Here is a 56,726-nt window from a genome sequence, read left to right on the forward strand (position 1 = left end):
CCTTGGGGCCATCGCCGGCAAAGATAACCTTACCGGCAGCAGCGGCGCGAATGGCTATGCCCTTGTCCGCCAGAATGTCGATCCCGTCATGCCAGGCCTTGTCGCCCACTTTGGCGATGAAGCCCCGGCGGACCTTGCCTTCGATCGGCCAACGGAAAGCGGGGGCTGGACCGTTCTTGAGCACGGCGGGCTCGCTCGCTGCGGACGATGCTGTCGGGGGCGGGGCATCGGATGCAGGCTCTGTCGGCCCTGCCACAGCAATGGCCTTGGCCATGGTCGGCACAGTCAGTTTTTGTCCGGTCTTGACCGGACCTTTGGGATCGATCCCGCTCGCCGTGGCAATCGCGCTCCATGGCACGCCATAATCCATCGCAATCCCAAAGCCGGTTTCCCCGTCCTTGACCGTGTGGATGCGGCGGCGCGGGATTACCAGTTTCTGCCCAGTGCGCAGGGCATAGGGAGCTTTAAGGCCATTCGCTTCGATTATCAGTACGCGCGGCACCTCAGCGCGGTTGGCAATGCCGCCCAGCGTCTCACCCGATGTGACAGTGTGGCTGGTTTCGGTCGTGGGATCGGGATCGGCAGCCGCCATCAGCAAAATGCCAGCCACGAGCCAGATGGCCACCCGGCCCATCAGGAGAAACGCTGCGCCAGTTGCGCCAGCGAGGCATCGTGGGTCAGGTCCAGTTGCAGCGGGGTTATGGACACAAAGCCATCCTGTATCGCCTCAAGGTCGGTCTGGTGGCCCGGGGTATGCTCGATCCCATGCAGCCCGAACCAGAAATAACGGTAACCGCGCGGATCGGTCCCTTCAACCACCGAACCGCGAGCGTAGTCGTGAAATCCCTGACGCACAACGCGAATCCCCTGAACGTCCGCCGGGGCACGGGCGGGGAAGTTGACGTTGACCAAGGTTCGGGGGGCAAAGGGCAGGCCCAGCAGCGGCTGGATCACCCGGGCGCCCCATTCTTCCGCAGCAGCGAAAGGCACGTTATCTCCCATACCTTCCTTTTCATAAACCTGGCTTAGCGCGATTGAGCGGATGCCCGCGAGCGCACCTTCGACCGCGGCACTGACAGTGCCCGAATAGGTGACATCGTCGCCCAGGTTCGCCCCGCGGTTGACACCTGACAGGATCAGATCGGGGGCGGCGGGCATAACCTCGCGCAGCGCCATCATCACCGCATCGGTCGGCGTGCCCGATACGGCAAAGCGCCGCTCATCGAACTGGCGCAACCGCACCGGGCGGCTGAGCGTGAGCGAATGTCCAGCGCCAGACTGTTCTTCTGCCGGGGCGACAATCCAGATATCGTCCGAAAACGTCCGCGCGATGCGCTCCAGCACGTCCAGACCGGGGGCGTGAATGCCATCGTCGTTGGTCAGCAGGATGCGCATCAGGCGGGCGCCAGCCGGACGATACCGCCCATGTAGGGCAACAGGACGTCCGGCACCGTGACAGACCCATCTTCCTGTTGGTAATTTTCGAGCACCGCCACCAAAGTCCGGCCCACGGCCAGCCCCGATCCGTTGAGTGTGTGGACGAACTCGGTCCCCTTCTGCCCTTCGGGGCGGTACCGCGCGTTCATCCGCCGCGCCTGGAAATCGCCGCAGTTGGAGCAGGACGAAATCTCACGGTATGCGCCTTGGCCAGGTAACCACACCTCAAGGTCGTAGGTCTTGCGCGCGGTAAAGCCCATGTCTCCGGCACACAGCAGCATCTTGCGGTACGGCAGATCAAGCGCTTGCAGGATTGATTCCGCCGCCCCGGTCATCCTCTCGTGCTCGGCCTCGCTGTCTTCGGGCCGGGTGATGCTGACCAGCTCGACCTTCTCGAACTGGTGCTGGCGGATATAGCCGCGCGTATCCTTGCCCGCCGCGCCTGCTTCGCTGCGGAAACACGGGGTCAACGCCGTCATGCGGATCGGCAGCCGGGCCTCCGACAAGATCTGATCGCGCACCGAATTGGTAAGTGAAACCTCTGCCGTAGGGATCAGCCAGCGGCCGTCTGTGGTCTGGAAATTATCTTCGGCAAACTTGGGCAGCTGTCCGGTGCCGAATAGCGATTCCCCGCGTACCAGCAGCGGGGTGGCGCATTCCTCATAGCCATTGGTGCGCGTCTGGTGATCAATCATGAACTGGCCCAGTGCCCGCTGCAGCCGTGCCATCTGTCCGCGCAGGAACGTAAATCGCGCACCCGAAATCGCCGCGCCGGTTTCAAAATCCAGGCCGAGCGCAGGACCGATATCGGCATGCTCAAGCGGCGTAAACGCAAAGTCGCGCAGGTTTCCCCAGCGGTTCACTTCTATATTACCGGCTTCGTCGGCACCTTCCGGCACATCCTGCGCAGGAAGGTTTGGATAACGGGCAAGGGCATCGGCCAATTCAGCGGTCAGCTCGCGGTCTTCCTGCTCGATCTGCGGCAGGCGGTCTTTCAGCTTGGCGACGTCCGCCTTCAGGCGTTCAGCCTCACCCTTGTCGCCGCGCCCCATGGCCGCGCCAATCGCCTTTGAGGCATCGTTGCGCCGGCTTTGCGCGTCCTGCATTGCTGTCGCCACTGCCCGGCGCGCAGTGTCGAGGGCAAGGATTGTCCCGGCCATCGGACCTGCGCCCCGCCGGGCTAGCCCTGCGTCAAAGGCCTCGGGATTTTCGCGGATGAACTTGATGTCGTGCATGGTGCGCAGGCCTATGCCCGCTAGCGTCCATGCTTTCAAGAAAAGCCGGAAGTGGTGGGCGCGGCAGGGATTGAACCTGCGACCCCACCCGTGTGAAGGGTGTGCTCTACCACTGAGCTACGCGCCCACTTCCGGCGTGGAACGCGCGCCATTAGAGAAGAGGTGGCGAATTGACAAGTCGGCACGTTGACAAGCTGGCAGGGCGCGATAGGGGCCTTTGCGATGAGCGAAGAAACTACAGCCACCGGACCCGACCTGCCGCCCGATCGCTTGGCGATCCACCCGCGCAGCGAACACTTTGACGCCGACAAGCTGCAGCGCGGCGTCGGTATCCGCTTCAAAGGCACGGTGCGCACCAATGTCGAGGAATACTGCATCTCAGAAGGGTGGGTAAGGGTTCAGGCCGGCAAGACCATGGACCGCACGGGTCAGCCGCTGACCATCAAGCTGAACGGACCGGTCGAGGCGTGGTACGAGGATTTGGGCGACGAACCGCCCGTCGCGAAGGCCTGATTACCAACCCATCCGGCGTTTGATCATCCCGCTGATCGGGTCGTTGGCAGCAAGCGTCGAGCGGCCGTCCTTTCCACGTTCTTCAGCTTTAGCGCGAGTGGGATAGATGAAACCCTGGACCGGCCAGTGCGCGCCGCCAAGGGTCCCGATCGGGGCATACCAAACCCGCACTTCCGACCAATCGCCGCCGGGCGAGACGTCGATCACTTTTACATCGTTTTCGATCTGACCGCGGCGGCCGTTGATCGGGCTCCAGTTGGCGTGACGGATCAGGACGGTGCGCGCATCCACTATGCGGCTGACCGCGGCGACATGGCCAAGGGTTGAATTGCCGTGCGGTTTGAAGGTCATCACCGCGCCGACCCGCGGCCGGGTGCCGCGCGCATAACGCCCCTCGGCCTGGTGCCACCAGGTGTGGGCATCACCGTAGATCGTAATACCTGAAACCTGGCGGGCATATGGCACGCATTGGAGATAGGGCGGAAGAGCCGAGCTTCCTCCGCCTGACACCAGACGGCTGTCGTCAATCACCGGATCGGCCAGCAGCGGCGCCGCTGCAACGGTCAGTAGTATTCCGGCGAGGGTAAGGGCGCTGCGCTTCATGGTGCCGGTTCTTGCCGCAACCAGGGTTAGCACCGGCCTGCGAGCCATGGTTAACGCAGCCTTAGCATTGCGCCGAAGCGCTTGCCAAATGGGGCGCGGGCCTTCAGGGGGCTGGCATGGCGCTTCCGCAGGTAATCATTATTGGTCGACCCAATGTGGGCAAATCCACGTTGTGGAACCGGCTGGTTGGCAAGAAGCTGGCACTGGTCGATGATCAGCCCGGCGTAACGCGCGATCGCCGCTTTGGTGACGCACACCTGCTCGGCCTTGACTTCACAATCGTCGATACCGCCGGTTGGGAAGACGAGGACGCCGCCACCCTGCCGGGCCGGATGCGCAAGCAGACTGAAGCTGCACTGGAAGGGGCAGACGTTGCCCTGTTCGTGATCGATGCCCGTGCCGGCCTGACGCCGCTGGATGAGGAAATCGGTCGTTATCTTCGGGAAAGTACGGTGCCGATTATCGTCGTCGCCAACAAGGCTGAGGGCAAGGCGGGTGATAGCGGCCTGTTCGAGGCGTTTTCGCTGGGCCTGGGTGATCCGGTTGCGTTGTCAGCCGAACATGGCGAGGGATTGGCCGACCTGTTCGATGCGTTGCTTCCCCACCTTGATGAAGGTCAGCGTGAGCGCGACGAGGAAGTGCTAGCCGACGACGAAGAGGAGGACGAGGAAGCGCTCAACAACGCGCCGCTCAAGCTTGCCATCGTCGGCCGGCCAAACGCCGGCAAGTCGACCTTGATTAACGCATTCCTGCAGGAAGACCGGTTGCTGACGGGGCCCGAAGCCGGGATCACCCGCGATTCGATCGCGGTCGATTGGGAGTGGACAGATCCCGACAGCGGTCAGGCGCGGCCCGTCCGGTTGATCGATACGGCCGGGATGCGCAAGAAGGCGCTGGTGGTCGACAAACTGGAAAAGATGGCGGTGGCCGATGCGCGCCACGCGGTCGATTTTGCAGAAGTGGTGGTCCTGCTGCTCGACGCGACGCGCGGGCTGGAGCATCAGGACCTCAAAATTGCGAGCCTTGTGCTGGAAGAAGGCCGCGCGCTGATTGTGGCGATCAACAAGTGGGACGTGGCTGAAGACGCTTCAGGCCTGTTCAACGGGGTTCGTGCGGCGCTTGACGAGGGCTTGGCCCAGGTCAAGGGCCTACCAGTGCTGGCGGTTTCGGCGCGGACCGGCAAGGGTCTCGATACGCTGTTAAAGGCCGCGTTTGACGTGCGCGCTGCGTGGTCAAAGCGCGTGCCGACCGGGCTGCTCAACCGCTGGTTCGACGAGGCGCTGGGCAAGAACCCTCCACCCGCCCCCGGTGGTAAGCGGATAAAGCTGCGCTATATCACTCAAGCCAAAATTCGTCCGCCAGGCTTTGTCCTGTTCGGCACGCGCCTGGATGATCTGCCGATGAGCTACCAGCGATATCTGGTGAACGGCATTCGCCGCGACCTTGGCTTTGACGCTGTGCCGGTGCGATTGACTCTGCGCAGCGCCAAAAACCCTTACCGCAGCTAGCGTTGCGCGCACAAAACAGAAACGCAACACCACGTTGGGGTTGCTTTGACGTTAGTTGACCGGACTTTTCAGCGCCGAAGGGGAAATATCCTCCAATAAGTCAAGCAGCGCCAAAGCCATTCTAACGGGCCATAGCGGAAGTGTTCCAGCCAGGGCTTGGACCAAAGCAGCATCAGAGCCCAAACTGCCAGAACAAAGCCGAACAGCTCGACCCTCCCGAACTGGCCAAACAGTCCCAGCCCCCAGCCGTTGAATATTGGAACAAGGAGAAGCGATGTTCCCAGATAGTTGGAGAACGCCATTCGCCCTGCGGCTACCAGGCGAGCGCCCAGCGCTCCCCCGACGGCGCGCGGTGCCCACTGCGCAAGCAGAGCCGCCAGGCCCAGGATAACGGCCAGCCGGGGCAGCGGCGATGCGCCGACGAAAACCAGCAGGGTCAGCATGAACGGGAAGTCCGCGCGATACGCCCACAGGCCAAGTGCCAGCGTCGCCGCGCTGCCCGCGATCAGTCCGGCCCAGCCCCACTTGCGCATCGCACCAGCATTCATGCCGCCGCTGAACAGCCCCATCTCGAACAGGGCCATTCCCATCAACGCCAGCGGAACAGTCTCCATGAATGAGAAGAACAGGCTTTGCCCTAACGTCTGCCCGGCCTTGTCGACCGTCATATGCCTTGCGACATCAAAGAAGCTTCCGTCGCGATAAAGGGCGATGGTTTCAGCGTTCTTTGCCAAGGTTCGCTCTCCGGCCCCAAGGATTTCCTTGCGCTGTTCTGGCTTGAGCTTGGCAGCGATCTCAGGATTGACCGAAGCGGCATAGCTGCCGCCCATCTGCGCACCAAAAGCCAGACTGCCCAGCATGTACAGAACCAGTCCTGTGATCAGTTTCGTACGCGGCTGCCATTTCATCGCGGCCAGAAGGATGATACCGCTGATTGCATAGCCGTGCAGAATATCCCCGTGCCACAGCAGCAGCAGATGCAGCAGGCCGAACAACAGTAGCCATCCCAATCGCCGCGCTTGCAGCCAGCGCGTGGCCCCTCGCGCCCAGGCGCGCTCCATGAACAGCATCATCCCTGCGCCAAACAGGAGCGTAAACAGGCCGCGCATCTTGCCGTCGACCAGGATGTACTGGATCAGCCAGAACAGCTTGTCGATCGATGTCGGGCCTTCTGCCAGGGCAGGGGGCCATATATAGGCCATCATTGTCTGACCAAATGCGGCGATATTGGCAAAGACAATGCCAAGCACAGCGATACCGCGGATGAAGTCAAGTGAAACCAGGCGCTCGGCCTGAGTTACTGGCATGTCATCACAACCGTCTACCGACTTCTCTGACATCTCATTCCCCCCGGGGCCCGATCATGGCGGGCTGTCTTACCTATGTATGACAGCTGGCGCTTAAAGCAAGCGTCACCAGCGGAAGCTTGATCACTTGCTAGTGGGGAGACAGCTTGTTCCAGCCAATGCAAGCGAGGCGCACGCCGTCTTGGCTGCGGCCTGATTGGCAAAACCGCCAGCCTGCAGCTTTAAAACAGCGCCAGATCGTACATTGATGCGAGGATGCCCTGCCAGTTCGGGTCGTCCTTTGATCCTGTTCCACAATGCGTCGGCATTCGCACTTATGCCGAAGGCGCCTAGCTGGACGCGCCAACCACCGGCTTGTGAAGGTCCTGCAGGCATCGTGGGACCTGGAGCGCCGACGCTTGAAACGGCTGGCTTTGCCAATACCGGTTTGACTGCTGGCTGTTCAGAAGGCCGAGACAATGCGGGCTGGACAGTAGCAACCGACGCAGATTTCACGGCAGGGCGCGCATAGTCGGCGCCGGCGGTGGCCGGACTTTCTGTACCTGCTATGCGCCGCGCTGTGGTTACCGCGTCGTCGGCACTGGCGATGGTAACGGGACGCGGCGTCGGCTGTGCAATAACGCCAACCGGCACAGACGCACCTAAATCGGCGGCCGCCAGCTGCCGGGCGCGGGTCGCCTGGGCCTGCGCATCGATATCAACTGCCAGTTGAACTGCCTGCTGGCGTTGCTCAAGCGGTATGAAAGTATCCATCTGCTTCAGCGCCGAAGTAGCAGGTCCGATGCCTTGTTGCTGGGCCAGGCTGACCAGCGCATAGGCGCGCGGCCAGTCCTTGGCGATCAGCGTCCCGTTGAAATGTGCCACGCCCAGCAAATATTGCGCGCGCGGTTCACCGCGTGCCGCTGCGGCGATGACATAGGGCATGGCTCGGGCCTGTTCGCCGCGTTGGAAGATCAGCAACCCGTAATTGTCGGCAGCTTGCAGATGTCCCAGCGATGCCGCGCGGCCATAGTAGGATTCGGCTTGGCGCAGGTCTGCCGGTACGCCTTTGCCCAGTCGATAGGCTTGGCCCAGATTGTATAGTGCGTCAGCGTCTCCGCGCTCCGCTTCTATGTGCCATTCGCGCAAAGCGGCCGAAAAATCGCCGCGACTCCATGCATCGACCCCGGCTTTGGTATCAGCCCTGACAGGGACTGAAAGAATCAGTGCGGCAGCAAAACCGCTCAATGCAACACCAGAACTTCGCTTCATCAAAAAATCCTGCACTTGCGCACGGATGTTAATCGATCCCTGCCGCGCGCTTGCACCTTCCCAGCTTCAAGCCGCGCCCCTACTGGGTAAAGTTGCATAGTGAACGCCGTGTTAGCAAAAGGAATCTGCGCAGTTGCGGCCAAATAGGGTCATTTCCGACACCGCGCCATTAACTCAAAATTAGGAACGTTCTGCGATCCCCCTGTGCAAGTCCAATTGGGTTTGCTGCTTTTTTAGGGGGATTTGGCTTTGCGCGTTTTGGCATTGGCATCACAGAAGGGGGGTTCAGGCAAGACGACCTTGTCGGGGCACCTCGCTGTGCAGGCCCAGCGCGCAGGCGCTGGCCCGGTAGTCTTGATTGACATCGACCCGCAAGGATCGCTCGCCGATTGGTGGAATGAGCGTGAGGACGAGTTTCCCGCATTCGCACAGACCACTGTGGCGCGTCTGGCGGCTGACCTTGCGGTTTTGCGTCAGCAGGGCTTTAAACTTGCCGTCATCGATACTCCGCCAGCGATCACCATGGCGATCCAGTCGGTGATTTCGGTAGCGGAACTGATTGTCGTGCCGACCCGTCCAAGCCCGCACGACTTGCGCGCTGTGGGTGCAACGGTCGATTTGTGCGAGCGCGCAGGCAAGCCTCTCATTTTTGTTGTCAATGCGGCGACGCCGAAAGCCAAAATCACGTCTGAAGCAGCCGTGGCGCTGTCGCAACATGGCACGGTCGCACCAATCACGCTTCACCACCGCACTGACTTTGCCGCGTCGATGATCGATGGCCGCACGGTCATGGAAGTCGATCCTAATGGTCGTTCTGCCGCCGAAGTAACGGCACTTTGGAACTACATTTCCGATCGGCTCGAAAAGAATTTCCGCCGCACCGTATTTGCAGCGCCAACCAGCGTCACTTCGATTCAGGGCGTACACCGCCCAACCGGAGGCTTTGGCCGCCGCGTTGCCGGTTCGTAACGGCAGCATAGCGGAATGTCAGACACAAAGCCCTTCGCTTCGCTCAGCCCCACCCTGCTTGCCCGCAAAGGCGGCGCCAAGCCGGCCATGCGTCCCCAGCTGGGTATCTTGCAGCACGATGCGCTTGCCCGCCAGGTCGAAGATCTGGGCTGGAACGACATGGGCGATGACGTGGGCGAACCCTACGCCGAAGGCGCCGAGGTTGTCAGCATCGCCCCTGAAGGCAGTTCGCGCCAGCGCAGCGTCGCCCGGCGGATCGCCGCCGCTCGCAACTCGGCCTTGGCCGATGGCCGCCGAGCCGCTTTCACCTTGCGGGTCGATGCCGAACGCCACCTTAAACTGCGCCTGGCCTGCACGCTCAAGGGGCGCAGTGCGCAGCAGTTGGTGACCGACGCCATTGACCGCTTCTTCGATGAATTACCCGATGTGTCGGCGCTTGCTGCACAAATAGCTGCAAAACCGCACAATTCCTGAGACTGCAAAAGGGGGGAACACCCATGACCATCAACCGCATCAGCCGTAAAGCCAAGATACTTGGCCTTCCGCTTGGGATCGCCGGCGTTGCCGCCGCGGCTTTGCTTGCCAGCGGGACGATGAGCACAACTGCCGTTGCCAAATCATCCCCTGACGAAACCATGGCGGAAGCGACCAGGCTGCTCGCAAAGGGCAAAGCGGAAAAGGCTATCGAGCTGGCGGAAGCTGCCGTCGCTGCAAATCCGCGCGAACCGTCGTATCGCTCGGTGCTGGGTCAGGCCTATTTCAAAGCAGGTCGGTTCAATTCGGCTGCGACCACATACAACGATGCTATGAAGCTTGGCGACAACAGCGCCCGGACCGCGCTTGCGCTCGCTCTAGCCAGCGTGGCCGCCGGACGGAACCGTGATGCGGTGGCGATCCTAGATGATTGGCGCGATGCCATCCCTGGTACTGACCTGGGCTTGGCGATGGCACTGGCTGGAGAGCCTGGCCGCGGTGTTGCGATCTTAGCTGATCAGTTGCGCGCTGGAGATGCTTCGGCAAAGCTTCGTCAGAACCTGGCGTATGCCTATGCTTTGGACGGACGCTGGCGCGAAGCGCGGCTAATGGCTGCGCAGGACGTTCCAGCAGATCAGCTTGACCGCCGCCTGAGCGATTGGGCCGCGACCGCGCAGCCTGAGGCGGCCAAAGCGCGTGTCGCTGCGTTGATTCATGCCCCGCTGCGGGACGATCCGGGCCAACCCACCATGCTGGCGCTGGGCGGCAGCCCGGCGCAAGAACAGCTAGCTTCCGAAACCGGCGCAATCGCGACTGTGGCCGCCAACGGCGAACTTCCAGCGGTAGGTGCAGTGCCGGCACAGGCTCAGCCTGCTGCCCCCAGTGTGGCCCAGGATGCAGCTTCGTTGGCGCAGTACGCGCCAGTTGATGCACCCACGCAGGCGGCAGTTGAGCCTGCAGTTGCAACGCCGCAGAAGGCTTTCGCAGCTGCCTTTACCTCCGAGCCGGTTACTCAGGTCGCTTCTGCACCAGTGGTAGCCGAAGCAGCAACGCTCGCTGTTCGCCCTTCACGCGTGGCGGCTTCAGTCAAAACGTTGCACCGTCCGGGACTTCGGCCGCGGACATCTTTGAACATTGCTAAGGGTAGCCATGCCGTACAGCTTGGCAGCTTCTCCAGCGCACAGGGAGCCCGCCGGGCTTGGGGTATTTTTGCCGCCAAAAACCCGGAACTGCGTAGATTTAAGATGCAGATTACCCAGGCCACTGTTTTCGGTAAGCAGTTCTGGCGTGTTGCTGCAGCAGGCTTTGACAAAGGCGGTGCTTCGGGTCTGTGCACTGCTGTCAAGACCCGCGGCGGGGTGTGCTTTGCTTATGCCACCAACCGTTTCGGGCCAGCCGGCAAAAACCTTGCTGCACCGGTTCTGGCCGTTGCCAAGAAACCAGCACAGCAGATCAGGGTTGCTTCTGCTGCCCCGATCCGCGGCGCAGCCGGGCCGGCCACTGCCCGTCGCTAGAGTTTTAGCATAAAAAACAAAAACAGCGGATCGCACCTATGAACCCTCTCCCGCCTCCACGGGGGAGGGTTCTTCGTTTCATCCCACCTTTACGCCGCCTTTAAACAGCGCGGTGCAGCGGCCCTGCACCCCTTGCTTGTCAAACGGCGTGTTGCCGGCGCTGGCTGCCATCTTGTCCGAATCGACGATCCAAGGGCGATCGGGATCGATCAGCGCGATGTCAGCCTGGAGGCCAATTTGCAGCGTCCCTGCGTCAACCCCCAGCAGCCGTGCTGGATTGGCGGCTAACAGTTCAAAAGCACGGGCCAGATCGATCAAGCCATCGCGTACCAGAGCCAGGGTTAGAGCTAGGAGCGTCTCGGCCCCGGCCATGCCAGGTTCGGCATCGGCAAAGGGCAGGCGCTTGTCTTCTGGCCCGCGCGGGTCGTGGCCCGATGCGATCACGTCAATCGTTCCGTCGCCGATCGCGACACGTACCGCTTCACGGTCTTGCTCGCAGCGCAGCGGAGGTGCGAAGCGGGCAAAAGTGCGAAAATCACCGATCGCGGTCGTCGAAAGCATAAAGTGTGCCGGCGTAACGCCCGCAGTTATGGGAAGGCCGCGTGCTTTGGCCCTGCGAATTAGATCGAGTCCACGCGCGGTTGTAACTTGGCGCACGTGCATGCGCGCGCCGGTCATTTCGGCCAGCTGAAGATCGCGCGCAACTGCAACGGCTTCTGCTTCGGCTGGTGCAGCGGAAAGGCCCAGACGGGTTGCCATTTCCCCTGCCGTGGCCACAGCGTGGCCGGCTAGGCCTGCGTCTTCTGCATGGGTCACCACTACCAGGTCGAGCATGGCGCAATAAGACAACAAGCGGTGCATTGTCCCACTGTCCCCGATCCAGCCGCGGCCAGTTGACACGGCGCGTGCGCCGGCGTCTCTCATCAATGCCAGTTCGGCCAGATCGCTGCCGGCAAGCCCCTTGGTCGCAGCTGCGAGCGGATGCACCCACAAGTCAGGCTTGCCGGATTGCGCGGCAAACCGAATTGTCGAGGGGGTGTCCAAAATTACTGTTTGATCGGGCATCAGGGCGGCACGGGTGATACCACCAAAGTGAAATGCCTCCTTGTCGATCGCGAACACACCCAGATCAACCAGTCCCGGGGCGATCAACGCGCCCTTGGCGTCGATCACTTGGTCGCCATCCTGTGGTGCAACGTCCTCGCCTTCGGCAACAATGCGGCCTCCTTCGCAGCGGATGGCACCCGGCTGCGGCGCCCTGCCTGGTTGCACGATCTGCCCGCCTGTGATGGTCAGCGCAGCAGACGGCTTCATGTCCAGCCCTCCACCTTTCGGCTGCGCCGGGTCAAGACGTCCAGACAGGCCATGCGGATCGCTACACCCATTTCCACCTGGGTAGTGATTGCCGATCGTCCGGCCAGATCAGCGACGTTGCTGTCAATTTCTATACCTCGATTCATCGGGCCTGGGTGCATTACCAGGGCATCAGGCTTGGCTTTGGCCAGCCTTTCCAAAGTCAAGCCGTACAGGTGGCGGTACTCCTGGGGGGACGGAATGAACTGCCCGCTCATCCGTTCTTGCTGAAGCCGCAACATCATGACCACATCAGCTCCGTCCAAGGCCTGATCAAAGTGATTGAAGGGAGTGACCTTCATCAAGTGGATATCAACCGGCATGAGTGCGGGCGGCGCACATACTCGCACGTCGGCGCCCAGCGTCGTCAGGCAGTGGATGTTGGACCGGGCTACCCGGCTGTGCAGGATATCACCGCAAATTGTAACGGTCAGAGCGCCGAAATCGCCTTTTGCCTTTCGAATGGTCAAGGCATCCAGCAGCCCCTGTGTTGGGTGTTCGTGTTGTCCGTCTCCGGCGTTTAGAACCGGGCAATCGACTTTGTCTGCAATCAGCTGCACTGCGCCGCTCGATTGATGGCGTATGACCATGGCATCGGCATGCATCGCGTTCAGGGTCATCGCCGTGTCGATCAGCGTTTCGCCCTTTTTGACGCTAGACTGCGCGACTTGCATGTTGACCACATCGGCCCCCAGCCGCTTGCCTGCTATTTCGAAGCTGAGCAGCGTGCGGGTCGAGTTTTCGAAGAAAGCGTTGATAATTGTCAGCCCAGCCAGGCGGTCGCTGCGTTTCTGCGGTTGACGGTTAAGGTCGACCCATTGCTCTGCCTCGTCCAGCAAGAACAGTATTTCCCACGGGGCCAGGCCCGCAAGTCCGGTCAGGTCGCGGTGCGGGAAGGCGGCGGAACCCGCTGGATAGCGGCCCGACGACGTTTGGTTCGCAGATGTCATTGAAGACAGCGTCCTAGCTATGGAATCCCGGCGGCTCAAGCACCATCGCCGTTGGGCGGTGGACAAAGCGCATCCGTCGACAGGTACTGGCCTTTGAAGGGCGCGCTGCTAAGGCTGCAGACCGTAGGCACTGATCAAGGAATCTGCATGCAATTTGCCCGCAAGGTCTGGCATCTGCTCGTCGCTATCAAAGACGGGCTGGTCCTCTTCTTCATGCTGCTGTTCTTTGCGGCACTTTACGCCGTTTTGACTACCCGGCCAAGCACCGGACTCGTCCGTGAAGGAGCCTTGCTGGTTAAACTGGATGGCTCCTTGGTCGAAGAACCGGCACAGGTTGATCCGCTCGACCTGCTGCTTTCCCAAGCACAGCCACAGCGAGAACACCGCACCCGTGATGTCGCGCGTGCGATCCGCACTGCGGCCACTGATGACAAAATCAAAGCCGTTGTGCTTGATCTGTCCAAGTTTTCGGGCGGCGGGCTTGTTCATATGCAAGAAATCGGCGCGGCAATGGATGCTGTGCGTGCGGCCAAAAAGCCAGTCCTGACCTATTCGGCAGGCTATATCGATGATGGCGTTATGTTGGCCGCCCACGCAACCGAAGCGTGGGTTGATCCGATGGGCGGCGCTTTCGTCATGGGTCCGGGCGGCACCAATCTTTATTTCGGCCCGCTGCTGGAACGATTGAAGATCACGCCGCACGTGTACAAAGTCGGCACGTACAAGGATTTCGTCGAACCTTACATCCGCGATAGTGCATCTGAACCTTCGCGTGAGGCACGTCGCGCGTTGTACGCGGCTGTCTGGGAAGACTGGAAGGCTGATGTCGTCAAGGCTAGGCCCAGGGCGGATATCGCCAAAGTGACAAGCGATCCGGTTGGCTGGATAAAGGCAGCGAGCGGCAATGCAGCCGAGGCAGCTAAGGCCGCCGGGCTTGTTGATCAAATCGGTGACAAAGTTGCATTCGGCGAACGAGTTAAAGCATTAGTCGGAGCCGATCCTGCTACGAAGCAGCCGGGCAGTTATGCTCACACCGCTGTTTCGGCTCTGCTAGCTGCTCATCCCGAGAGCAGGGCCGGCAAGGCGGTGGCGGTGGTCACGGTGGCTGGAGCGATAGTCGATGGCAAAGCCGGTCCTGGCACGGCTGGCGGCGACCGGATTGCCCGCCTAATCGACGAAGCCAACGCTGATAATGCTCCTGCCTTGGTTCTAAGGGTCGATTCACCTGGCGGGTCGGTCATGGCGTCAGAAACAATCCGCGCTGCGGTGGAACGGTTCAAATCTAACAAGCGCCCTGTGGTCGTTTCCATGGCCAATGTTGCGGCCAGCGGCGGGTATTGGGTGTCCACCCCGGCAGACCGTATTTTCGCAGAGCCCGGTACAATCACAGGATCGATAGGCATTTTTGCGCTGATCCCGAGCTTTGAAAAGACCCTGGCTCAGTACGGTGTAAAAGGCGATGGAGTGCGCACTACACCCTTATCGGGTCAGCCTGATGTGCTGAGCGGTTTTACACCTGAAGTCGACGCGATGATCCAATCGAGCATTGAGAACGGCTATGCCCGCTTCGTTGGCTTGGTCGCCAAATCGCGCGGAAAATCCGCTGAACAGATCGACGCGATTGCTCAAGGCCGGGTTTGGGATGGCGGTACCGCGCGACAAAACGGGCTTGTGGATCAATTTGGCGGCTTGGACGAAGCTGCGGCCTACGCTGCACAGGCAGCTAAACTGGGCGATAACTGGCACCCTCAATTCTACGGCCGCAAGGACAACCGCTATACCAGTTTGTTGGAACGGCTCGGTGGGGACGATGAAGACAGCGACGCCGATGAAACGGCCTCAGGCGACTTGCCCGGATTGATGGCTGCTCGCCAGGAACGGCAGCTTGCCCAGTCCTTATCTGCGATGCGCTGGATGGTCGGCAACCGCGGTGCGCAAGCGTATTGCCTGGAATGTCCGGAAGTTCCGGCCACGATCACACCGCTGGGGACTCAACTAGGCTGGTTTGCCCGGCTGGCATTGATGCTTGGGCTTTAAATCTCGTCAGGCACCTGGCCTGGCCGGTTAATGTCGGGTTCGGTAGTGGGCGTTTCCATCGGCTGGGATGGCGGTGCTTCGGGTACGGGATTTTGCCCTGGACTTTCCGGCGGACTTTGCGGTTCGATTGTATCGGGCCGGGTTGGCGGCTGGGTAGCCATAGTGTGTCTCCTCTCGTCAATGTAACAGGTGGGCGCTATGACTGTTCCCCACAAGGCTTTGCGCGCTTGCCCTTTGCGTTTGGGGCCACTAAGGGCCACCGCTTGATTCAAGGCTTCGTCGGCTGCGGGCGTGGCGGAATTGGTAGACGCGCTGGTTTTAGGTACCAGTATCGTAAGATGTGGGGGTTCGAGTCCCTTCGCCCGCACCAGTTCTCCATGCAAGCAACCCGGCAAGCAGGATGCAGTTCGAGAAGGCCTTTATTGTCATGCAGATTGTCGAGAACACCAACGAAGGTTTGAAGCGCGCTTATACCGTGACGATCACGGCGAAGGATATTGCAGCCAAGATCGATGGCGAAGTAGCCAAGATTGCCCCTCAAATCCGCATGCCGGGTTTCCGTCCGGGCAAGGTGCCGGCAAATCTGGTAAAGAAAATGCACGGTCCCTCGCTGCATCAGGAAGCGCTCAACACGTCGGTTCGCGAAGCGATCGACAAGGTGGTCGCCGACAACCAGCTTCGTCCCGCCATGCAGCCGCAAATCGATCTTGCCGAAGGGTATGAGGAAGGCAAGGACGCCGCATTGACTGTCAGCCTCGAAGTGCTGCCTGCGATCGCCGCGCCAAGCCTTGACGGACTGAAGCTAGACAGGCTGGTTGTGCCAGTTAGCGACGCTGAAGTTGATGAGCAGGTTGCCAAGCTGGCAGCCGGAGCAAAAAGCTTCACTGACGCCAAGAAAGGCAAGAAGGCCGAAACTGGGGATCAGGTGATCATCGATTTCGTGGGGAAGCTAAACGGCGTCGAGTTCGAAGGCGGCTCGGCCCAGGACACCGCGCTGGAACTGGGCGCGGGCCGCTTTATCCCGGGCTTTGAAGAGCAGCTGGTCGGCTCGAAGGAAGGCGAAGCCAAAACCATCACTGTAACGTTTCCGGCCGATTACCCGGCAGAGAACCTGAAGGGTCAGGACGCGACGTTTGACATTACCGTCAAGGCCGTGAAAGTCGCCGGGGAAACCAATCTGGACGATGAGTTTGCCAAAACTCTAGGCCTCACAGATCTGGAACAGCTGAAGGGTCTTTTGCGCGGTCAGCTGGAACAGGAAACGGCCGGACTGACCCGCACACAGATGAAGCGTGCGCTGCTTGATCAGTTGGCCGCCGGGCACGATTTCGACGTTCCACCCAGCATGGTTGAGGCCGAGTTTGGCCAAATCTGGCAGCAGCTGACCCAGGAAGCGCAGAACGAGGAAGACCCTGCGGCTGCGCTAAAGGAAATCGAAGATGAGAAGGACGAATACCGCAGCATCGCTGTGCGCCGCGTCCGCCTTGGCTTGCTGCTGTCGGAAATTGGCCAAGCCAACAATGTCGAGGTCAGCCAACAGGAAATGCAGATGCTGATGGCCCAGGCGGCTCAGCAGTACCGGCAGGAAGATCGCCAGCGGTTTTACGAATATGTCCAACAGGACCCGATGGCCGCGGCCCAGCTGCGCGCGCCGCTGTACGAAGACAAAGTTGTCGATTTCCTGTTCGACAAGGCTGAAGTAACCGAAAAGACGGTGACCCGAGACGAATTGCAGGCCGCGATCGAAGCGGAAGAGACCGCCTCCACGAAAGATGTAAAGCCAGCCAAAAAAGCTTCCGCCAAGAAGACTCAAAAGGCTGAACCTGTTGCCAAGGCTGAAAAATCGGCCGCAAAAACGGAAGCTAAGCCCAAGCCGGAAAAGGTTTCGGCTGCAGCCGGCGATGCCCCCGTCAAGAAGGCGCCCGCCAAGAAGGCATCTTCAAAAAAATAAGTCCTGCAGTTTGGTTAAGATCTTTAGGTGCGGACCGGCGAAAGCAGGTCCGCGCCTTGTGGTCTCTTACTTATAACGAAGGTTTATTCGCCCCAACGCCGAAAGGTCGGCTTCGGGATCCGAGCTGTACGTGCGCGTTCATATGCTGCACCCGCTTCAAGCACGGCCTTATCGTGCCAACGTCCTGAAAAGATTGACAAGCCAACCGGCAATCCTTCGACCGCACCCATCGGCACGCTGAGATGCGGATATCCAGCAATCGCAGGCAGACTTCCTGCTCCAATATCCAGATAATGGTCACCCGCCACCAGGTCAGTGGGCCAGGCCGGAGGGGAGGTCGGAGCTATCAAAAGGGAAACCCGGTTGTCGGCCATTAGCTTGTCGATACCGTCTTTGCCGGCGAGCCGGAGCGAATTAGCGCGAGCCTTTCGATAAGCGGCAATATCGTCGAGCTTGACGGCTTTTTCAAAGGTTTCCTGTCCGAACCAGCGCAGTTCTTCCGCAGCATGGGCCGTGTTGAACGCAATGACATCGGCCAGGCTGCGCACTGGCGGGTCGCCTGGTAGACTTGCAAGATAGGATCCCAAGTCTTGCTTCAGTTCATAATAAAGCACCGTGCCTTCATCAGCGAACATCGAAGCGTCCTGATCATAGCTAATCTCGACCAGTTCTGCCCCGGCGCGGCGCAGATCTGCCAGCGCTTGTTCAAAGAGACGGGTGACGCCGGGGTGGGCTCCGACCTGCTTGCGCATTATGCCGATCCTCACCCCTTTTAGGGTTGCTGAGCCAAGCCCGGATGTAAAATCGGTGACGTGCCGTGCAGCATCAGCGGTGGCGCTGTCGGATGGATCCGCCCCGGCGATGGCGTTGAGAATCAACGCTGCGTCGCGAACACTGTTGGTCATCGGACCAGCAGTATCCTGACTGTGGCTGATCGGGACAATGTGCGTACGGCTCACCATTCCGACGGTAGGCTTAAATCCTACGATGCCATTGACACTGGCCGGACATGTGATCGACCCGTCAGTTTCAGTCCCTATCGCTGCCCACGCGAACCCTGCCGCGATTGCTGCGCCGCTTCCCGAGGACGACCCGCAAGGATTACGGTCAGTTGCGTGCGGGTTCTTGGTCTGCCCCCCGGTTGCGCTCCAACCCGATGAAGATGACGAAGACCGGATATTCGCCCATTCCGAGAGATTGGTCTTGCCCAGGATCACAACCCCTGCATCGCGCAGGCGCGCTACGAGCGGGGCATCGCGTCCCGTGATGTTATCCTTCAGTGCAAGGCTACCCGCCGTGGTCGCAATGGGGTCAGCGGTTTCTATGTTGTCTTTGATGAGAACCGATTTGCCGGCGAGCGGACCGCCCATTGCATGAGCCGCATCCGCGCTTCGCAGAGCTGCTGGATTAATCGCCAGCACGGCATTCAACCTTGGCCCGTTATCGTCCAGCGCGTCGATCCGGGCGAGGTATTGCGCAACCTCTCCCACTGGGGAGGCAGGATCGGTTCGAGGAACAACGGGTACCGTAGCACAGCCAACGGTCAACAGGGCGATGGCGTAAGGGGCGATCTTTCTCATGTCCAAGTTGTGCGGCACGGCTGGGCCTTAGACAAGCGTCAATGCAAAGTGAAAAAGGTCAATCGCTTCACGCGGTTGGGATGGGGTTGTGGTCACAAGCATTTGGATAAGAGCGCCGCAAAATATTCGACCCCAGGTCGCCAGGTCTCTCGCGCCGACCTGCAGAACCGTCTGGGCTGGATGATGTGAGCTAATGAACGAAGTGGGCAGCTGCCCTTCTTCTGTCTCGCTTATAATCGGCCCGGTTCTGGCGATTTGGTTTGTCACGTCAAAAACAACCAATCAGCTTATAGGGGAATTTGCTTGAGGGCGTGATTGACATTGCCAAGGGTTAATGGCCTTGAACATCGCGGTGGCAACGCCGACATAAGCGGACCAACCCTGATGAGGATTTCCATGCTCGACCTGTTCGGATCGTCCAGCGCCCAAGGCAACATCTCCCGCGATCCCGTGACCGGCGCGCTTATTCCCGTGGTGGTTGAGCAATCGAGCCGCGGTGAACGTAGTTTTGACATCTACTCGCGGTTGCTACGTGAACGCATCATTTTCGTGACCGGTGAGGTCGAAGATCACATGGCGTCGGTTATCGTCGCGCAGTTGCTATTTCTGGAAAGCGAAAATCCGTCGAAAGACATTTCGATGTATATCAACTCGCCGGGCGGCGTTGTGACCGCGGGCATGGCGATCCACGATACCATGCAATATATTCGTCCAAAGGTCTCAACCGTGTGCATTGGCCAAGCCTGTTCGATGGGCAGCTTCCTGCTTGCTGCAGGTGAGCCTGGCATGCGTATTGCGCTGCCACAGGCACGGATCATGGTTCATCAGCCTTCGGGCGGGGCGCGGGGTATGGCCAGCGACATCGAAATTCAGGCGCGTGAAATACTCCGTCTCAAGGAGACGATGCACGAGCTTTATTCGAAATATACGGGCAAGCCGGTGAAGGCAGTTGCGGAGGCGATGGACCGCGATACTTGGCTTAGTGCTGACGAGGCTCGCGAGTTTGGCCTGGTTGACAAGGTCTTTGAAAGCCGACCCGCTGGTGAAAGCGATGCAGGCGAAACTGCCAAGGACGCCAAGGAAGCCAAGGAATAAGTAACCCTGCCGCTTCAGCCCCGGTCAATTTGACGGTGCTATGACGCAGGATTGAAGAATCGTATCGGCGGACTACACTCCCGCCGAATCCCTGCACATGCGGGGAAAATGGATGAACGCATGACCAAACTGCAAGGCTCAGACGCCAAAAGCACCCTATACTGCAGCTTTTGCGGCAAATCGCAGCACGAAGTGCGCAAGCTGATTGCGGGACCGACCGTTTTCATCTGCGATGAATGCGTCGAACTGTGCAACGATATCATCCGCGAAGAAACGAAAGCTGGAATAGCCGGCAAGAAGGACGGCGGCGTTCCCAGTCCGAAGGATATCTTTGAAACCCTTAATGATTATGTCATCGGTCAGGACCGCGCCAAGCGCGTCCTCTCGGTTGCTGTACACAATCATTACAAACGTCTGAAGCACAGCGGCAAGGGTGGCGAAGTTGAGTTGTCGAAGTCGAACATCCTGCTGGTAGGACCGACCGGCTGCGGCAAAACGTTGTTGGCTCAGACATTGGCAAAAACGTTCGATGTACCGTTCACCATGGCTGACGCGACAACGCTGACCGAGGCTGGCTATGTGGGCGAAGACGTTGAAAACATAATTCTCAAGCTGCTTCAGGCGAGCGATTACAACGTTGAGAAGGCGCAGCATGGGATCGTCTACATCGATGAAATCGATAAAATCAGCCGTAAGGCGGAAAACCCGTCGATCACCCGCGACGTGTCGGGCGAAGGCGTGCAGCAAGCGCTGCTAAAGCTTATGGAAGGTACGACTGCTTCAGTGCCGCCGCAGGGTGGGCGCAAGCACCCGCAGCAAGAATTTCTTCAGGTCGATACGACCAACATCCTGTTCATTTGCGGTGGAGCTTTTGCAGGCCTTGAAAAGATCATCGCGGACCGTTTGCAAAAGCGTTCGATCGGCTTTGGCGCGCACGTTGCTGACCCCGACAAGCGCCGGGTGGGCGAATTGCTGCAGAAGGCCGAGCCGGAGGACTTGCTCAAGTTTGGCCTGATCCCCGAATTTGTCGGCCGTCTGCCGGTGATTGCCACGCTTAATGACCTGGATATCGAAGCTTTGGTCAAAATCCTGCGCGAACCAAAGAATGCGCTGATCAAACAGTACGCCAAACTATTCGATCTAGAAGATGTCGAGCTGACCTTTACCGATGATGCGCTGGAAGCGATTGCTCAAAAAGCGATCGAACGGAAAACCGGCGCGCGTGGATTGCGCTCAATTGTCGAAGGAATGCTGCTCGACACCATGTTCGACCTGCCGACCGAAACTGACATCGCTGAAGTGGTGGTCGACAAGGATGTGGTCGAAGGTCGCAAGGAACCCGTGCGCGTGTTGAAAGCGAAAGAAGAAGCAGCCTGATTCCGCGCGTTTCTTCGTGAAGACCATTGGCCTCATCGGCGGGATCAGCTGGAAGAGCACTGCCGAATATTATCGTATACTCAACGAAATGACTCTCGAACGGCTGGGCGGAGTGCATTCGGCTCGCATCGTGCTTCATTCGGTAGATTTCGAAGAGATCGCGAGGTTGCAGCACGCCAATGAGTGGGGTCGGCTGGGTGAGATCATGGCCCACGCCGCGCGATCACTTGAAGCGGCTGGCGCCGACTTTATCCTGATCTGCGCCAACACGATGCATCTTGTATTGGACGCTGTCGAAACTGCCACGCCTTTACCGGTACTGCATATTGCAGACCCGGCGGGGAGGGCGATGGCCCGCGCGGGCATCACCCGTGCCGGATTATTGGGAACAGGTTTTACCATGGCGCGGCCGTTTCTGACTGATCGACTGCGCGACGTGTCAGGGATTAAATGCTTTGTCCCCAATAAGGCTGGCCGCGCCGACATTCACCGTATCATCTTCGATGAACTGGTCGCCGGCAAGGCTGAGCCTGCATCTCGATCCCGGTTTCGCGGCCTAGTCAGCGAACTTGCCGTCGCCGGCGCGCAGGCTGTGATCCTTGGCTGTACTGAGCTTATTCTGCTGGTCGAACCTGATGTCGCGTATCCGGTGCCGTTGTACGATACGACTACGCTTCACGCCGCGGCGGCGTTGGAACAGGCGCTGGCCTAGGCTCTATTTTCCTTCTTGAAAAAATACTTCGCCATCACGTTTGACCGTCATGCCGGTCTGGACGCTTTTGGACAAAACCCAGCCGTCGCCGCGCTTGACCCAAGTGTCTGTGCTTTTGACTACAAGTTCCATCGTATGTTCGGCCCCATCGTCACCGGCGCGCTTGCCGCCGCCGACCAACTGCTGCTCTACGGTGGCCGTGTCACCTGACACCATTGCAGCAAGCACCGTGGTTTCGACCTTGCGCGACGGGTCAGCCGAACGTCCGGCCATCTTCTGCATGCGTTCTAATACTTCGGCTCCAGTATGGTTGTCGCCGCGGATATCGGTCATCTGATAGTCAGGAGCGAAAATCTTGCCGATTGCTGCAGTATCATGCGCTTCCACTGCAGCGCGCAATTCGGTGTACCGGGCCTGGAACTGGGCCGACGTGTCGGCTTGGGCAAAGACGGGAGTTACCAGCATGACGCTAGCATAGACGCCAGCCAGAAAACCATTGAAGCGATTTGGAAACGGCATGGGATTCTCCTCGAGGTAAATTGTGCGACCCTACTCAAACCCGGCCGTTTCGATCGCGCTAGCGTTCTTTTGATGAACGTTGGTTGAGCGTTATCAGTCGGCGTGGTGCGGGTGGCCGTGATGGACTTTACAATCAGACGCCGCTTTCTCGACCTGGATCGTGGCGTGATGGATCCCGAAGTTCGTTTCGAGATAATGGGCTATGTCGTGCAGGAAAGCATCGGTGGGCGGTCCGGCGGGCATCACCAAATGCGCGGTAAAAGCAGTTTCGGTTGTACTCATTGGCCAGATGTGAAGGTCGTGAATCGCGCTGACGCCGGGCTGCTCACGCAAGTATTCTCGAACTGCGCTTTCGTCGATGTGGGCCGGTACCGCCAACAGTCCCATTTTTATTGCGTCTTTGAGGAGGTCCCAGCTTGCCCATGCCAGACCCAGCGTGATAATCAGGCTGGCAACCGGATCGATCCAGTCCTGCCCGGTCAGCATGATGACCAGACCGGCCAGGACTACGCTGGCGGACACGACCGCGTCGGCCATAAGATGTTGAAAAGCGGCGCGCAGATTCAGGTCTGACTTGCTGCCCCGGGCGAACAGAAGGGCAGATGCGACATTGATGCCGATGCCGATCGCCGCGACCAGCATCATCTGCCAGCCATCGACTGGTTCGGGTTGCCAAAACCTGCGGAGCGTTTCGATCAAGACCGCGCCAAGGGCCACCCACAGCAACGCCGCATTAGCGATTGCAGCCAGGATCGAACTGCTTTTAAGTCCGTAGGTAAAGCCCTTAGAAGCTGGTTTAGCGGCCAGCACCGATGCTCCCCACGCAAGCAGCAACGAAAGTACGTCACCTAAATTGTGACCCGCATCGGCCAGTAGTGCCGCTGACCCGCTGATAAAGCTGGCTCCAGCCTCGACTACAACGAAGCCGGTGTTGAGAAACACCGCGATCGCAAAGGCTGTTCCATGACTGCCCTGATTGTGTTCAAGGTGCCCATGCCCATGCCCATGCCCATGCCCATGCTTATGCCCATGGCCAGGCTGGTGACCATTATGTTGAACCTCGGTCCGTTGATCGCGAGCCATGACTTACCTTTCCGGCCAAGCGTTGCACAAATGCCGCACTGCAGCAAGATTCGCTGTCGCAGTGATGTGCTGGTTGCGAGGAGTTGAAATGGATCCGCCCAAAGATTTGGCAAACATTACAGTGTAACCGCTCTCATTGTAATTTTGTTCCGATTTGCGCGATGTGAGGCGTAACTACCTCGAGATATGTCTCATAACTGTCACCATCATCTGTTTTGACGGAAGCAGCAGGCCTGTATTGGAATGCTGAGTTATGGGGGTTTGTCGCGATTCGCGTATGACTTCAAATCAAGTAAGACATTGAATTAATCCCATATTCGGGAACTGGGGACAGATATCATGCAATTGAAGTTTTTCCTTGCTGCCAGCGCTGCCAGCGTCTCACTCGCCTGCGGCATGATTGCCGCACCCGCCATGGCACAGGAAACGACCTCGATCATTCGCGGTTCGGTAGTAACGAGTGATGGGGCACCAGTCGGTGACGCTGAAATCAATATCACTCACGTTCCTTCGGGGACGGTTTCAACGACCCGCACTGGCGCTGACGGCAGCTTTGTCGCCTCTGGCTTGCGCGTCGGTGGTCCCTACACCGTCGAAGTGACCAGCGGTGCCGGCACCACCAGCGTCACCGACGTCTACACTTCGGTCGGGCAACCTTATAACCTGCCGATCGAATTGGGCACCGAGCAGGGAGCCGAAATTGTCGTGACCGCCAGCTCGATAAAGGGCGCCGGCGTTACTTCAGACGGCCCGCAGACCGTGCTGACCCAGGCCGACATCGCCAAGGTAGCTTCCGTCAACCGCGATATCCGCGATGTCCAGCGCCGTGATCCCTTTGCCAACATCGATTTGTCAAACTCGGGCGACCGCGGCGGCGCGGTATCTTTTGCAGGCGTCAATCCGCGTTACAACCGCTTTACAATTAATGGCGTGACCGTGGGTGATACCTTTGGCCTCAACCAGGATGCCAGCCCCAACATTCGCGGACCGGTGCCGCTCGACGCCCTGGCTCAGGTTTCGGTAAGCCTTGCTCCTTATGATTTCCTGCAGTCGGGATTCCAGGGCGGCGCTATCGACACTGTCCTGCTGTCTGGCACCAACCGCCTGCACGGCACTGGCTTCTATTCGATCAACACCGATGAATTATCGGGTAAGAAGATTGGCACTACGACGACCGTCGTGCCAGATTTCAAATCAGTCACTTACGGCGCCACGCTGAGCGGCCCGATCATCCCCGACACCCTGTTCCTCATGGTTTCGGGCGAACGAAACACTGATCCGCGGCCGTTTTCGACCCAGATAGATTCGTTTGTGAACCCCACTGCGCTCACCAATGCAATCACTGCGGTTGATACCATCGCCACCAGCAAGAGCCTAGATGCAGGTGACATCCTGTCAATCAATCCGCGCAAGGATGAAAAGTTTGCCGCGCGGATCGACTGGAACGTGGCCAGCGGCCAACGCCTATCGGTGTCCTATGTTAATTCTTACAACGTTCAGGTCAGCCCAAACAACACTTCGACATCTTCGACTACGCCCAGTTACGGGCTTAGCACCAATGCCTATGCGCTGAGCGAGCTGTTGCGCGCCGGCATCGTGCAGCTCAATTCGGACTGGACCGACCGTTTGTCCACCGAAGCGCGCATGATCTATCGCTGGTCGCGCCGGGGTCAAGAACCGCTGGGCGGACGACCCAATGGCCAGTTCCAGGTATGTACCGATCCGCTTGATAATACTGCTTCGACAACTGCTTGTTCCAACGGCACGCCGCGCGTGTTCTTCGGGCCGGACAACTTCCGCCAGACCAATCAGTTGTTCTACGATACATGGGCCGGTTCGCTGCTGTTGCGTTACCGCTTTGACGATCAGGTCATTAAGTTCCTGTTTGACGTCACTGAAAACCGCACTTTCAATAACTTCGTGCCCAACAGCTTGGGCTCGTGGTACTTCGATTCGCTGGACGCTCTTCAGAATGGCCGGGCCAACCAGGTGCAGTATGCAGCAGTTATCGGAAGCGATCCGAATGGCGCTGCAGCAGACTTCCATTACACCCAGTATACATTTGGTCTGCAGGACGAATGGAACGTGACAGATGATCTGACCGTTACCACCGGCCTGCGCTACAGCATGTACGGTATGCCAGACCGGCCAGTGGCGAACCCCTACTTCTTCGGGCGCTACGGATTTACGAACCTGAAGACCTACAAGGGGCTGGATCAGTTTGAGCCGCGGATCAGCTTTGATTACAAGCCAGCGGGTTCGCCCTTCAAACTGCGCGGAGGCGCCGGCATATTTGGTGGCGGTTCGCCCGATATCTATCTGTCGAACAGCTTCTCAAACACAGTCACCACCAATTCGATCACACTGACGCGGGATACTTCGGCAAACGGTTGCAGCGGCGCAGCGGGGCTGACGCCTGCAATCTGCGCTGCTGCACTCAACAACGTTACCGGCCAGGTTTCGCCGGTTCTTGCGGGATTCGCTGGCAATACGACGGGCAGCAGCACCCTGCCGCGCACGAACACCGGCGCGATATCCCCTAATTTCCATCTGCCGCGTGCGCTCAAGGCCACACTTTCGGCCAACACGGAATTGTTTGGTTTCGACATCGGGGCAGATTACTACTTCTCCAAGACGATCGACGGGGTCGGCTTCACCGATCTGCGTTCGGTTGCACAAACCAACAACACGCTGCCCGACGGCCGTCCGCGGTACTACAATCCGTATTACGGCAGCGCCGACAACAACTACGACATCATGACTTACAACACCCACAAGGGTCGGTCGCACGTTGCCGTGGTTCACTTCGATAAACGGTTTGACTGGGGCCTGTCGTTTGGTGGCAGCTACACCTGGCAGGACGTCAAGGACGTGTCATCGGCAACATCGTCAACGATCAATTCGAACTATCGCTATCAGGTATTCTCGGATCCCAACCGTCCAACCTACGGAATTTCGGACAACCAGATCAAATGGGCGTTCAAATACCATCTCGGTTTCGACCACGCGTTCTTCGGGGACTACAAGACGATTTTCCAGCTGTTTGGGGAAACACGTGCAGGCCGTACTTACAGCTTCACCATGTTGGACAACACCAGCAACCGTTCGTCGGTATTCGGTACTCTCCTGACCAACACGGGCGGTACGGCAGCCAACTCAAACCTGCTCTATGTGCCAAGCGGAACCAACGATCCGCTGGTTTCGTATGATACCACGGCAACCCAAGATGCACTAAACACGTTCATCGACAGTTCGGTGCTGAAGGGTTTCCGCGGCCAGATCGCGCCGAAGAACATCGCGCGCAACCGCGCCTTTACGCGGATTGATCTGCATCTTGAACAGCAAATTCCGACCTTTGTGGCCGGATCGCGTATCGCGCTGTTTGCAGATATCAACAACCTGCCCAACCTGATCAACAAGGATTGGGGCGGCCTGCGCCAGTTCGGGTTCCCATACAATGCCGCATTGGTGCGTGTGCAGTGCCTTAGCGCGGCCACCCCGACAGGTACTGCGCCCGGCGCGGGCGTGACAAATACTGTATCGACCCAGACATGTGCGCAATATCGCTATTCCAGCTTCACCGCGCCAAACACCGGTTCGGTGAACTTCAACGGGTCACTCTATGCAATCCGGGTAGGAGCGCGCCTGACCTTCTGATCGTTCGCAAAAATGCATTTGCGGAAAAGGCGGGGCACTGCGGGTGCGCCGCCTTTTTCGGGTGCTGCTTAACGATAGACGCACGCGTCTGCCGCGTCGTTCCGTATTGCGCTGCTGCGTGACGCAATGGCGTTGCCGTGACGCCGGGTGAAGCCGCCGGGAGATACCACCTCGCGGCTCTTTGGCGCGGGCAGTGCGGCAGCTATGCGTGCCGCCTCAACCTGGCTCAGCCGCGCCGCCGAATGCTTGAAATAGCGCTGCGAGCCTGCTTCAACACCGTATGTACCAACACCCGTTTCAGCGACGTTGAGGTAAACTTCCATAATGCGGCGTTTGCCCCAGATATTTTCGATCAGGACGGTGTACCACGCTTCCAGACCTTTGCGCAGGTAGCGGGTCCAGCCGGCGCCCTGCCACAGGAACACGTTCTTGGCGGTTTGCTGGCTGATCGTTGATCCGCCGCGGAGCCTAGAGGAACGGGCGTTGCGTTGGATGGCCTTTTCGATCGCTTCTTGGTCGAAACCCCTATGACTGCAAAACTTGGCATCTTCGCCCGCGATGACGGCGTCAACCATAGTTCGGTCGATCCGGCTGATGGGTTGCCAGTCTTTGTCGAACCCGTTGGGATCAAGCACCATGGTCACTGTGACGGGTACCGGCACGAACTTGTAAAGCACAGTCAAACTGATGCTGACTACTAGAAATGCGATGATCAGGCGTCCGATCCACCAGCCAATCCGGTAGGCAAGACCATGTTTTGACGAAGGCCGCGAGGGCGTAAGGAAGCGCATCATTGTGTTGGAATCTAACGACAGGTTGGCGTCGCGCCAAGGAAAAGCAACGGTGTCGCCATGCTGTTGAGGTACAGTAGTCTAAAATGCCCGCTTCGCCAGCGAATGGACCGGGCCAAATCCGACCAGTGCTGCGCCTACCAGGGGCAGTGCTACCAGCCATAGTCTGACACCGGTTATGCCTTCCGGGCTTGCAATGCTGATCGCCGCCGTACCGCCTAGGCCAAGGCAAATCAGCACTAGCCCGGTGATCAGCCGCCAAAGCGGCAAATCGTCGTCGCCGTCACCGCGGCCCAGGTTCTCATATCGGCTAAATCGCGCGGTCATCGGTAATAGCGCCAAGGTATAGAGCGCAAACCAAACCGGCCTGGCAAGCCACCAGGCAGAGCTTCCGGGCCAGGCATGAAGCCCCAGACCTCCGCTCAGCCACGCCCCAACCATAACCAGGACAAAAGCGGTAAGGTGCCACAGATAGATTGTCATGATCATCCCATTGATCAGCACCACCCCTGTCCATATCAGCTGAGCCTGGAGCCAGCGCCGCGCCGCCGGCTCCAGCAGCAGAGCTATGCCCGTTTGGGTTAGGCCAAGGGACAGCAGAGCCAGTGTGGGCGGCATGGAGTTGCTCAGATCAGTTCCCGGCACACCGATCATTGCCACCGGATAGGGGCCAAAGCGAACCAAGACGAGAAGTGTCGTCAGACCGCCAGCAGCCAAAGCCGCGGCACCGCCGCGCTCAATCCGGCCGTCTGCCCAGGCATAACCCAGTTGGTGCATGGCCAGCCAGACGAAGCCGAAATTGGCAAAGGCGATCACAGGCACGTCTAACTGCAACCGCGCAAGATCAACCGCTATTGACGCCATCAACAAAGCAGCAATCGAGCCGAGCCCCCAGCGTTGCCACGCGGCATGGCTGAGCGGAACGACGGCGGAAACCATCAGATAAACCGCCAGAAACCACACCGGAACGAGGGCCAGATGCGCTGCAAGTTTAACGACATCGCGATCCAAACCGAAGGCGATGCCGAATAACGCGAACAGGGTCCAGATAAGGAATAGCGGCATCACCGGCCAGATCAGTCGCCGCAGCCGCCCGGCGTACCAGCTGCTGTAGCTGCCGCCATCGCGCCGGGTCGCGGCCCACGACACCCCGTTGGAATATCCGCCGACCAGGAAAAACAGCGGCATGACCTGAAACAGCCAGGTCAGCCACTGGCTCCACGGCAGGATGCCGAGCAAATGCCCGCCAACCACTGCACCGTCCTTAATATAGGGCGCGGCGACCAGCCAGTGTCCGACCACCACCGCCAGAATCGACAGTGCACGCAGGAAATCGACATAGCGGTTGCGACTGGGCGGGGTCTGTTCAGCCATCTTCGCGGCGCGCGCCCAGATTGCCGACCGAGTTTCCCTTTGCGCTGTCATGAAATGCCCCCCGATAACTGCTCGACCGTTAACTACGCAGATCTTACTAATCGTAGAACAACGCCCAATAAATCGTGAACTTTGCATTCCGGAGGTGGTCCCGCCATTGCCAGTCGTCTGGTTGCCAATCACCTGTACTGAGCCGTCCGTCGAATAGGAAAAAAATATGACATTGAACGACTTACGCATATACGCAATGGACGGCAGCGTGCTGGTTGATGGCCAAATGCGGCTGGAAGGCGATCCTGACGTAATCGCCCACTTCGCTTTCCCGGAATGTGCAGCGGTCGGTGTGCGTTTGTGGTCACGGGGAAGGAGCGCCTGGTCGTTCGCTGGATTTCAGCGGCTTGCGGTCAGCCCTGACGGTCTGTGGAGCGTCGCTGCTCCAGCTTTCAACGTGGATCTCACGCACAGCGTTCCGGCATTTTCGTCACTCGCAGAAATGTACTTGCCGCAAGGACGAACCGGCTTCGTCTTGTCGCGCAAGGGAAGTGTTCGTCTTGGCTCGATAAACTTACCCTTGGCCTTTCCGCAGCCCGACAAGTCACCGACAGCTTACCTTCAATTCGACAGCATTGACTTGGATATGTTGGTTGATCCGTCGGGCCTTCAGATCACAATCGAAGCACGCGCTGCAACGATAGTCGGAGGTGACGAGGAACTACCGGTAGAAGGGCTGATGGTGCACTTGACGGTTTTCATGCCGTCGTTGGCGCTAAGTTTGCATCGTGTGAACAACCTCTCCGGCCGCGTTGAGGATCCCTTCGTGGGCGAGGTTCCGGGCAGCGGGCTGGAAAACAGTGATCTCGGCGTGTGCGATCTCGGCAGCCTCGTAGCTGATGGCCGCGTAGACTGGGGCCAGAATGGGGATCGATACAATCCTTTCGGCCCCTTTATTCGGCTGCATCTTGATCAGCGGTGGGTCGGCATCCAGGCTACGAACCGGGTCAATCGCTTGGCAAGTGGACTGCTTGACCCCGCTCGCCCGCGCAACGATGGACCTTACCTTCGCATCAATACAGGTATCGAAGACTTTGCCCGGATGCTTGAAACCAATGATACAGCAGAGATCACCGTACGAGGCAGCGGGATCGGCCATATCGAGGGACGAACAGGTCGCGACGCATATGAGTATGGAAACCTCCAGCAAGATATCGACTGGTTGACCCTGAAGCTGGAGCGCACCTCCGATGGGCTGCTGATTGTCGGCTTCGGCGAGTTTCATCCGGGTAAGAATGGACAATCCGATCAGGTCGGGAACAAACTTGAATTTAACTTCTATTTGCCCCGCAAGTTGATTTTGGCGCGCGGAATTCCCCTGCCCCGTTTCTGGGAAGACCGATTGCGTGAATACCCTGCCGAGGGCGCTTGGTAACGGCGCCCTCGGCCCGAATACTTAAGCCGCCGCCAGCAAACGCTTGTCGGTGGCAATGCGGAGCATGGCCTTCTGAAGCTTTTCAAAGGCGCGCACCTCGATCTGACGGACGCGCTCGCGGCTAACGTTATATTCCTGGCTCAGCTCTTCGAGCGTCAGCGGATCGTCAATCAGGCGGCGCTGAGTGAGGATATGCTTTTCCCTTTCGTTCAAACTGTCCATCGCCTCAACCAAAAGAGCGTGCCGGGTGCTGGCTTCCTGTGCGTCTTCGACTATCTTGTCCTGTAGCGGTCCGCTGTCTTCAAGCAGATCCTGCCATTGGCCCTCGCCATCTTCATTAAACGAGATGTTCAGCGATGCATCGCCGCCCATCATCATCCGGCGATTCATGTTGACGACTTCCTGTTCGGAAACGCCAAGGTCGGTCGCAATCTTGGTTACTTGATCGGGATGCAGGTCCGAATCCTCATAGGCGTCGAGGTTTTTCTTCATCCGGCGCAGGTTGAAAAAGAGCTTTTTCTGTGCCGCGGTTGTGCCCATTTTGACCAGTGACCAGCTGCGCAGGATGAATTCCTGCATGCTCGCCTTGATCCACCACATGGCATAGGTGGCCAGGCGAAAGCCGCGGTCGGGTTCAAACTTCTTGACCCCCTGCATCAGGCCGATGTTGCCTTCTGAAATCAGTTCGGACACAGGCAGGCCATAGCCGCGATAGCCCATGGCAATCTTAGCGACGAGTCGCAGGTGGCTTGTGACCAGCTGCTTGGCTGCTTCGGGATCCTGATGTTCAGCATAGCGCTTGGCGAGCATATATTCCTGCTCCGCCGTCAGAATGGGAAACTTCTTTATTTCAGAGAGATAGCGGTTGAGCCCTTGTTCGCCGCCGAGGCTGGGCATCACCGAACTGCCGGTAGCAGGCAGGTTGCTGTCGCGTTCGGACATAGTCTTTATTCGTCCTTTCATCGTCGCCCACCTGTAGAGGACCCTTTAGAGGCATCCCGCTGCGATGGCCACATAGTGTACACTTCTACTGCAATAGTTCAGCTTGAACGTCTCAATTCGACCAACAGTTCCTCCATATCGGCAGGCGGCGCGCTTTCGAAGCGCAGGGGATCATCCGTGACCGGATGGACGAAGCCCAGCACGGCTGCGTGCAGCGCCTGACGGGCGAAATGAAGCTGGGAAAGAATCGGGCGCAGACGCGGGTGGGTTCGGCCATAGACAGCGTCACCCAATAGTCCATGGCCAATGGATGCCATGTGAACGCGGACCTGGTGTGTGCGGCCAGTCTCAAGTTCACACTGTATGACGCTCCAATCGCGGTAGCCTTCCTTTGTTTTATAATGGGTTACTGCATGTTTTCCGCGACCTTCCGAAACGAGGGCCATTTTCTTGCGGTTAGTGGACGAGCGAGCAATGTTGCCGCGCACCGTTCCTGCCGGCGGAACTGGCCGTCCGGCGACAAATGCAAGATAAATGCGTTCAATCGAATGATCGGCAAACTGCCGGGCCAGGCCTTCATGCGCGGTGTCGGACTTGGCCGCTACGATCAGGCCAGAAGTATCCTTGTCGATCCGGTGGACAATTCCCGGCCGGGCAACCCCGCCGATTCCCGAAAGCTGCCCGCGACAATGGTGCAGCAAGGCATTGACCAGGGTGCAGTCCAGATTGCCAGCAGCAGGATGGACCACCAGCCCGGCAGGCTTGTCGACCACAATCAGGTGTTCGTCTTCGTATACGACGACCAACGGAATGTCCTGAGCCGCTGCCATGGCAGGAATAGCGTCGGGGACCGTGATGGCAAAAGGTGTGCCTTCGCTAACCTTAATGCTGGCTTGTGTAGCTGGTTGCCTATCCAATGTAATGCGGCCTTCGCCCAGCAGCGCCTTGATCCGTTCACGCGACAGGCCGCTTGCGTCGGCAAGCGCCTTGTCGAGCCGACCGCCGTTTGCGCCGATCGCTCCTTCTATGATGCGTTCCCCCCGGATCATGTCTAGGAACATGGGCATGACCGTCGAGGTGACAAGTGGCGTGATGGCCACACTGCTGCAAGAAGCGGAGCGCGAGCACCCGCACGAATGTTGCGGTCTGCTGCTGGGTCGCGGCGAGAGCATTGATCGCGCGGTGCCTGCGGCCAACGTCCATCGCGATCCGGCGAGCCATTTCGAAATCGATCCCGCAGCTTTAATTGCTGCGCACAAAATACAGCGTGCGGGCGGGAAGGAACTGCTGGGCTACTACCATTCTCATCCCCTGGGCCCGGCCGTGCCATCCGCCACGGATCGGCAGCAATCGAGCGGCGACGGACGGATATGGGCTATTGTTGCGAACGGCTCGGTTGGCTGGTGGCGTGATACTGCCTCTGGCTTTACGGCGCTTCCCCTGCGACTCGTCGAAGGCTAAGGATGCGGGCAAACCAAAAGGACCCTTGATGACCGACGCTTCCGTAGACCTTGCCAGCCTGCTTTGTTCCCGCCTGTGTCACGACCTGCTTTCCCCGGTGGGCGCGATGAGCAATGGGCTCGAGTTGCTGGCCGACGAAAAAGACCCGGAAATGCGCAAGCGCTGCATGGAGTTGCTTGAACAGAGCGCGCGGACAAGTGCCGACAAGCTTAAGTTTTTTCGACTGGCTTTTGGGGCAGCCGGCGGGTTTGGCGATCTGGTTCCGGTTGAAGAGCCACGCGCCCTGATCGATGCTTTGGCCGGACCGGGCGGGCGCACTCAAGTCAACTGGGCGCTAGGCGCCTCGTCGCTGCCCAAGCCCGCGGTCAAAGTGATGCTTAACTTAGCGCATATCGGGATCGAGGCGCTGGTGCGCGGCGGCACGCTGGATATCGGTGCCGAACAGCGCGGCGGAGCCAGCGAAATCGTGATTCGTGCAGCCGGGCCCAAGATCGCTTTCGATCCCACGGTGGGACAAGCGCTGGATGGGTCGCTTCCGGTTGATCAGCTGTCAAGCCGCACAGCGCCGGCCTGGATGCTCAACCAGCTGGCGAAGCGTAATGGCGGCGGGCTGCAGTTTGCCTTGACCGACGAGGCACTGGTCATGGGCGCGGTGCTGCCTGACGCATGAGCGAACTGATTCACTATGAGAGTCCGTCTCCCAACTGGAACGATCGCCAGTTACCGGTCTCGATGGTGGTTCTGCATTATACCGGAATGGAAAGCGCTGAGGCTGCGCTAGAACGGATGTGCGATCCTGTTGCCCAGGTTTCTGCCCATTACATGATCGAGGAAGACGGCAAGGTTCACCGCTTGGTGCGCGAGGATCGCCGAGCGTGGCATGCTGGCAAGTCATTCTGGCGGGGCGAGAGCGACATAAATTCGGCCAGCGTCGGGATCGAACTTGTCAATCCGGGGCACGAGTACGGCTACTGCCCGTTCCCCGATTCCCAGATGGAGGCATTGTTGCCGCTACTGGCAGAAATCGTCCAGCGTCACGATGTGCCTCGCGCCAACGTGGTTGGCCATTCCGATATTGCTCCGGCAAGGAAAGCAGATCCGGGCGAGCTGTTTGACTGGGACCTGCTCGCCGCGCACCGACTGGCCCTTAAGACGCCGCGTGTTACCATGCCCGGTCCGTTCGAGAACGACGGGGCTTTCTTCCTGGCGCTTGAACGCTGGGGCTATGACATTTCCGACCAGCCGGCTGCAATGCGGGCCTTTCAGCGTCGCTGGCGCCCGCATATCATCGACGGGTTGGTAGATGGCGAATGTTCGGCCAAGCTGTTTTCGCTGCTGCTTGACCGCGACGCTGGGAAGTCTAGGTAGGCGTTTCGCCAGGGGGCCGGGCAGCCGCGTCATCGTAAGATGCCGAGGAAAGTCCGGGCTCCACGAAGCAAGGGTGGCGGGTAATGCCCGCCGGGGGTAACCCCAGGGAAAGTGCCACAGAGAGCAGACCGCCTGGCAACAGGTAAGGGTGAAAGGGTGCGGTAAGAGCGCACCGGGGTTCTGGTAACAGGGCCCGCATGGCAAACCCCACCCGGAGCAAGATCGAATAGGGGCGGCGCGCTGCGGCTTCGGCCACGGCAGGTCTGTTTCGGACCCGACCGCCCGGGTTGATCGCTCGAGCCGCGTGGCAACACACGGCCTAGAGGAATGGCTGCCAGCGGGGATACGGTCTCTTATGGGATACCGTCCGCGCTACAGAACCCGGCTTACAGGCCTCCTGGCGTTTTTTATTTTGTGCATCACTTCGGCGGGGGCTGGAATGCGCGCCCTCGCCATGCTTTGACCAAGGCCATGTTACCACACTTTAGTATTGTCTCCGAAGACCTGCGGGTCGAGATCAGCCAGCGCGGCGCCGAATTGCAGCGTATCGTCACGCCGGACGGCCACGACTTGCTGTGGGATGGCGACCCGGCGTTCTGGACCGGGCGCGCGCCCCTGCTTTTTCCGATCGTGGGCGAATTGAATGAAGGGCATTATCGCTATGCCGGCCGCAATTACGCGATGCGAAAGCACGGTTTTGCGCGTAAAAGCCAGTTTGATGTGGTTGAGCAGCGTACTGACCGGGTGACACTGCGGCTTGTTGACACACCCAAAACGCACGACATTTATCCCTTCGAGTTTATCCTCGATGTAACCCACTCGATCGATGGTGCGACGCTTTCGACCGAAGCAGTGGTGACCAATACCGGGACCAAGACCATGCCGACCAGCTTCGGTTTTCATCCGGCATTGCGCTGGCCACTTCCATTTGGCGGGGCCCGCGCTGACCACAAGATTACCTTTCCGCAGGACGAGCCAGCCGACATCCGCCGTATCGATGATGATGGATTGCTGCTGGGACCTTCATCGCCGACGCCGGTCGATGGGCAGGTCTTGCTTGTTGATGATGCTCTGTTTGTCGATGATGCGGTGATTTTCGACCAGCTTAACAGCCGCAGCCTGCGCTATGGCGCGGCAGGTTACCCCATAATCCGGGCTGATTTCCCGGCCATGCCGCTGTTGGGGGTCTGGACCAAGCCAGGTGCAGGCTATGTCTGCATTGAGCCTTGGCAGGGCCATGCCGATCCAGACGGCTTTACCGGCGACATCCGGGACAAGCCGGGCGTAATCCTCATACAGCCTGGTGATGAACGGCGGTTTGCCATGAGCCTGACTCTAGAGCGCTAATCCGCATCAAGGCCGCCCTATGCTGGAATAGCTAAAACCACGAGCTCGCACTTCGGCGGGGTTGTAAACGTTGCGCAGATCTACCAGCACCGGCGCCTTGGCGATACGCTTGATGCGCTCAAGATCAAGCGCTCGAAAGGCGTCCCATTCGGTCACGATCACGGTCGCGTCGGCTCCTTCAATCGCGGCATAGGCATCGGGTTGCATTGCGACTTCAGGCATCAGCGGCGCGGCGATTGCCATGCCTTCGGGATCATAGCCTGCCACGCTGACACCAGCATCGATCAGTGCCTGGGCGATGGCGATCGACGGGGCATCGCGCATGTCGTCGGTGTTGGGTTTGAACGTCAAGCCAAGCAGCGCAACCTTCTTGCCGCGCGACTCGTCTGTGCCGCCCAGCGCTTCGATCACCTTGCGCCCCATGGCCCGCTTGCGCGCGTCATTCACCTTGACTACCGCCTCGACAATTCGGGTTGGCGCTTCGTAATCCTCTGCTGTCTTGAGCAACGCCAGCGTATCCTTGGGGAAGCACGACCCGCCATAGCCCGGCCCGGCGTGGAGAAACTTCGCCCCGATGCGTCCGTCCATACCAATGCCGCGCGAAACATCTTGCACATCGGCGCCGACCTTTTCGCACAGGTCGGCCATTTCGTTAATAAAGGTGATCTTGACCGCTAGGAAAGCGTTGGCCGCATACTTGATCAGTTCGCTCGACCTGCGACTGGTGAATAGCATCGGTGATCGACCCAGGAACAGCGGGCGATAGACCTCGGTCATCACGCCTCGGGCCCAGTCATCCTCGGTACCCACAACGATCCGGTCCGGATGCTTGAAATCTCCGATGGCGGCGCCTTCGCGCAGGAACTCGGGATTGGAAGCCACCGCAAACCTGACGCCAGGGTTTGCGTCCGTCAAAATGCGTTCAACCTCGTCGCCAGTACCCACCGGGACCGTCGATTTGGTGACAATGACTGATGCCTGTTTCAGGTTGGCGCCGATTTCCTCGGCTACGGAGTAGACGTATGACAGGTCGGCATGCCCATCGCCGCGTCGGCTTGGCGTCCCGACGGCAATAAATATCGCCCCGGCGCCGTCGATCCCCGCGGCGAGATCGGTAGTGAAGTTCAGTCGACCCGCTTTGGCATTGCCAGCGACCAGTTCCGCAAGCCCCGGCTCGTAAATCGGCATGATCCCTTGGTGCAGGCTTTCAATTTTTGCCGGATCCTTGTCGATGCAGACCACTTCATGGCCAAAATCGGCAAAGCAGGCACCTGAAACGAGGCCGACGTAGCCAGATCCAACCATCGCTATCTTCATCAAATGCTCCTTTGCGCAATTGTGATTGCGCTTCCGTTATCCTGCGCTTCGATCAGCCAGCGCCGCGTCCCTTCAAGGCCGAGCGCGGTTAGCCGTCCGCTTGTATAGGCGCCTGTGTCGATGCCGATGCGCCCCGCCTTTACCTCCGGCTTAGCGAAGATTGTGTGACCATGCACGATCACCGCGCCAAAGCCTTCCTCTTGTTCAAGAAACTGGCTGCGGATCCAGCGCAAATCGGATTGCTGCTGATCGCAGAGTGGAACACCAGGGCGTACGCCGGCATGAACAAACACGTAATCGCCGACCGAAATGCTATCTTCAAATCCGGCGATAAAAGCGCGGTCGGTCGGCGGAATGTGGCAGTCCATCAAGCGGCGCGTCTGTTCAAGGTCTGCGGCGTGATAGTCGGCCGGTTGAACTCCGTAAGACAATACCGTTTCGCGCCCGCCAAACCGAAGAAATTCGCGGAGGATTTCTGAACTGCCGAAACTTTGCAGCATCATCTCTTCGTGGTTGCCCATCAGGATTCGCACCGGTCGACGCTGTTGAAGACACCGGGCCGCGTCGATGACCCCTGCACTGTCAGGGCCGCGATCGACCAGGTCGCCAAGAAGAATGATCGTCGTCTCGCCATCCCGGCTTCGCTTCGCATCGTCAGTTTCTATCGCTCCGACCAAGGCGTCGAACAGATCCCTCCGCCCGTGGATATCACCGACCGCATAAATACGCTGACCAGCCGGAACAGTAGGGGCGGGCGCGCGGCGCAAGGCGCTTAACAGGTTGCGAAAAAGGTTCATAGCTGTGCGATCAACGGGCGGCGCGGCTATAGCCGCAGCGGCTTGGCGCGGCAATGACCACGCATCAAATGTCGCGTGGGAAGGCGTAAACAGACTGTTGCGCAGCAGCCACACCCATCGCGGTATGAGCGACGAAATTGCCATTTAGTCTTGTGCAGTGCAGCAATAAATTCCAGTTTTCATCCAGCTCGGACCGATCGCACCCGCGACGAGGTGTAACGGCGCCAGCGCAGGTGGGACGAGGCGCCCCAATCGGAAGTCCTGATTCAAACAAGGGAAGATTGATCATGCTTACGTCCATTCGCGGCCTGCTCGCCGCCACTATTCTTGCTGGCGGCCTGGTTGCCAGCCCGGCATTTGCCGATGAAACAGATCCACCCAAGGATATTACCATCAGCGGTTACGCAATGGGCGTAACCGACTATCGCTGGCGTGGCCTGTCTTATTCGGGCGGTGACTTTGCTGTCCAGGGTCAGATTAACGTAGCCCATTCCAGCGGATTCTATGCCGGTTTGTGGGGTTCCAGCCTTGAGCAGGATGCCTTGGATATTTATGGTTCGGCTGAACTTGATGTGTATGCCGGCTGGTCAGGTGATGTCGCCAGCGGTCTGACTGCTGATGTCGGGATGACCTGGTACACCTATCCAAACGGCACCGCGCCCGGTCTGCCGGGCAACTATTTTGAACCGTATGCTTCGCTTTCGGCCGGGATTGGTCCGGTGACTGCCAAGGTTGGCGTCAACTATGCGTGGAGCCAGCAGTCGCTTGGCAATGACGATAACCTCTATGTCTACGGCGAAGTGGGAACGAGTATTCCCGGTGTGCCCGTCGATCTAGGTGCGCACCTGGGTTACACCAGCGGCGCCTTGTCGCCCAAGCTGCTGACTGGTGTCAGCACCGATGGCGGCTTCGATTATTCGGTCAGCGCGACATACAACATCACCGATAATCTCTCGGTTGGTGCAAGCTACATCGGCGTTGATGGCGCGTCGATCGACGGGTTTTCAAACGATGCCGTTGTCGGCACGGTCAAGCTCGCTTTCTAGCCTAAGGCGAATAGCAGAAACGGGGCCCGCAGCGCAGAAGCGCGGCGGGCCTTTTCTGTTGAAGGTGGGCGTGTTAGCGCTGGCTCTATGACCCGCTTTCTCCACAGCATGATCCGCGTCACGGACCCGGATGCCACCGTTGCCTTTTTCGACCTTATTGGGGTTAAGGAGGTGCGCCGCTTTTCCAGTGAGCAGGGGCGCTTTACCCTGATCTTCCTGGCGGCACCGGGGGACGAAGGCGTGGCCGAGGTGGAGTTGACGTATAACTGGCCTAACGAAGACGGATCGACCGAATCGTACTCCGTCGGCCGCAATTTCGGTCATCTGGCTTACCGCGTCGAGAATATCTATGAGACCTGCGCGCGAATCCAGGAAGCAGGACACACCGTTCACCGTCCACCGCGTGACGGACACATGGCCTTTGTCAAATCGCCAGACGGCATTTCGGTAGAATTGCTGCAGAACGGCCATCTTCCCCCTCAGGAGCCGTGGGCATCAATGCCCAACAGCGGTACCTGGTAGGATTAGCCCTTTGGCCGGCCTGCCAGAAACAGGACGGCAAATCCGGCCAACGCGGCAGCGGTGGAACCCAGAATGACACCAAGCTTGGCTTCTTCGACCAGCTCCACTCGGCCAGGGAAAGCCAACTGACCTATAAACAGGCTCATGGTGAACCCGATCCCGCACAAGAGCGACACCCCCCACAATTGCATTACAGTTGCACCAGGCGGGCGGGCCGCGAATCCTAGACGTTCGGCTCCGATCACCGCACCCAGGATTCCAAGTTGCTTGCCTGCAAATAGGCCCAGCGCCACTCCCAAAGGCAAGGCATCGGTAAATCCGGGGCCATTACCCGAAGGAAGGTGCACGCCGGCATTCGCAAAGCCAAATAAGGGCACGATCAGATAAGCACTAAGCGGGGCAAGGGCATGTTCCATGCGCAGCAACATGCTGTCGCCGCCGCGGCTAACCCTAAGTGGGATACACAAAGCTGCCAGAACGCCCGCCACAGTGGCGTGCACGCCCGAATGAAGTACGGCAAACCATAACAGCAGCCCCCCCGCGATATAGGCTAATGGGCGATCAACCCGTCTGTAGTTGAGCACTGCAAGTCCGGCTAAGGCTGCGGCCGCCAGTGCCAGCCACGCCCAGTCAATTTGGGCGGTATATGCCAATGCGATTATCGCTACCGCGCCCAGATCGTCGACAATTGCCACAGTTAGCAAGAACAGACGCAGTGACGGTGGCACGCGCGGGCCCAGCAAACTAAGCACGCCGACTGCAAAAGCAATGTCGGTTGCAGCAGGGATGGCCCAGCCTGCAGACACGCCCGGGGCAGAACGGGTGATGAACAGGAACACCGCCGCAGGCACTGCCATTCCCGCGATCGCCGCGACGACCGGCAGCCTTCGCTGCGCCGGTTTAGCAAGTTCGCCGTCCAGTACTTCGCGTTTGATTTCAAGGCCGACAACAAAGAAAAACAGCGCCATTACCGCGTCGTTGATCCAAAGGTGCCATGTGTCGAGCTTGGCTACAGGGGTCCATGCCAAGGAATCGTGAAACAGGTTGTGGTACGCATCAGCCCATGCCGAATTGGCCAAGACCATTGCACCAAGCGCCACGGCGATCAGCAAAAGGCCAGCGCCCGCCTCGCCGTGAAACAATTGCACGGCACGGGCAGCAGCGCGCGAAATCGGATGGCGACGGGAAGCGGTCATCCGCCCTCAATTGTGTATTTGCGCGGCCAGCACAACAGCAAAACCGCCTAAAACGACAGTGTGCGCTTGTATACATAAAGTTGGAAGAACTGATACTGTAATTGTGGACGGTGAAGCGAATTAGAGGAGATATTTCGACCAAGCTGGCTTGGGATTGCATAGTTTGTCGAGAGCTCTACTGTGCCACCTAGTTGTGCTGCGTAGGGGGCAAGCAAAGAATGCTATTGGCGGAAACCGGGCTTGATCCGCTTTTACACAATCTCATAACAATTGAACGGGAATTGCTGGTATTCGCCGCTTTCTGGTTTGTAATTGGCCTTCTTGACGAATTTGCGATTGATTGTGCCTGGATCTGGCTCCGCCTGACGGGCCGCGCGCGTACGACGCGTCTGCCCGCAGGCTATGGGTCTGCGCCACTCGCCCGACCGGTTGCTGTATTCGTCCCGGCGTTTCAGGAAGCCGATGTAATTGCCACCACAATCAGGCACATGATTACCACTTGGCAGCAAAGCGCCGTTCGTTTTTACATAGGATGCTACAGCAACGATGCTGCCACACTCACTGCCGCGATGGATGCCGCTAGGCGCGACCCGCGAGTCCGGCTGGTAGTTCACGGCGCCAAGGGCCCAACGACTAAAGCCGATTGCCTCAATCGTCTCTACAACGCTCTGGAAGATGACGAAGTGAGGACGGGCGTCACGTATCACGGCGTTATCCTGCAAGACGCCGAAGACATGGTGCATCCGGCGGCTCTTCAGGCAATCGATGCAGCTCTTTGCCATCATGACTTTGTGCAATTGCCGGTCCGTCCGGCGCTACAATCCGGTTCTCGTTGGATAGGCGGCCACTATGCGGACGAGTTTACCGAAGCTCATGCCAAGGCGCTGGTCGTTCGGTCTGCGCTTGGCGCAGCAATTCCGGCTGCGGGTGTCGGCTGCGGGTTTTCGCGCGAAGCGCTTGGCCGCCTGTCCGCCGAAAGTTCGGCAGCTAATCGTTTTGGCCCCTTCGCAGCCGACTGCCTGACCGAAGACTATGAATTAGGAATCGTGTTGTCGCAGGAAGGGCGGGGGAGTGTGTTTCTGCGCCTGCGCGACGCGGCTGGAAACCTGGTTGCTACATCCAGTTATTTCCCTGCTGAACTTTCCGCCGCGGTACGGCAGAAAACCCGCTGGATCCATGGAATAGCATTCCAGGCGTGGGACCGCATGGGCTGGAGCGCCCGCCCGGTTGAAATTTGGATGGCCCTGCGCGATCGGAAGGGTCCCTTGACTGCGCTGGTATTGTTCGCAGCTTACGTCCTGCTGCTGATTGATAGTACGCTTCTGGCGGCGCGCCGCTACGGCTGGATTGACGGTGAGGACTTGTCGCCAGCCTTGCAAGCCATGCTGGCGCTAAGTACCGCCGGATTTGTCTGGCGTGCGTTATCGCGTGCCTTGGTCACCGGACGGGAATATGGGGCAATCGAAGGGTTATTGGCGGTTCTGCGCATCCCGATCAGCAACATCATTTCTATCATGGCTGGTCGGCGGGCCTTAACTTCATACGTTGCCTCGCTTGCGGGTCGGCGTGTGGTCTGGGACAAAACCGCGCATAGCGGTCATCCTGCGCTCGCAAGGATGCAGTCAATGAACCTGCGCGCCGCTTCTGACGAAGCCAGCGCGTGAGCAACCGCAAGATCAATTCCCGGCGCGGTCAGCCGCTTGCTGCGTTGACGCTTATCCTGGCCAGTTGGGTTGGTCTTCGTGCCGCCGTCCTAAGCAACGGCAGCCCTGACCGCACCGGGCATGAGGTTCACGGCGAGACGCGTGACTTCAGCCCTGACAAATCGGCCGCGGCGCACGAAACGCTGGGGGTATCATTGGGCAGCAGTGCAAGCGCGGCAGATTCATTATCCTTCAGCAAGGCAGGACCACGTTTAGCCCCGGTAGCTCCGGCGATGCGGATCATCGGCGGCGCCGACAACCATTCAGGATCGGTCATGCCGGAACTACCGGTGCAGACGGATGAAGGCACAACCGGACACACATTGCCTGCATTTCAGCGGGAAACCACGCCGCGCATCGCGGCTGGGCATCAGCTGCTATACCTTGCTGCGCTTTCGCAGCTGCCGATGCCTGCTGGCTTGCTGGGGTCTGCAGGACCTGCTCTGTCCCGCGCACCGTCAGCATCGTCCATTCCTGCAGCCCGGCGATGGTCGGGCGATGCATGGGTGCTGCTGCGCGGGGGCGGCAACGGCTTCAATCTCCCAGGCGCGGGATTGACTGGAGCAATTATCCCCTCCGGTGCCTATGGGGCGAGCCAGAGCGGTGCGGTGGTGCGTTACCGGCTTTCGCCCGGTGACCCGCATCGGCCGGAGCTTTATCTACGTGCGACGACGGCGCTTCACGAGCCGCGCTCGGAAGAATTGGCAGCAGGTTTCGCAATACGTCCCTTTACGAACGTTCCCTTTGCGGCACTGGTGGAAGGCCGTGCAAGCAAGTCCTTCACCGGGACAATTGTCCGACCTGCGATTGCTGTCGTAAGCGAACTTGCCCCGGTGCACCTGCCATTAGGGCTGCGCGGTGAAGCCTATGTCCAGGCAGGTTACGTTGGCGGATCCGGCGGAACCGCATTCACCGATGGTCAAAGCCGGCTTGAGAAGCGGCTGATCTCGCAAGGTCGGTGGCAATTGCGGGCTGGCGCCGGAGCGTGGGGCGGGGCGCAAAAAGGCGCAAAACGCGTCGATGTCGGTCCCACCGCAAGTTTAGACTTGCCGCTCGGACCAGTAAACGGCCGTGTCGCGGCCGACTGGCGCTTCCGGATAGGCGGCAAGGCCGCACCTACATCGGGTCCTGCAATTACGCTTTCCGCCGGATTTTAAGGGGCGAAGCCTTTTTTCTGCCGCTGCACTGGGGTAGGCCCTTCGCAACAAAATGGACGTCTACCTCCCGATCGCCAACCTTTCGGTCAACGGCCTGGTCATCGTCGCGCTTGGGGCGCTGACGGGTATCCTGTCGGGCATGTTCGGCGTTGGTGGCGGGTTTCTGACCACGCCGCTGATGATTTTCTACGGCATTCCGCCCACGGTTGCCGCAGCGTCTGCAGCCAGCCAGGTGACGGGGGCGAGTGTATCGGGCGTACTGGCTCACTCGCGGCGCAGCGGGGTCGATTATCAGATGGGCGGGGTGATGGTTGCAGGCGGGATCATCGGCACGGTGATGGGTGCCGGGATCTTTCGCGTGTTGCAGGAACTCGGACAAATCGATGTCGTGATCAATGTACTTTACGTTGTTCTCCTTGGCAGCATTGGCGGATTGATGGCACGGGAAAGCTGGCAAGCTGTCAAGGCGCAGCGTAGCGGCATTCCGCTGCCTGCGCGCAAACGCCGCCACCACCCGATCGTGGCCAATCTCCCGCTGCGCTGGCGGTTCTATCGCTCCGGCCTTTACATATCCCCTCTCGCGCCGCTTCTACTGGGCATATTTACCGGCATCCTGACCATGTTGATGGGAATCGGTGGCGGCTTCGTGCTGGTTCCCGCAATGCTCTACATTCTGGGTATGAGCGCCGGGGTGGTGGTTGGCACGTCGCTGTTCCAAATCCTGTTTGTCACCATGGCGACGACCATGATGCACGCGATGACGACCAAGGCGGTCGATGTGGTGCTGGCCGTACTGTTGCTGATCGGTTCGGTTTCTGGTGCACAAATCGGCGCGCAGATTGCGCAGAAAGTTCCAGCGGAACGGCTGCGTTTTGTCCTCGCCGCGCTTGTCCTCATCATCGCGCTGAGTTTGGCGATGGGCCTGGGCTGGCGGCCTGACGAGATATATACGGTCACGCCGCTGTGAGGCGGCTGCTTGCCTTGATCGCCTTGCTGGTGCTGACCGGCGCGCGCGATCCGATCCTGGTCCCTGAAATATCCCAGCACGAAGTGCAGGTGCGCCAGGGCTTTCGCGGCGCAGACCTGCTGCTGTTCGGCGCGATTCTTACTCCCGAAGGATCGCGCGCAGGGCAGGACTACGACATTGTCGTTGTCCTCAAAGGACCGACGCGGTCGATCGTGCTGCGCGAAAAGCAGCGCATCGCCGGTATCTGGGTCAACGCCGCCAACACAGAGTTTCGTTCTGCCCCGACCTTTTTCGCCGTAGCTTCGTCCAAACCTATCCGCCGGATCGTCGATGACAAGACCGCCGCGATTTACGAGCTGGGCCTGCCGTGGCTCCAGCTTTCCCCGATAGGTTCTTACGATCCCAAGGATCAGGCCCGCTTTTCCGCCGGTCTGGTTGATCTGATGCGCCGCGACGGGCTCTATTCCGAAAATGACAACGGCGTCTCGGTCAATGCCCAGGTCCTGTACCAGGCGCGCATAGCCCTGCCTTCTAATGTCCAGACCGGGACCTACACGGCCGAAACCTTTGCCATCACGCGGGGACGGGTGGTAGCGTCGGCGATCAGCAGGGTCGAAGTGCGCAAGCAGGGTTTTGAACGGTTCGTTGAACTATTCGCCCGCAACGACGGGTTCTTTTATGGCCTGATCGCAGTGGCAATCTCGGTGGCAATGGGCTTTCTGGCCGGACGCCTGTTCGCGCTGATCTGATCCGCCAGCTCCCGCGGCTTAGCCCATTGTTAACCCTGTGTGGTCTAAGCAGAGGCCCTTGAAGGCAGCCACGGTCGCAGGGGACGTCCTTTCCGATGAATGACATGAGTTACCAAGGCAACGCGGGTGCAAGGCCCGCTTCTTCAGCCGAGATTCCGGCCGACGCCGCGCAAGCCGCTGCCAGCGTGTCTGCCGCAGGTCCCGATAACGCCCGCGATCCAATCGGGGTAGTTCTCGAAATCGCTGGTTCGGGCAGTAACATCGCACTTGATCTTACCCGTTTGCAAGAGTGTTCGGGCGACACCGATCCCTCGGTTGCCTTGGCCGGACAGGTCGGCAGCCAGGTCAAGATCCGCGTCGGGCGCGGCTGGCTGCTCGCCTCGGTTCGCACCCAACGGCAGGATTCCAAGACGCCGGGCGGCATTCTGGCCGCGATCGACTTTCTAGGTGAAGGCGAGGAAGAGCGCCTGACTGGCAGGATCCACTCGTTCCGCCGCGGTGTCACCCGCTATCCCATCCCCGGCGCCCTGATCTATCCCGCCACCAGCAACGACCTGCGCCAGATCTATGCGTCGGATGGCCGCCCCAACGTCCAGATCGGCACAGTTTTTCCGACCCGTGACATTCGTGCCGGCCTTTATATCGACGCGCTTCTGGGCAAGCACTTCGCGCTGCTCGGCTCGACCGGTACCGGCAAGTCGACCAGCGCTTCGCTGATCCTGCACCGGATTTGCGAATATGCGCCTGAAGGCCATATCGTCATGATCGATCCGCACGGCGAATATTCGGCGGCGTTCAAGCAAACCGGCATGATCTTTGACGTGTCGAACCTGCAGATGCCCTACTGGATCATGAACTTTGAAGAACACTGCGAAGTGTTCCTGACATCGACCGGTAACCAGCGCCAGGAAGACGCCGACATCCTGTCCAAGTGCCTGCTTGCCGCCCGGATGAAGAACCGTCTGGCCGAAACGATGGGCAAGCTGACAGTCGATAGCCCGGTTCCCTATCTGCTGTCCGATCTGACCACCGTTCTCCAGAACGAGATGGGCAAGCTGGACAAGGCGACATCGACTGCCCCGTTCATGCGGATCAAGTCCAAGATCGACGAACTGAAGGGCGATCCGCGCTATCAGTTCATGTTCTCGGGCATGCTGGTCGGCGATACCATGGCCGATTTCATCGCCAAGATTTTCCGTATGCCCAGCCGCGGCAAGCCGATTTCGATCATCGACGTATCGGGCGTGCCGTCCGATATCACCAGCACCGTGGTTGCCGTGCTTAGCCGCCTGGTCTTCGACTTTGCGATCTGGGCGCGCGATGAAAAGACCCGCCCCGTGCTGCTGGTCTGCGAAGAAGCGCACCGCTACGTTCCCAACGAAAAGAACGCCGATGGCTCGTCCGTAGGCCGCATCCTCAGCCGGATTGCCAAGGAAGGCCGCAAATACGGCATTTCGCTGGGCCTGATTACCCAGCGTCCGTCGGATCTGGCCGAAGGTGTGCTTTCGCAGTGCGGCACGATCATTTCGATGCGCCTCAACAACGATCGCGACCAGGCCTTCGTCAAGGCCGCCATGCCCGAAGGCGCGCGCGGCTTTCTTGATGCCATCCCTGCCTTGCGCAACCGCGAATGCATCATCTGCGGCGAAGGCGTTTCGATCCCTATCCGCGTCAGCTTCGACGAGCTGGAAGAAATCAAGCGGCCGGCATCTGCCGACCCTTCGTTCAGCGAACTGTGGAACAGTTCCGGCGGCGAAGAGGATATGGTCCAGCGCACCGTCCAGCGCTGGCGTGCCCAGGGCCGCTAGGCCTTTTGATCCCGGTCAGATCGGCTGAATCCGCGCGGCCATGGTCTTGCGCCATGTCCCGCGGCGATAGGCGTACAGCGTCAGGGCGAGCGAGGCAGCCGAACCTGCAACAAACGACAGCCACAGCGCGTCGGTGCCCATTGCGGGATAGGCCAGCCAGTAGAATCCCAGCCGCACAGCGTACATTGACGCCAGCAGCACCACGATCGGGGTCATCACCACCCCGTACGCGCGCAGCGTGCCGAACAGCACGATCGTGACGCCAAAGGGAAGGTAAGACCAGATCGACAGCCACTGAATGTGCCGGGCAACAGCAACCGAAGGGCTGCCGCTGCCCAGAAACAGTTCAAGCGCAGGGGTATCAAAGGCCAGCAGCAGGGCCACCAGCACCCCGGTCATCGCCAGGTTGACCATCGCCCCGTCAATACCGATGCGATCAACCCGGTCTTCGCGCCGGGCGCCAATATGCTGGGCCACCATCGCACTGACCGCCGCGCCGATCGCCAGACTGGGCATCTGGATATAGTTCCAGATCTGAAGCAACGCGCCATAGGCTGCCGCGGTGACCAGCCCTTCGCGGTTGACCAGCCCGATGAAGATCAGGCCGGCACCTGAAATGACCAGCATCTGCGCCCCCATCGGCAGGCCTTTGCCAACGATGAAGCGCAATTCCTCGCGCGCCGGGATCAGATAGCGCAGTTCGCGCCCGCGCAGCCGCAGCGGCAGGTCGCGCCAATAGATCCACCCGATCATACCGCCCAGGCCAATCGATGTGGCGATGGCAGTGGCCACCGCCGCTCCCGCTATGCCCAGCTGCGGAAACGGCCCGATTCCGGCGATGAGCAGCGGGTTGAGTGCCACGTCAAGCACGGCAGTCAGGATCTGGAAATAAAGCGGGGTGCGCGCATCCCCCGATCCGCGCATGCCCATCGATATCATTACTGTCAGCGTCATTCCGGGGATGACCAGGAAGATTACCCGCAGATAGGTCAGCGCCAACACCTGCGATTCCGCCGGCGGACGGAGCAAGGCCAGAAGTTGCGGCGCCAGCGCCCAGCCCAGTAGCGCCACCACCAGCGACACGATCAGGCACAGGCCCACGCCGGTCCCGAAGCTGCGCCGCGCGGCATCGATGTTGCGCGCGCCAAAGCTTTGCCCCACCCGCACGGTCGTTGCCATCGACAGGCCGAAAACGGCCGCAAAAACCAGGAACATCACGATGTTGCAGTTGGCGGTTGCGGTCAGTGCGGCTTCGCCCAGCAGACGCCCGATCCACACCGTGTTGATTGACGCGTTAAGCGATTGCAGCACGTTGCCCATCAGCGTTGGCAGCGCGAACAGCAGCAGGGTGCGGCGGATCGGCCCGCTGGTCAGGTCGCCCCGGCGAGGCGGCTGCGGCGCTGTATCGGCGTCGGGAAAGGTGGTGGGGGCGTCCATGGGTGTCCTGTCAGGTGCCGCGGGTATCGCCATAAAGGTGGATGTGCAGCCGGTCGGTAAAGCGCCAGCCGCGTGCCAGGCAGGCGTCCGACAGCCACTTGGCACGGTTCAGCAGGGTGGCGCTATCTGTCCCTTCGCCCATCAGGTACAGCCGCTCGGCCGGAATGGCATAGATAGCCTGCAGCTGTTCCACTTCTGCCAGATCCTCTGCGGTGCTGATCACAAACTTGAAGAACGCGCGCGGATCGTGCGCCCAGGCGGCCAAACGCTCGGGGATCAGCGCCAGTTCCGCAGGGTTGCCCGAATGGGCTAGTTTTGGACTGACATTGTACTGCGCCACCTGACGGTCCAGCGCGGGATGCGGTGCGACCGTGCCGTTGGTCTCGATCTCCACCGTCATGCCGGCCAGCCGTTCGGCCATCCGCGCCAGCGCCGGGCCTTGCAGCAACGGTTCGCCCCCGGTGATTACCAGCCGGTCTTGCCCCAGGGCCATGATCCGCGCGGCTACGTCTGCCTCGTCCAGCGCCAGCTGATTGTCCGACCGCTCGAACGCTACACCGCCGCGGTGGGGGCGGTTATCGCCGGTAAAGCGCCAGGTATAGGCGGTATCGCACCACTGGCAGGCCAGGTTGCAGCGCGACAGCCTGACAAACGCAACCGGCCGCCCGGCACTGGGTCCTTCGCCTTGCAGCGAAGCGAACAGTTCCGGTTCGCCCGGCGTGGTGGTGGCCAGGGTCAGCATTCAGGAAACGGCCTGTGCAGCGCGGAAGTTGACACCAAGTTCACAGGGTACATGCGGCGAAAGATCACACCTGTTGCTGCGGCATCCGCTTTGCGCGGGGCAGCCAGGGATTTCAGGGCGGAAACACAGCAAGATCATGCGCACGCCCATCGCACAATCTGCGCCAGTAGGAAACGCTGCCCCTTACCCCGGCGGCCCGGCGTTGCTACACGCGCGCAGCTTTTCCAGGAGAACCACCATGGCCACGACCACATCTGCCGCCGATCCCGCCGCTGCCGGCACCTGGACGATGGGGGACCGGACAGTCAAACGCATGGGCTATGGCGCGATGCAACTGGCCGGGCCAGGGGTGTTCGGCCCGCCGCGCGATCATGACGGCGCGATTGCCGTGCTCCACGCCGCGATGGCCGCCGGGATCGATCACATCGACACCAGCGATTACTATGGCCCCTATGTGACCAACCGCCTGATCAAAGAGGCGCTGCACCCTTATCCCGCCAGCCTGACGCTGGTGACCAAGCTGGGCGGGCGCCGCAACGACAAGGGCGAATGGCTGGGTGCCTTTTCAGCAGACGAGCTGCGCCGGGGCGTGGAAAGCAACCTAGAAAACCTGGGGCTGAACCAGCTTGAAATCGTCAACCTGCGCTCGCTCCACGGGCGTCACGCGGCGGGCGAAGGGCCACTGGATGAACAGATGGAAACGCTTGCGGTGATGCAGCAGGAAGGGCTGATCCGCCACATCGGCATGTCTAACGTGACACGCAAGCAGATCGAAGACGGGCAGAAAATTGCCCCGGTGGTGTGCGTGCAGAATGCCTACAACCTTGCCAACCGCGCGGATGACGATCTGATCGTGTGGCTGGCGGACCAAGGCATCGCCTATGTTCCGTTCTTCCCGCTGGGCGGATTTACCCTGCTGCAATCGGCCGAGCTGGATGCCGTTGCGGCAGAGGTGCAAGCCACGCCGATGCAGGTCGCATTGGCGTGGTTGCTGCAGCGATCGCCCAATGTGCTTCTGATCCCGGGCACGTCATCGCTGGTGCATTTGCACGAGAACATCGCGGCAGCCTCGTTAAAGCTGACCGCAGCGGCGGTGGCGCGGTTGGATGCAATAGCCGGGTAAGCCGCTGCGCCGACCGCGGCTGTTATCCCAGCCGGTCCAGCGCCGCGCGCAGCCGTTCGGCCTCGGCGGCATGCATGGCATGATCGGCCCGGGCCTTTTCAACGGCTTCGGGCTTGGCCTTTTCGACGAAGCTGGCGTTGGACAGGCGGCCTTCAAGCGATTTGGCCTCTTTGGTGCTGGCCTCCAGCGCCTTGGCCAAACGGGCCTTTTCAGCGGTGATGTCAATGACGCCTTCCAGGGGGACGATCACGTTGGCATCGCCTGCACCGATCTGCATCGCCGCGCCCGCCGGGGCTGCTTCAAAACGGATCGCGCTCAGCCGCGCCAGCCGTTCGATGACCGCGGGATTGCGTTCGATGATCCCGCGCGTGGCAGCGCTTGGCCCGGGCAGATAAGCATCAAGGCGCGCGCCCGGCGCAATGCCCAGTTCGTTCTTGGCTGTGCGCAGCGATCCGACCAGCGCAATCAGCCAATTGACCTCGGCCTTGGCGGCGCTGTCGACCTGGGCGGCAGGGGCAGGCCAGCGCGCCGTGATCAACGGATAGTGCGCCCGCTCGCCCAGCTTGGACCAGAGTTCCTCAGTGACAAACGGCATGAACGGGTGGAGCATGACCAGGATCTGGTCGAGCACCCAGCCAGCCACGGCCTTGGTCTCGGCATCGAAGTTGCCCTTGATCAGTTCGATGTACCAGTCGCAGAACTGGTCCCAGACGAAGTGGTAAATCGCGCCCGCCGCCGCATCGAAGCGCAGGTCGGCCATCGCCTGATCCAGCGCGGCCAGCGTCTCGACCACCTCGCCGATGATCCACGTGTTGACTGCCGATGTCGCCGCAGGGGCTGCGATATTGCTTGATGCGCCGATGCCGTTGGCCTGGCAGAACCGCGCCGCATTCCACAGTTTGGTGGCAAAGTTGCGATAGCCTTCGACCCGGCGCTCATCCATCTTGATGTCGCGCCCCTGGCTTTCCATCGCGGCCATGAAAAAGCGCAGTGCATCGGCGCCATATTGGTCGATCAGGCCCAGCGGATCGACCACGTTGCCTTTCGATTTGGACATTTTCTGCCCGTCCGGCGCGCGAACCAGCCCGTGCAGATACAGCCGCGGCCACGGGTTCTGGCCGGTCATCGCCTGGCCCATCATCATCATCCGCGCATCCCAGAAAAACAGGATGTCGAAGCCGGAAATCAGGAGGTCATTGGGGTAATGCTTGGCCAGCAGGTCGGTGTTGTCCGGCCAGCCCAGCGTGGCGAACGGCCACAGCGCGGAGGAGAACCATGTGTCGAGAACGTCCTCGTCCTGGCGCAAGGCCACATCCGCGCCGGCCAGCGCCTGCGCCGCTGCTGCGTCTTCGGCAACGTAGATCTGTCCGTTATCGCCAAACCAAGCCGGGATCCGGTGCCCCCACCACAGCTGGCGGCTGACACACCACGGCTGGATGTTTTCCATCCAGTTGAAGAACGTTTTCTCCCAGCTCTTGGGCACGATCTCGATCGCACCGCTGCGCACTGCCTCCAGCGGAGCCTTAGCCAGCACCGCGGCACTCACATACCACTGGTCGGTCAGCCACGGCTCGATCTCAACCCCGCCGCGGTCGCCGAACGGGGTCTGGATCATGCGCGGTTCAGCGTCATGTTCCACTCCGTCCTTGTCGGTGTGCGGTATCAGGAAGCCGGCCTCCTTCATCCGCTGCACCACCAGTCTGCGCGCCGCGAAGCGTTCCATGCCGTCGAATTCTTCCGGGACCAGTCCGTCGGCGGTCTGCACCACGCGGGCTTCGGCATCGAACATGTTGAGCATGTCGGCGGGCTTGATCCCGGCGCGCTTGCCCACTTCAAAGTCGTTGAAATCGTGGCCGGGGGTGATCTTGACCACGCCGCTGCCCAGTTCCGGATCGGCGTGTTCGTCAGCCACCACTTTGAACAGACGCCCGGTCAGGGGCTGAAGGATGTCCTTGCCAATCACGCTCTTGTAGCGATCATCATCGGGGTTCACCGCCACGCACATGTCGGCCAGCATTGTTTCGGGCCGCGTCGTCGCGACTTCAACCGATCCGCTACCATCGGCAAAGGGATAGCGGAAGCGCCAGAAACTGCCCCTGGTCTCTCTCGTCTCAACCTCAAGGTCGCTGATCGCGGTTTTCAGCTTGGGGTCCCAGTTGACCAGCCGCTTGTCGCGGTAAATCAGCCCCTGATTGTAAAGGTCGACGAACACCTTGATCACCGCGCGGGTAAAGTGCGGGTCCATGGTGAACTGTTCGCGGCTCCAGTCCATCGAACAGCCCAGCCGGCGCAGCTGACCGGTGATGGTCCCGCCGCTCTCATGCTTCCACTCCCACACCTTGGCGACGAATTCCTCGCGGGTGTAGTTGGTGCGCTTGTCCTGGGCGAGTTCCAGCTGGCGTTCGACCACCATTTGCGTCGCGATCCCGGCGTGGTCCATGCCCACCACCCACATTGCATCCTTGCCGCGCAGCCGTTCGTACCGGATCACAACGTCCTGCAGCGTATTGTCCAGGGCGTGCCCGATGTGGAGCGACCCGGTTACGTTGGGCGGCGGATTGACGATGGTATAGGGTTCTGCCGACGGGCGATGGGGACGGAACAGGCCCTCCGCTTCCCAATGGGCATACCACTTCGCCTCGATGGCGGCGGGATCGAATGTCTTGGGCAGGCTGGGTTCTGGCGCGGGATCGGTCATGGTCGGCGGGCTTTGCCAGCGCCTCGCTGCACTGGCAAGCTTGTCGGCGCGGCGATTTTCCCCCACAAGCATCGGCAATGCGCAGACGGTGTGAGTTTTCGGCGGAGACCAGTGATGCAGGCGCGCAGACCCTTGCGCTGAGCGGGCCCCTGACGGTGTCCACCGCGGGGCTGCTCGAAGGCGATCTGCGCCGGGCCGCCGGCTCTTATGCGGCGATTGACCTCAGCCAGGTTTCGGCCATCGATACGGTCGGCGCGTGGCTGGCTTTCCGCCTTGCCGATGACCATCAGGCACGTATCGTCGGAGCCAGCGATCAGGCCCAGCGCCTGATCGCGGCCGTTGGCGGACAACGCAGCGAAGCCGCCGTCCGGCCGCACCGTGCCCGTCCGCTTCGCCGGGTGCTCGATTCGATCGGCAACTATGTGGCCGGATCAGGCAGCGGCATGCTCGCCTTTCTGGGCTTCATGGGGCAGATGATCCTGGCGGTGGGCAGCCTGGTCCGCCACCCGCGCCGCTTCCGCTTCAAGGCGCTGGTCCATCAGATGGAGCTGGTCGGCGTTTCGGCGCTGGGCATCATCGGATTGATGAGCTTTCTGGTCGGCATCGTCATTGCCCAGCAAGGCGCGGTGCAGCTGAAGCAGTTCGGAGCAGAGATTTACACGATCAACCTGACCGGGCGCATTTCTTTCCGCGAGCTGGGCGTCCTGATGACTGCGATCATGGTTGCCGGGCGGTCGGGATCGGCCTTTGCCGCGCAAATCGGGACGATGAAGCTGACCGAGGAAGTTGATGCGATGCGCACCATCGGCGTCTCACCGGTCGAGGCGCTGGTCATTCCGCGCGTTCTGGCCAGCACGCTGATGATGCTGCTTTTAGGCTTTTATGCTTCGCTTTGCGCGATCCTGGGCGGGGCGACGATTTCCACGCTGACGCTGGAAATCCCGTTCATGACTTTCCTCAGCCGGATCCAGGAAGTGGTGCCGATGCACGATATCTATGTCGGGATGGTCAAGGCCCCGGTGTTCGGCGCAATCGTTGCGCTTTCAGGCTGCTATCAGGGGATGCAGGTCGAAGGAAACTCGGAAGAGGTTGGCCTTCGCACCACTATTGCAGTGGTCCAGGCAATCTTTGCGGTCATCGTGCTCGACGCGTTTTTTGCGGTGTTCTTTACCGAAGTGGGCTGGGGATGAACGAGGAACGCATGCCTGAACCGGCGCACACCCCCGCGCCGAACGAGCCTCGTCCCGGGGAAGATCGCCAGCATCCGATCAAGGTGGAAGGCCTGCGCAATTGCTTTGACGATCACGTGATCCACGACAACCTGTCGCTGACCGTCAACAAGGGTGAAATCCTGGGCGTGGTCGGCGGATCGGGCACCGGCAAATCGGTCCTGATGCGCTCTATCATCGGGCTTCAGATACCGCAGGCAGGCCATATCACCGTGCTGGGCGATGATATTACCTCGGCCGAAGATGACGAGGATATCGACATTCGCAGCCGCTGGGGCGTGCTGTTTCAGGGCGGCGCGCTGTTTTCTACGCTGACGGTTGCGGAAAACGTCGAAGTGCCGCTGCGCGAGTTCTATCCCGAAATCGATGACAACCTGCGGCATGAAATCGCGCGTTTCAAGGTCAAGCTATCCGGCCTGCCGCCTGAAGCGGCGTCCAAGTATCCGTCCGAACTGTCGGGCGGGATGCGCAAGCGCGCCGGCCTGGCGCGCGCACTGGCCCTCGACCCGGAACTGTTGTTCCTGGACGAGCCCACCGCCGGTCTTGATCCGATCGGTGCGGCGGCTTTCGATGATCTGATCGGCGAACTGCAAGACACGCTGGGCCTGACCGTGTTCCTGATCACGCACGATCTTGATACCCTGTACGAGATTTGTGACCGGGTCGCCGTGCTGGCCGACAAGCATGTGATCGCAGTCGATACGATCCCCAATCTGCTTAAGCTGGATCACCCGTGGATCCAGGAATATTTCAACGGCCCGCGCGGACGCGCGGCACAAGCAGCACAGGATCGCGGCCGCGCTGCGCAGGCGGCACAGGACCGGGCAAACGCTGTCAAGACACGTCATGCGCCTTCGCCAGACGCCAAAGCGATGGACAAGCAAACGGGCAGGGGGGCATAAGGCAAGCCAATGGAAACCAGAGCCAATCATGTCTGGGTGGGGGCAGTCACCCTGGCCTTGCTGGCGATTGTCGCCGCCTTCGTGATCTGGATCGCGCGGCTGGGTGAAGGCAACCTCAACGAATACGACATCTTCTTCAAGCAATCGGTCGATGGCCTGTCCAAGGGATCAGGGGTGACCTTTTCCGGGGTTCCAGTGGGCCAGGTCCAGAAGATCGAGTTGTGGGAAAAAGACCCCAGCTTCGTGCGGGTGCGCATCGCGATCGATAATGGCGTGCCGATCCTTCAGGGCGTGACCGCCACGATGCAGGGCAGTTTTACCGGGGTGTCGAACATCCAGCTGGAAGGTGCCGTCAAGGGCGCGCCGCCGCTGACCGAGCCGGGTCCGGAAGGCGCCCCGGTGATCCCTACCAAGCGCGGGGGCCTGGGCGAACTGCTCAATTCAGCGCCGGTCCTGCTGGAACGACTGGCCACCCTGACCGAACGGCTGACGCTGGTCCTGTCCGACAGTAACCAGAAATCGATCCAGAACATCCTGGCAAATACCGACCGGCTGACCAACAGCGTGGCCAATGCCTCGCCCCAGTTCGAACGGTCGATGGCCGAACTGCAGGTGACCCTGGTCCAGGCGCGCCAGTCCCTGGCCGCGTTTGAACGCGTGGCCGATTCAACCGACAAACTGGTCAACGGCGAAGGGCAAAGTCTGGCGGCATCGCTGCGCAAGACGCTCAAGTCTGCGCAGGGCGCGGCAGATCAGCTGGAACTGACCATGAAGGACGTCAAGCCGGTCACCAAGCAGCTGAGCGAATCGACCTTGCCCGCTGCCGAAGCGGCAATCCGCGATCTGCGCGCCACCACCCGCGCGCTGCGCGACGTGACCGAAAAGATCGACGAAAAGGGCGCCGGCGGCCTGCTCGGCGGGGACAAGCTGCCGGACTACAAGCCATGATCACGATACGGAGTATTTCCATGCCTTCCGCCCGGTCCGTTTCGCTTCGTCTGGCTGCGCTGTTGCCGGCCCTGCTGCTGTCGGGCTGCCTGGGTCTGGGTGGAGGAAAACCGCCGCCGACTTTGCTGCGGTTAAGCGCGGATCAGCCAGCGCCGGTCGGCGTTGCGGTTTCGGGCACGCCCGCAAACGCGCTGTCGATTGCCGAACCTGAAGTGGACAAACAGCTGGCCGCGATGCGGGTGCCGGTGCGGGTCGGCGAAACGGACATTGCCTATCTCAAGAACGCACAGTGGGTGGAACGGCCCGCCCGCCAGTTCCGGTCATTGCTGGCCGAAACGGTCCGCGCTGGCAGTAAAGGCCTGGTGTTCGAGGATGACCAGCCGGTCCCCGCAAGTGGGCGGCGGCTGGGCGGCAAGCTGATCGACATGGGGTATGACGCGCGCACATCCAGCGTTGTGGTGCGCTATGATGCGTTGCTCAGCGGCCCGCGCGATGCGGTGACCCTGCGCCGGTTCGAAGCGGTGGTTCCGGGCGTGCAGGCCAAGCCCGAA

General features: G+C 60.1%; 50 protein-coding genes, 2 tRNA genes and 1 other RNA gene (2 of these 53 running past the window's edge). 30 read left to right on the plus strand and 23 right to left on the minus strand.

Annotated elements, in window-relative coordinates:
• The 4 genes from Q0L62_RS00295 to Q0L62_RS00310 all read right to left on the minus strand — a co-directional run.
• Positions 1 to 625 carry the 5' portion of a M23 family metallopeptidase gene (locus Q0L62_RS00295; RefSeq protein ID WP_296674761.1) on the minus strand. The gene continues 230 nt to the left of window position 1, outside the view, so only the first 625 of its 855 coding nucleotides appear in the window; its start codon is at positions 623 to 625; the stop codon falls past the left edge of the window.
• Between the two features lie 8 nt (positions 626 to 633).
• Positions 634 to 1,395, minus strand: a complete 762-nt coding sequence (surE, locus tag Q0L62_RS00300) for a 5'/3'-nucleotidase SurE (protein WP_296674764.1) — start codon at positions 1,393 to 1,395, stop codon at positions 634 to 636.
• Complete coding sequence (serS, locus tag Q0L62_RS00305; RefSeq protein WP_296674766.1) at positions 1,395 to 2,672, minus strand: serine--tRNA ligase; 1,278 nt, start codon at positions 2,670 to 2,672, stop codon at positions 1,395 to 1,397. Before serS ends, surE begins: the two co-directional genes overlap by 1 nt.
• A gap of 52 nt (positions 2,673 to 2,724) precedes the next feature.
• Positions 2,725 to 2,799: transfer RNA gene (locus Q0L62_RS00310), tRNA-Val, on the minus strand.
• 95 nt (positions 2,800 to 2,894) lie between these two features.
• Between Q0L62_RS00310 and Q0L62_RS00315 the strand changes: the two genes are divergently transcribed.
• On the plus strand, positions 2,895 to 3,185 hold the full coding sequence (locus tag Q0L62_RS00315; RefSeq protein WP_296674769.1) for a DUF3297 family protein: 291 nt from the start codon (positions 2,895 to 2,897) through the stop codon (positions 3,183 to 3,185).
• Here Q0L62_RS00315 and Q0L62_RS00320 read toward each other — a convergent pair whose 3' ends face one another.
• Complete coding sequence (locus tag Q0L62_RS00320; RefSeq protein ID WP_296674771.1) at positions 3,186 to 3,836, minus strand: CHAP domain-containing protein; 651 nt, start codon at positions 3,834 to 3,836, stop codon at positions 3,186 to 3,188.
• A 68-nt stretch (positions 3,837 to 3,904) separates the two neighbouring features.
• Between Q0L62_RS00320 and der the strand changes: the two genes are divergently transcribed.
• Positions 3,905 to 5,296 carry a ribosome biogenesis GTPase Der gene (der, locus tag Q0L62_RS00325; RefSeq protein ID WP_296674775.1) on the plus strand — a complete coding sequence of 464 codons (1,392 nt, stop codon included), beginning with the start codon at positions 3,905 to 3,907 and terminating at the stop codon, positions 5,294 to 5,296.
• A 68-nt stretch (positions 5,297 to 5,364) separates the two neighbouring features.
• Here der and Q0L62_RS00330 read toward each other — a convergent pair whose 3' ends face one another.
• Complete coding sequence (locus Q0L62_RS00330) at positions 5,365 to 6,603, minus strand: DUF418 domain-containing protein (protein ID WP_296674777.1); 1,239 nt, start codon at positions 6,601 to 6,603, stop codon at positions 5,365 to 5,367.
• A gap of 123 nt (positions 6,604 to 6,726) precedes the next feature.
• Entirely contained in the window at positions 6,727 to 7,854 is a 1,128-nt protein-coding gene (locus Q0L62_RS00335) for an SPOR domain-containing protein (RefSeq protein ID WP_296674780.1), read from the minus strand.
• A 249-nt stretch (positions 7,855 to 8,103) separates the two neighbouring features.
• Here Q0L62_RS00335 and Q0L62_RS00340 point away from each other — a divergent pair, with 249 nt between their 5' ends.
• Genes Q0L62_RS00340 through Q0L62_RS00350 form a run of 3 tightly spaced genes read left to right on the plus strand, consistent with a single transcriptional unit; the run spans position 8,104 to position 10,811 of the window.
• Entirely contained in the window at positions 8,104 to 8,823 is a 720-nt protein-coding gene (locus Q0L62_RS00340; RefSeq protein WP_296674783.1) for a ParA family protein, read from the plus strand.
• Between the two features lie 15 nt (positions 8,824 to 8,838).
• A complete protein-coding gene (locus tag Q0L62_RS00345; protein ID WP_296674787.1) occupies positions 8,839 to 9,297 on the plus strand; it encodes a hypothetical protein in 459 nt (152 codons plus the stop codon).
• A gap of 23 nt (positions 9,298 to 9,320) precedes the next feature.
• A complete protein-coding gene (locus Q0L62_RS00350; protein ID WP_296674790.1) occupies positions 9,321 to 10,811 on the plus strand; it encodes a tetratricopeptide repeat protein in 1,491 nt (496 codons plus the stop codon).
• A gap of 78 nt (positions 10,812 to 10,889) precedes the next feature.
• On the opposite strand, the gene Q0L62_RS00355 is transcribed toward Q0L62_RS00350, so the two are convergent.
• A complete protein-coding gene (locus tag Q0L62_RS00355; RefSeq protein WP_296674791.1) occupies positions 10,890 to 12,125 on the minus strand; it encodes a dihydroorotase family protein in 1,236 nt (411 codons plus the stop codon).
• On the minus strand, positions 12,122 to 13,114 hold the full coding sequence (locus Q0L62_RS00360; RefSeq protein ID WP_296674794.1) for an aspartate carbamoyltransferase catalytic subunit: 993 nt from the start codon (positions 13,112 to 13,114) through the stop codon (positions 12,122 to 12,124). The genes Q0L62_RS00355 and Q0L62_RS00360 overlap by 4 nt, the downstream gene beginning before the upstream one ends.
• A 213-nt stretch (positions 13,115 to 13,327) precedes the next feature.
• Here Q0L62_RS00360 and sppA point away from each other — a divergent pair, with 213 nt between their 5' ends.
• Positions 13,328 to 15,151 (plus strand): signal peptide peptidase SppA, encoded by a 1,824-nt coding sequence (gene sppA / locus Q0L62_RS00365; protein WP_296675104.1) that lies wholly within the window; start codon positions 13,328 to 13,330, stop codon positions 15,149 to 15,151.
• Here the strand turns inward: sppA and Q0L62_RS00370 are convergent.
• Positions 15,148 to 15,312: a hypothetical protein gene (locus Q0L62_RS00370; protein WP_296674796.1), complete on the minus strand. Its 165-nt coding sequence runs from the start codon at positions 15,310 to 15,312 to the stop codon at positions 15,148 to 15,150. The genes sppA and Q0L62_RS00370 overlap by 4 nt on opposite strands.
• Positions 15,313 to 15,436: 124 nt before the next feature.
• Between Q0L62_RS00370 and Q0L62_RS00375 the strand changes: the two genes are divergently transcribed.
• Together Q0L62_RS00375 and tig are read left to right on the plus strand one after the other, a co-directional pair.
• A tRNA-Leu gene (locus Q0L62_RS00375) sits at positions 15,437 to 15,521 on the plus strand.
• Between the two features lie 57 nt (positions 15,522 to 15,578).
• A complete protein-coding gene (tig, locus tag Q0L62_RS00380) occupies positions 15,579 to 17,102 on the plus strand; it encodes a trigger factor (protein WP_296675107.1) in 1,524 nt (507 codons plus the stop codon).
• An 83-nt stretch (positions 17,103 to 17,185) separates the two neighbouring features.
• On the opposite strand, the gene Q0L62_RS00385 is transcribed toward tig, so the two are convergent.
• Entirely contained in the window at positions 17,186 to 18,682 is a 1,497-nt protein-coding gene (locus Q0L62_RS00385; RefSeq protein WP_296674799.1) for an amidase, read from the minus strand.
• Positions 18,683 to 19,078: 396 nt separating this feature from the next.
• On the opposite strand from Q0L62_RS00385, the gene clpP reads away from it, so the two are divergent.
• The 3 genes from clpP (at position 19,079) to Q0L62_RS00400 (ending at position 21,866) form a co-directional block, all read left to right on the plus strand.
• On the plus strand, positions 19,079 to 19,777 hold the full coding sequence (gene clpP, locus Q0L62_RS00390) for an ATP-dependent Clp endopeptidase proteolytic subunit ClpP (protein ID WP_296675110.1): 699 nt from the start codon (positions 19,079 to 19,081) through the stop codon (positions 19,775 to 19,777).
• 120 nt (positions 19,778 to 19,897) lie between these two features.
• Positions 19,898 to 21,154, plus strand: a complete 1,257-nt coding sequence (clpX, locus tag Q0L62_RS00395; protein ID WP_296674802.1) for an ATP-dependent Clp protease ATP-binding subunit ClpX — start codon at positions 19,898 to 19,900, stop codon at positions 21,152 to 21,154.
• A gap of 16 nt (positions 21,155 to 21,170) precedes the next feature.
• The gene (locus Q0L62_RS00400) at positions 21,171 to 21,866 is read left to right on the plus strand and encodes an aspartate/glutamate racemase family protein (RefSeq protein WP_296674805.1); all 696 of its coding nucleotides are present in this window, start codon (positions 21,171 to 21,173) and stop codon (positions 21,864 to 21,866) included.
• A gap of 3 nt (positions 21,867 to 21,869) precedes the next feature.
• On the opposite strand, the gene Q0L62_RS00405 is transcribed toward Q0L62_RS00400, so the two are convergent.
• A complete protein-coding gene (locus Q0L62_RS00405; protein WP_296674809.1) occupies positions 21,870 to 22,385 on the minus strand; it encodes a nuclear transport factor 2 family protein in 516 nt (171 codons plus the stop codon).
• Between the two features lie 93 nt (positions 22,386 to 22,478).
• Positions 22,479 to 23,468: a cation diffusion facilitator family transporter gene (locus Q0L62_RS00410; RefSeq protein WP_296674811.1), complete on the minus strand. Its 990-nt coding sequence runs from the start codon at positions 23,466 to 23,468 to the stop codon at positions 22,479 to 22,481.
• A 339-nt stretch (positions 23,469 to 23,807) separates the two neighbouring features.
• Here Q0L62_RS00410 and Q0L62_RS00415 point away from each other — a divergent pair, with 339 nt between their 5' ends.
• On the plus strand, positions 23,808 to 27,125 hold the full coding sequence (locus Q0L62_RS00415) for a TonB-dependent receptor (RefSeq protein ID WP_296674813.1): 3,318 nt from the start codon (positions 23,808 to 23,810) through the stop codon (positions 27,123 to 27,125).
• Positions 27,126 to 27,193: 68 nt separating this feature from the next.
• Here Q0L62_RS00415 and mtgA read toward each other — a convergent pair whose 3' ends face one another.
• Both mtgA and Q0L62_RS00425 read right to left on the minus strand, forming a co-directional pair.
• On the minus strand, positions 27,194 to 27,919 hold the full coding sequence (mtgA, locus tag Q0L62_RS00420) for a monofunctional biosynthetic peptidoglycan transglycosylase (protein WP_296674816.1): 726 nt from the start codon (positions 27,917 to 27,919) through the stop codon (positions 27,194 to 27,196).
• A gap of 78 nt (positions 27,920 to 27,997) precedes the next feature.
• Positions 27,998 to 29,341 carry an acyltransferase gene (locus Q0L62_RS00425; RefSeq protein ID WP_296674818.1) on the minus strand — a complete coding sequence of 448 codons (1,344 nt, stop codon included), beginning with the start codon at positions 29,339 to 29,341 and terminating at the stop codon, positions 27,998 to 28,000.
• Positions 29,342 to 29,567: 226 nt separating this feature from the next.
• On the opposite strand from Q0L62_RS00425, the gene Q0L62_RS00430 reads away from it, so the two are divergent.
• Positions 29,568 to 30,716: a hypothetical protein gene (locus Q0L62_RS00430; RefSeq protein WP_296674821.1), complete on the plus strand. Its 1,149-nt coding sequence runs from the start codon at positions 29,568 to 29,570 to the stop codon at positions 30,714 to 30,716.
• A 21-nt stretch (positions 30,717 to 30,737) separates the two neighbouring features.
• Here the strand turns inward: Q0L62_RS00430 and rpoH are convergent, their stop codons facing one another.
• The gene (gene rpoH / locus Q0L62_RS00435; protein ID WP_296674823.1) at positions 30,738 to 31,658 is read right to left on the minus strand and encodes an RNA polymerase sigma factor RpoH; all 921 of its coding nucleotides are present in this window, start codon (positions 31,656 to 31,658) and stop codon (positions 30,738 to 30,740) included.
• Positions 31,659 to 31,756: 98 nt separating this feature from the next.
• Positions 31,757 to 32,707: an RluA family pseudouridine synthase gene (locus tag Q0L62_RS00440; RefSeq protein ID WP_296674826.1), complete on the minus strand. Its 951-nt coding sequence runs from the start codon at positions 32,705 to 32,707 to the stop codon at positions 31,757 to 31,759.
• On the opposite strand from Q0L62_RS00440, the gene Q0L62_RS00445 reads away from it, so the two are divergent.
• The 5 genes from Q0L62_RS00445 (at position 32,685) to Q0L62_RS00465 (ending at position 35,834) form a co-directional block, all read left to right on the plus strand.
• Positions 32,685 to 33,119 (plus strand): M67 family metallopeptidase, encoded by a 435-nt coding sequence (locus tag Q0L62_RS00445; protein WP_296674829.1) that lies wholly within the window; start codon positions 32,685 to 32,687, stop codon positions 33,117 to 33,119. The two genes, Q0L62_RS00440 and Q0L62_RS00445, sit on opposite strands and share 23 nt — an antisense overlap.
• A 28-nt stretch (positions 33,120 to 33,147) precedes the next feature.
• Positions 33,148 to 33,789: a histidine phosphotransferase family protein gene (locus Q0L62_RS00450; RefSeq protein ID WP_296674831.1), complete on the plus strand. Its 642-nt coding sequence runs from the start codon at positions 33,148 to 33,150 to the stop codon at positions 33,787 to 33,789.
• Entirely contained in the window at positions 33,786 to 34,487 is a 702-nt protein-coding gene (locus Q0L62_RS00455; RefSeq protein ID WP_296674833.1) for an N-acetylmuramoyl-L-alanine amidase, read from the plus strand. Before Q0L62_RS00450 ends, Q0L62_RS00455 begins: the two co-directional genes overlap by 4 nt.
• An 8-nt stretch (positions 34,488 to 34,495) precedes the next feature.
• Positions 34,496 to 34,892, plus strand: an RNA gene (gene rnpB / locus Q0L62_RS00460) — RNase P RNA component class A.
• Between the two features lie 66 nt (positions 34,893 to 34,958).
• Positions 34,959 to 35,834 (plus strand): aldose 1-epimerase family protein, encoded by an 876-nt coding sequence (locus Q0L62_RS00465; protein ID WP_296674836.1) that lies wholly within the window; start codon positions 34,959 to 34,961, stop codon positions 35,832 to 35,834.
• A 6-nt stretch (positions 35,835 to 35,840) separates the two neighbouring features.
• Here the strand turns inward: Q0L62_RS00465 and Q0L62_RS00470 are convergent, their stop codons facing one another.
• Both Q0L62_RS00470 and Q0L62_RS00475 read right to left on the minus strand, forming a co-directional pair.
• On the minus strand, positions 35,841 to 37,151 hold the full coding sequence (locus Q0L62_RS00470; protein ID WP_296674839.1) for a UDP-glucose/GDP-mannose dehydrogenase family protein: 1,311 nt from the start codon (positions 37,149 to 37,151) through the stop codon (positions 35,841 to 35,843).
• Positions 37,151 to 37,948 (minus strand): metallophosphoesterase family protein, encoded by a 798-nt coding sequence (locus tag Q0L62_RS00475; RefSeq protein ID WP_296674841.1) that lies wholly within the window; start codon positions 37,946 to 37,948, stop codon positions 37,151 to 37,153. Before Q0L62_RS00475 ends, Q0L62_RS00470 begins: the two co-directional genes overlap by 1 nt.
• A gap of 287 nt (positions 37,949 to 38,235) precedes the next feature.
• On the opposite strand from Q0L62_RS00475, the gene Q0L62_RS00480 reads away from it, so the two are divergent.
• A complete protein-coding gene (locus Q0L62_RS00480) occupies positions 38,236 to 38,994 on the plus strand; it encodes a TorF family putative porin (protein ID WP_296674846.1) in 759 nt (252 codons plus the stop codon).
• An 87-nt stretch (positions 38,995 to 39,081) separates the two neighbouring features.
• Complete coding sequence (locus tag Q0L62_RS00485) at positions 39,082 to 39,516, plus strand: VOC family protein (protein WP_296674850.1); 435 nt, start codon at positions 39,082 to 39,084, stop codon at positions 39,514 to 39,516.
• Positions 39,517 to 39,518: 2 nt separating this feature from the next.
• Here the strand turns inward: Q0L62_RS00485 and nhaA are convergent, their stop codons facing one another.
• On the minus strand, positions 39,519 to 40,712 hold the full coding sequence (gene nhaA, locus Q0L62_RS00490) for a Na+/H+ antiporter NhaA (protein WP_296674854.1): 1,194 nt from the start codon (positions 40,710 to 40,712) through the stop codon (positions 39,519 to 39,521).
• Between the two features lie 218 nt (positions 40,713 to 40,930).
• On the opposite strand from nhaA, the gene Q0L62_RS00495 reads away from it, so the two are divergent.
• The 5 genes from Q0L62_RS00495 to Q0L62_RS00515 all read left to right on the plus strand — a co-directional run bounded on the left by Q0L62_RS00495 (position 40,931) and on the right by Q0L62_RS00515 (position 47,096).
• A complete protein-coding gene (locus Q0L62_RS00495) occupies positions 40,931 to 42,376 on the plus strand; it encodes a glycosyl transferase family protein (protein WP_296674860.1) in 1,446 nt (481 codons plus the stop codon).
• The gene (locus Q0L62_RS00500) at positions 42,373 to 43,572 is read left to right on the plus strand and encodes a hypothetical protein (RefSeq protein WP_296674865.1); all 1,200 of its coding nucleotides are present in this window, start codon (positions 42,373 to 42,375) and stop codon (positions 43,570 to 43,572) included. The genes Q0L62_RS00495 and Q0L62_RS00500 overlap by 4 nt, the downstream gene beginning before the upstream one ends.
• Positions 43,573 to 43,624: 52 nt before the next feature.
• Positions 43,625 to 44,539 carry a sulfite exporter TauE/SafE family protein gene (locus Q0L62_RS00505; RefSeq protein WP_296674870.1) on the plus strand — a complete coding sequence of 305 codons (915 nt, stop codon included), beginning with the start codon at positions 43,625 to 43,627 and terminating at the stop codon, positions 44,537 to 44,539.
• A complete protein-coding gene (locus Q0L62_RS00510; RefSeq protein WP_296674875.1) occupies positions 44,536 to 45,288 on the plus strand; it encodes a TIGR02186 family protein in 753 nt (250 codons plus the stop codon). Before Q0L62_RS00505 ends, Q0L62_RS00510 begins: the two co-directional genes overlap by 4 nt.
• 104 nt (positions 45,289 to 45,392) lie before the next feature.
• A complete protein-coding gene (locus tag Q0L62_RS00515; RefSeq protein ID WP_296675114.1) occupies positions 45,393 to 47,096 on the plus strand; it encodes a DUF87 domain-containing protein in 1,704 nt (567 codons plus the stop codon).
• A 15-nt stretch (positions 47,097 to 47,111) separates the two neighbouring features.
• On the opposite strand, the gene Q0L62_RS00520 is transcribed toward Q0L62_RS00515, so the two are convergent.
• Both Q0L62_RS00520 and Q0L62_RS00525 read right to left on the minus strand, forming a co-directional pair.
• Entirely contained in the window at positions 47,112 to 48,533 is a 1,422-nt protein-coding gene (locus Q0L62_RS00520) for an MATE family efflux transporter (protein WP_296674879.1), read from the minus strand.
• 10 nt (positions 48,534 to 48,543) lie between these two features.
• The gene (locus Q0L62_RS00525; protein WP_296674884.1) at positions 48,544 to 49,275 is read right to left on the minus strand and encodes a 7-carboxy-7-deazaguanine synthase QueE; all 732 of its coding nucleotides are present in this window, start codon (positions 49,273 to 49,275) and stop codon (positions 48,544 to 48,546) included.
• 238 nt (positions 49,276 to 49,513) lie between these two features.
• Here Q0L62_RS00525 and Q0L62_RS00530 point away from each other — a divergent pair, with 238 nt between their 5' ends.
• Positions 49,514 to 50,398: an oxidoreductase gene (locus Q0L62_RS00530; RefSeq protein WP_296674887.1), complete on the plus strand. Its 885-nt coding sequence runs from the start codon at positions 49,514 to 49,516 to the stop codon at positions 50,396 to 50,398.
• 22 nt (positions 50,399 to 50,420) lie between these two features.
• Here Q0L62_RS00530 and Q0L62_RS00535 read toward each other — a convergent pair whose 3' ends face one another.
• Positions 50,421 to 53,096 carry a valine--tRNA ligase gene (locus Q0L62_RS00535; protein WP_296674892.1) on the minus strand — a complete coding sequence of 892 codons (2,676 nt, stop codon included), beginning with the start codon at positions 53,094 to 53,096 and terminating at the stop codon, positions 50,421 to 50,423.
• Between the two features lie 77 nt (positions 53,097 to 53,173).
• Between Q0L62_RS00535 and Q0L62_RS00540 the strand changes: the two genes are divergently transcribed.
• The 4 genes in view from Q0L62_RS00540 to Q0L62_RS00555 are tightly spaced (at most 20 nt apart) and all read left to right on the plus strand, a layout consistent with a single transcriptional unit that may run on beyond the window.
• A complete protein-coding gene (locus Q0L62_RS00540; RefSeq protein WP_296674896.1) occupies positions 53,174 to 54,286 on the plus strand; it encodes an MlaE family lipid ABC transporter permease subunit in 1,113 nt (370 codons plus the stop codon).
• An 11-nt stretch (positions 54,287 to 54,297) separates the two neighbouring features.
• Positions 54,298 to 55,227, plus strand: a complete 930-nt coding sequence (locus Q0L62_RS00545; RefSeq protein ID WP_296674900.1) for an ABC transporter ATP-binding protein — start codon at positions 54,298 to 54,300, stop codon at positions 55,225 to 55,227.
• 9 nt (positions 55,228 to 55,236) lie between these two features.
• Positions 55,237 to 56,175, plus strand: a complete 939-nt coding sequence (locus tag Q0L62_RS00550) for an MlaD family protein (RefSeq protein WP_296674902.1) — start codon at positions 55,237 to 55,239, stop codon at positions 56,173 to 56,175.
• 20 nt (positions 56,176 to 56,195) lie between these two features.
• Positions 56,196 to 56,726 carry the 5' portion of an ABC-type transport auxiliary lipoprotein family protein gene (locus tag Q0L62_RS00555; RefSeq protein WP_296674905.1) on the plus strand. 69 nt of this gene lie beyond the right edge of the window, so the window shows 531 of its 600 coding nt (coding positions 1-531); it begins with the start codon at positions 56,196 to 56,198; the stop codon falls past the right edge of the window.

The organism is Novosphingobium sp., from assembly GCF_024642085.1.
Taxonomy (GTDB): Bacteria; Pseudomonadota; Alphaproteobacteria; order Sphingomonadales; family Sphingomonadaceae; genus Novosphingobium.

Bases quoted from the DNA above. Each gene is read 5' to 3' on its own strand.
- Q0L62_RS00545 (WP_296674900.1), top strand. From the start codon at position 54,298: ATGCCTGAACCGGCGCACACCCCCGCGCCGAACGAGCCTCGTCCCGGG.
- mtgA (WP_296674816.1), bottom strand. From the start codon at position 27,919: ATGATGCGCTTCCTTACGCCCTCGCGGCCTTCGTCAAAACATGGTCTT.
- Q0L62_RS00480 (WP_296674846.1), top strand. From the start codon at position 38,236: ATGCTTACGTCCATTCGCGGCCTGCTCGCCGCCACTATTCTTGCTGGC.
- Q0L62_RS00475 (WP_296674841.1), bottom strand. From the start codon at position 37,948: ATGAACCTTTTTCGCAACCTGTTAAGCGCCTTGCGCCGCGCGCCCGCC.
- Q0L62_RS00425 (WP_296674818.1), bottom strand. From the start codon at position 29,341: ATGACAGCGCAAAGGGAAACTCGGTCGGCAATCTGGGCGCGCGCCGCG.
- Q0L62_RS00550 (WP_296674902.1), top strand. From the start codon at position 55,237: ATGGAAACCAGAGCCAATCATGTCTGGGTGGGGGCAGTCACCCTGGCC.
- Q0L62_RS00355 (WP_296674791.1), bottom strand. From the start codon at position 12,125: ATGAAGCCGTCTGCTGCGCTGACCATCACAGGCGGGCAGATCGTGCAA.
- Q0L62_RS00495 (WP_296674860.1), top strand. From the start codon at position 40,931: ATGCTATTGGCGGAAACCGGGCTTGATCCGCTTTTACACAATCTCATA.
- Q0L62_RS00440 (WP_296674826.1), bottom strand. From the start codon at position 32,707: ATGATCCGGGGGGAACGCATCATAGAAGGAGCGATCGGCGCAAACGGC.
- Q0L62_RS00465 (WP_296674836.1), top strand. From the start codon at position 34,959: ATGTTACCACACTTTAGTATTGTCTCCGAAGACCTGCGGGTCGAGATC.
- Q0L62_RS00470 (WP_296674839.1), bottom strand. From the start codon at position 37,151: ATGAAGATAGCGATGGTTGGATCTGGCTACGTCGGCCTCGTTTCAGGT.
- serS (WP_296674766.1), bottom strand. From the start codon at position 2,672: ATGCACGACATCAAGTTCATCCGCGAAAATCCCGAGGCCTTTGACGCA.
- Q0L62_RS00515 (WP_296675114.1), top strand. From the start codon at position 45,393: ATGAGTTACCAAGGCAACGCGGGTGCAAGGCCCGCTTCTTCAGCCGAG.
- Q0L62_RS00385 (WP_296674799.1), bottom strand. From the start codon at position 18,682: ATGAGAAAGATCGCCCCTTACGCCATCGCCCTGTTGACCGTTGGCTGT.
- rpoH (WP_296674823.1), bottom strand. From the start codon at position 31,658: ATGTCCGAACGCGACAGCAACCTGCCTGCTACCGGCAGTTCGGTGATG.
- Q0L62_RS00445 (WP_296674829.1), top strand. From the start codon at position 32,685: ATGATGCGTTCCCCCCGGATCATGTCTAGGAACATGGGCATGACCGTC.
- Q0L62_RS00345 (WP_296674787.1), top strand. From the start codon at position 8,839: ATGTCAGACACAAAGCCCTTCGCTTCGCTCAGCCCCACCCTGCTTGCC.
- Q0L62_RS00405 (WP_296674809.1), bottom strand. From the start codon at position 22,385: ATGCCGTTTCCAAATCGCTTCAATGGTTTTCTGGCTGGCGTCTATGCT.
- clpP (WP_296675110.1), top strand. From the start codon at position 19,079: ATGCTCGACCTGTTCGGATCGTCCAGCGCCCAAGGCAACATCTCCCGC.
- Q0L62_RS00535 (WP_296674892.1), bottom strand. From the start codon at position 53,096: ATGACCGATCCCGCGCCAGAACCCAGCCTGCCCAAGACATTCGATCCC.
- Q0L62_RS00455 (WP_296674833.1), top strand. From the start codon at position 33,786: ATGAGCGAACTGATTCACTATGAGAGTCCGTCTCCCAACTGGAACGAT.
- nhaA (WP_296674854.1), bottom strand. From the start codon at position 40,712: ATGACCGCTTCCCGTCGCCATCCGATTTCGCGCGCTGCTGCCCGTGCC.
- Q0L62_RS00335 (WP_296674780.1), bottom strand. From the start codon at position 7,854: ATGAAGCGAAGTTCTGGTGTTGCATTGAGCGGTTTTGCTGCCGCACTG.
- Q0L62_RS00450 (WP_296674831.1), top strand. From the start codon at position 33,148: ATGACCGACGCTTCCGTAGACCTTGCCAGCCTGCTTTGTTCCCGCCTG.
- der (WP_296674775.1), top strand. From the start codon at position 3,905: ATGGCGCTTCCGCAGGTAATCATTATTGGTCGACCCAATGTGGGCAAA.
- Q0L62_RS00350 (WP_296674790.1), top strand. From the start codon at position 9,321: ATGACCATCAACCGCATCAGCCGTAAAGCCAAGATACTTGGCCTTCCG.
- Q0L62_RS00540 (WP_296674896.1), top strand. From the start codon at position 53,174: ATGCGCAGACGGTGTGAGTTTTCGGCGGAGACCAGTGATGCAGGCGCG.
- Q0L62_RS00320 (WP_296674771.1), bottom strand. From the start codon at position 3,836: ATGGCTCGCAGGCCGGTGCTAACCCTGGTTGCGGCAAGAACCGGCACC.
- tig (WP_296675107.1), top strand. From the start codon at position 15,579: ATGCAGATTGTCGAGAACACCAACGAAGGTTTGAAGCGCGCTTATACC.
- Q0L62_RS00410 (WP_296674811.1), bottom strand. From the start codon at position 23,468: ATGGCTCGCGATCAACGGACCGAGGTTCAACATAATGGTCACCAGCCT.
- Q0L62_RS00430 (WP_296674821.1), top strand. From the start codon at position 29,568: ATGCGGCTGGAAGGCGATCCTGACGTAATCGCCCACTTCGCTTTCCCG.
- Q0L62_RS00330 (WP_296674777.1), bottom strand. From the start codon at position 6,603: ATGCCAGTAACTCAGGCCGAGCGCCTGGTTTCACTTGACTTCATCCGC.
- Q0L62_RS00525 (WP_296674884.1), bottom strand. From the start codon at position 49,275: ATGCTGACCCTGGCCACCACCACGCCGGGCGAACCGGAACTGTTCGCT.
- Q0L62_RS00485 (WP_296674850.1), top strand. From the start codon at position 39,082: ATGACCCGCTTTCTCCACAGCATGATCCGCGTCACGGACCCGGATGCC.
- Q0L62_RS00530 (WP_296674887.1), top strand. From the start codon at position 49,514: ATGGCCACGACCACATCTGCCGCCGATCCCGCCGCTGCCGGCACCTGG.
- sppA (WP_296675104.1), top strand. From the start codon at position 13,328: ATGCTGCTGTTCTTTGCGGCACTTTACGCCGTTTTGACTACCCGGCCA.
- Q0L62_RS00415 (WP_296674813.1), top strand. From the start codon at position 23,808: ATGCAATTGAAGTTTTTCCTTGCTGCCAGCGCTGCCAGCGTCTCACTC.
- Q0L62_RS00315 (WP_296674769.1), top strand. From the start codon at position 2,895: ATGAGCGAAGAAACTACAGCCACCGGACCCGACCTGCCGCCCGATCGC.
- Q0L62_RS00360 (WP_296674794.1), bottom strand. From the start codon at position 13,114: ATGACATCTGCGAACCAAACGTCGTCGGGCCGCTATCCAGCGGGTTCC.
- Q0L62_RS00520 (WP_296674879.1), bottom strand. From the start codon at position 48,533: ATGGACGCCCCCACCACCTTTCCCGACGCCGATACAGCGCCGCAGCCG.
- clpX (WP_296674802.1), top strand. From the start codon at position 19,898: ATGACCAAACTGCAAGGCTCAGACGCCAAAAGCACCCTATACTGCAGC.
- Q0L62_RS00505 (WP_296674870.1), top strand. From the start codon at position 43,625: ATGGACGTCTACCTCCCGATCGCCAACCTTTCGGTCAACGGCCTGGTC.
- surE (WP_296674764.1), bottom strand. From the start codon at position 1,395: ATGCGCATCCTGCTGACCAACGACGATGGCATTCACGCCCCCGGTCTG.
- Q0L62_RS00370 (WP_296674796.1), bottom strand. From the start codon at position 15,312: ATGGCTACCCAGCCGCCAACCCGGCCCGATACAATCGAACCGCAAAGT.